45 protein-coding genes, 1 pseudogene and 3 riboswitches (1 of these 49 only partly in view) are annotated in these 56,706 nt (G+C 71.2%); of the genes and pseudogenes, 20 read left to right on the top strand and 26 right to left on the bottom strand.

Annotated elements, in window-relative coordinates; genetic code table 11:
* Positions 1-114, top strand: the 3' end of a protein-coding gene (locus tag AC1Q7O_RS04545; protein ID WP_492658367.1) for an NAD-dependent epimerase/dehydratase family protein. The gene continues 840 nt to the left of window position 1, outside the view; 114 of the gene's 954 nt are visible here — the last part of the coding sequence; its start codon lies beyond the left edge, outside the window; the stop codon is at positions 112-114.
* Between the two features lie 36 nt (positions 115-150).
* Positions 151-1,038 (top strand): MipA/OmpV family protein, encoded by an 888-nt coding sequence (locus tag AC1Q7O_RS04540; RefSeq protein ID WP_492658368.1) that lies wholly within the window; start codon positions 151-153, stop codon positions 1,036-1,038.
* Between the two features lie 18 nt (positions 1,039-1,056).
* Here the strand turns inward: AC1Q7O_RS04540 and AC1Q7O_RS04535 are convergent, their stop codons facing one another.
* Positions 1,057-1,365 (bottom strand): Mpo1-like protein, encoded by a 309-nt coding sequence (locus AC1Q7O_RS04535; protein ID WP_492658369.1) that lies wholly within the window; start codon positions 1,363-1,365, stop codon positions 1,057-1,059.
* Between the two features lie 107 nt (positions 1,366-1,472).
* Between AC1Q7O_RS04535 and AC1Q7O_RS04530 the strand changes: the two genes are divergently transcribed.
* The 5 genes from AC1Q7O_RS04530 to AC1Q7O_RS04510 all read left to right on the top strand — a co-directional run bounded on the left by AC1Q7O_RS04530 (position 1,473) and on the right by AC1Q7O_RS04510 (position 8,473).
* Positions 1,473-1,940, top strand: coding sequence for a CBS domain-containing protein (locus AC1Q7O_RS04530; RefSeq protein ID WP_394510101.1), 468 nt, complete (start codon positions 1,473-1,475; stop codon positions 1,938-1,940).
* Positions 1,941-2,010: 70 nt separating this feature from the next.
* The gene (aroC, locus tag AC1Q7O_RS04525; protein WP_492658370.1) at positions 2,011-3,108 is read left to right on the top strand and encodes a chorismate synthase; all 1,098 of its coding nucleotides are present in this window, start codon (positions 2,011-2,013) and stop codon (positions 3,106-3,108) included.
* A gap of 46 nt (positions 3,109-3,154) precedes the next feature.
* Positions 3,155-3,868 carry a hypothetical protein gene (locus tag AC1Q7O_RS04520; protein ID WP_492662668.1) on the top strand — a complete coding sequence of 238 codons (714 nt, stop codon included), beginning with the start codon at positions 3,155-3,157 and terminating at the stop codon, positions 3,866-3,868.
* A gap of 182 nt (positions 3,869-4,050) precedes the next feature.
* Positions 4,051-5,217 (top strand): efflux RND transporter periplasmic adaptor subunit, encoded by a 1,167-nt coding sequence (locus tag AC1Q7O_RS04515; RefSeq protein ID WP_492658372.1) that lies wholly within the window; start codon positions 4,051-4,053, stop codon positions 5,215-5,217.
* 10 nt (positions 5,218-5,227) lie between these two features.
* The gene (locus AC1Q7O_RS04510; RefSeq protein WP_492658373.1) at positions 5,228-8,473 is read left to right on the top strand and encodes an efflux RND transporter permease subunit; all 3,246 of its coding nucleotides are present in this window, start codon (positions 5,228-5,230) and stop codon (positions 8,471-8,473) included.
* 77 nt (positions 8,474-8,550) lie between these two features.
* Here the strand turns inward: AC1Q7O_RS04510 and AC1Q7O_RS04505 are convergent, their stop codons facing one another.
* From AC1Q7O_RS04505 to AC1Q7O_RS04495, 3 genes are read right to left on the bottom strand one after another with little or no spacing between them, the layout of a single operon-like run.
* Entirely contained in the window at positions 8,551-9,690 is a 1,140-nt protein-coding gene (locus AC1Q7O_RS04505) for a hypothetical protein (RefSeq protein ID WP_492658374.1), read from the bottom strand.
* A 19-nt stretch (positions 9,691-9,709) separates the two neighbouring features.
* Positions 9,710-10,597 (bottom strand): LysR family transcriptional regulator, encoded by an 888-nt coding sequence (locus AC1Q7O_RS04500; protein WP_492658375.1) that lies wholly within the window; start codon positions 10,595-10,597, stop codon positions 9,710-9,712.
* 59 nt (positions 10,598-10,656) lie between these two features.
* The gene (locus AC1Q7O_RS04495) at positions 10,657-10,812 is read right to left on the bottom strand and encodes a hypothetical protein (protein ID WP_492658376.1); all 156 of its coding nucleotides are present in this window, start codon (positions 10,810-10,812) and stop codon (positions 10,657-10,659) included.
* Here AC1Q7O_RS04495 and AC1Q7O_RS04490 point away from each other — a divergent pair.
* The 7 genes and pseudogenes from AC1Q7O_RS04490 to AC1Q7O_RS04460 all read left to right on the top strand — a co-directional run.
* Positions 10,742-11,560, top strand: a pseudogene (locus tag AC1Q7O_RS04490) (MFS transporter); the annotation flags it as partial. The gene AC1Q7O_RS04495 and the pseudogene AC1Q7O_RS04490 sit on opposite strands and share 71 nt — an antisense overlap.
* Before the next feature lie 79 nt (positions 11,561-11,639).
* Positions 11,640-11,978: a hypothetical protein gene (locus AC1Q7O_RS04485; protein ID WP_492658377.1), complete on the top strand. Its 339-nt coding sequence runs from the start codon at positions 11,640-11,642 to the stop codon at positions 11,976-11,978.
* Positions 11,979-11,989: 11 nt separating this feature from the next.
* Positions 11,990-12,113: riboswitch (TPP riboswitch) on the top strand.
* An 87-nt stretch (positions 12,114-12,200) separates the two neighbouring features.
* Positions 12,201-14,087, top strand: a complete 1,887-nt coding sequence (gene thiC, locus AC1Q7O_RS04480; protein ID WP_492658378.1) for a phosphomethylpyrimidine synthase ThiC — start codon at positions 12,201-12,203, stop codon at positions 14,085-14,087.
* Positions 14,087-15,085 (top strand): FAD-dependent oxidoreductase, encoded by a 999-nt coding sequence (locus AC1Q7O_RS04475; RefSeq protein WP_492658379.1) that lies wholly within the window; start codon positions 14,087-14,089, stop codon positions 15,083-15,085. Before thiC ends, AC1Q7O_RS04475 begins: the two co-directional genes overlap by 1 nt.
* Positions 15,086-15,092: 7 nt before the next feature.
* On the top strand, positions 15,093-15,281 hold the full coding sequence (thiS, locus tag AC1Q7O_RS04470; protein WP_492658380.1) for a sulfur carrier protein ThiS: 189 nt from the start codon (positions 15,093-15,095) through the stop codon (positions 15,279-15,281).
* Positions 15,282-15,285: 4 nt separating this feature from the next.
* Positions 15,286-16,074: a thiazole synthase gene (locus AC1Q7O_RS04465; RefSeq protein ID WP_492658381.1), complete on the top strand. Its 789-nt coding sequence runs from the start codon at positions 15,286-15,288 to the stop codon at positions 16,072-16,074.
* A complete protein-coding gene (locus AC1Q7O_RS04460; protein ID WP_492658382.1) occupies positions 16,071-17,600 on the top strand; it encodes a bifunctional hydroxymethylpyrimidine kinase/phosphomethylpyrimidine kinase in 1,530 nt (509 codons plus the stop codon). The genes AC1Q7O_RS04465 and AC1Q7O_RS04460 overlap by 4 nt, the downstream gene beginning before the upstream one ends.
* On the opposite strand, the gene AC1Q7O_RS04455 is transcribed toward AC1Q7O_RS04460, so the two are convergent.
* Both AC1Q7O_RS04455 and AC1Q7O_RS04450 read right to left on the bottom strand, forming a co-directional pair.
* Positions 17,586-18,188, bottom strand: a complete 603-nt coding sequence (locus tag AC1Q7O_RS04455) for a 3'-5' exonuclease (protein ID WP_492658383.1) — start codon at positions 18,186-18,188, stop codon at positions 17,586-17,588. The two genes, AC1Q7O_RS04460 and AC1Q7O_RS04455, sit on opposite strands and share 15 nt — an antisense overlap.
* Before the next feature lie 92 nt (positions 18,189-18,280).
* Positions 18,281-19,204 (bottom strand): LysR family transcriptional regulator, encoded by a 924-nt coding sequence (locus AC1Q7O_RS04450; RefSeq protein WP_492658384.1) that lies wholly within the window; start codon positions 19,202-19,204, stop codon positions 18,281-18,283.
* Positions 19,205-19,286: 82 nt separating this feature from the next.
* Between AC1Q7O_RS04450 and AC1Q7O_RS04445 the strand changes: the two genes are divergently transcribed.
* Together AC1Q7O_RS04445 and AC1Q7O_RS04440 are read left to right on the top strand one after the other, a co-directional pair.
* A complete protein-coding gene (locus tag AC1Q7O_RS04445) occupies positions 19,287-20,021 on the top strand; it encodes a sulfite exporter TauE/SafE family protein (RefSeq protein ID WP_492658385.1) in 735 nt (244 codons plus the stop codon).
* Positions 20,022-20,157: 136 nt separating this feature from the next.
* A complete protein-coding gene (locus tag AC1Q7O_RS04440) occupies positions 20,158-21,462 on the top strand; it encodes an oligogalacturonate lyase family protein (protein ID WP_492658386.1) in 1,305 nt (434 codons plus the stop codon).
* Between the two features lie 157 nt (positions 21,463-21,619).
* Here the strand turns inward: AC1Q7O_RS04440 and AC1Q7O_RS04435 are convergent, their stop codons facing one another.
* Positions 21,620-24,595, bottom strand: coding sequence for a TonB-dependent receptor (locus AC1Q7O_RS04435; protein WP_492658387.1), 2,976 nt, complete (start codon positions 24,593-24,595; stop codon positions 21,620-21,622).
* A gap of 160 nt (positions 24,596-24,755) precedes the next feature.
* On the bottom strand, positions 24,756-25,688 hold the full coding sequence (locus tag AC1Q7O_RS04430) for a LysR family transcriptional regulator (protein WP_492658388.1): 933 nt from the start codon (positions 25,686-25,688) through the stop codon (positions 24,756-24,758).
* Positions 25,689-25,791: 103 nt separating this feature from the next.
* Here AC1Q7O_RS04430 and AC1Q7O_RS04425 point away from each other — a divergent pair, with 103 nt between their 5' ends.
* Complete coding sequence (locus tag AC1Q7O_RS04425; protein ID WP_492658389.1) at positions 25,792-26,808, top strand: zinc-binding alcohol dehydrogenase family protein; 1,017 nt, start codon at positions 25,792-25,794, stop codon at positions 26,806-26,808.
* A gap of 3 nt (positions 26,809-26,811) precedes the next feature.
* Here AC1Q7O_RS04425 and AC1Q7O_RS04420 read toward each other — a convergent pair whose 3' ends face one another.
* A complete protein-coding gene (locus AC1Q7O_RS04420) occupies positions 26,812-28,287 on the bottom strand; it encodes a hypothetical protein (RefSeq protein WP_492662667.1) in 1,476 nt (491 codons plus the stop codon).
* Between the two features lie 68 nt (positions 28,288-28,355).
* Entirely contained in the window at positions 28,356-29,147 is a 792-nt protein-coding gene (locus AC1Q7O_RS04415) for an NRDE family protein (RefSeq protein WP_492662476.1), read from the bottom strand.
* Between the two features lie 90 nt (positions 29,148-29,237).
* Here AC1Q7O_RS04415 and AC1Q7O_RS04410 point away from each other — a divergent pair, with 90 nt between their 5' ends.
* Entirely contained in the window at positions 29,238-30,017 is a 780-nt protein-coding gene (locus AC1Q7O_RS04410) for a substrate-binding periplasmic protein (RefSeq protein WP_492662477.1), read from the top strand.
* 238 nt (positions 30,018-30,255) lie between these two features.
* On the opposite strand, the gene AC1Q7O_RS04405 is transcribed toward AC1Q7O_RS04410, so the two are convergent.
* The 15 genes from AC1Q7O_RS04405 to AC1Q7O_RS04335 all read right to left on the bottom strand — a co-directional run bounded on the left by AC1Q7O_RS04405 (position 30,256) and on the right by AC1Q7O_RS04335 (position 51,889).
* Entirely contained in the window at positions 30,256-31,644 is a 1,389-nt protein-coding gene (locus tag AC1Q7O_RS04405) for an L-serine ammonia-lyase (RefSeq protein ID WP_492662478.1), read from the bottom strand.
* A 117-nt stretch (positions 31,645-31,761) separates the two neighbouring features.
* Complete coding sequence (gcvP, locus tag AC1Q7O_RS04400) at positions 31,762-34,650, bottom strand: aminomethyl-transferring glycine dehydrogenase (RefSeq protein ID WP_492662479.1); 2,889 nt, start codon at positions 34,648-34,650, stop codon at positions 31,762-31,764.
* Positions 34,651-34,670: 20 nt separating this feature from the next.
* Positions 34,671-35,045 carry a glycine cleavage system protein GcvH gene (gcvH, locus tag AC1Q7O_RS04395; RefSeq protein WP_394397564.1) on the bottom strand — a complete coding sequence of 125 codons (375 nt, stop codon included), beginning with the start codon at positions 35,043-35,045 and terminating at the stop codon, positions 34,671-34,673.
* A gap of 2 nt (positions 35,046-35,047) precedes the next feature.
* Positions 35,048-36,160: a glycine cleavage system aminomethyltransferase GcvT gene (gene gcvT / locus AC1Q7O_RS04390; RefSeq protein ID WP_492662480.1), complete on the bottom strand. Its 1,113-nt coding sequence runs from the start codon at positions 36,158-36,160 to the stop codon at positions 35,048-35,050.
* 27 nt (positions 36,161-36,187) lie between these two features.
* Positions 36,188-36,296: riboswitch (glycine riboswitch) on the bottom strand.
* Positions 36,297-36,316: 20 nt separating this feature from the next.
* Positions 36,317-36,413: riboswitch (glycine riboswitch) on the bottom strand.
* Positions 36,414-36,837: 424 nt separating this feature from the next.
* Complete coding sequence (locus tag AC1Q7O_RS04385) at positions 36,838-40,086, bottom strand: amidohydrolase family protein (protein ID WP_492662481.1); 3,249 nt, start codon at positions 40,084-40,086, stop codon at positions 36,838-36,840.
* Positions 40,087-40,151: 65 nt separating this feature from the next.
* On the bottom strand, positions 40,152-42,728 hold the full coding sequence (locus tag AC1Q7O_RS04380) for an ATP-binding protein (RefSeq protein WP_492662482.1): 2,577 nt from the start codon (positions 42,726-42,728) through the stop codon (positions 40,152-40,154).
* A 154-nt stretch (positions 42,729-42,882) separates the two neighbouring features.
* A complete protein-coding gene (locus tag AC1Q7O_RS04375) occupies positions 42,883-43,782 on the bottom strand; it encodes an aspartyl/asparaginyl beta-hydroxylase domain-containing protein (RefSeq protein ID WP_492662493.1) in 900 nt (299 codons plus the stop codon).
* Positions 43,783-43,796: 14 nt separating this feature from the next.
* Entirely contained in the window at positions 43,797-44,666 is an 870-nt protein-coding gene (locus tag AC1Q7O_RS04370; RefSeq protein WP_492662666.1) for an LpxL/LpxP family acyltransferase, read from the bottom strand.
* Between the two features lie 136 nt (positions 44,667-44,802).
* Positions 44,803-45,177 carry a hypothetical protein gene (locus AC1Q7O_RS04365; protein WP_492662484.1) on the bottom strand — a complete coding sequence of 125 codons (375 nt, stop codon included), beginning with the start codon at positions 45,175-45,177 and terminating at the stop codon, positions 44,803-44,805.
* Positions 45,174-45,821, bottom strand: a complete 648-nt coding sequence (locus AC1Q7O_RS04360) for an arginine N-succinyltransferase (RefSeq protein WP_492662485.1) — start codon at positions 45,819-45,821, stop codon at positions 45,174-45,176. The genes AC1Q7O_RS04365 and AC1Q7O_RS04360 overlap by 4 nt, the downstream gene beginning before the upstream one ends.
* Entirely contained in the window at positions 45,818-46,834 is a 1,017-nt protein-coding gene (locus AC1Q7O_RS04355) for an arginine N-succinyltransferase (protein WP_492662486.1), read from the bottom strand. Before AC1Q7O_RS04355 ends, AC1Q7O_RS04360 begins: the two co-directional genes overlap by 4 nt.
* Entirely contained in the window at positions 46,831-47,820 is a 990-nt protein-coding gene (locus tag AC1Q7O_RS04350) for a GlxA family transcriptional regulator (protein WP_492662487.1), read from the bottom strand. Before AC1Q7O_RS04350 ends, AC1Q7O_RS04355 begins: the two co-directional genes overlap by 4 nt.
* A gap of 168 nt (positions 47,821-47,988) precedes the next feature.
* Positions 47,989-49,377 carry a YfcC family protein gene (locus AC1Q7O_RS04345; RefSeq protein ID WP_492662488.1) on the bottom strand — a complete coding sequence of 463 codons (1,389 nt, stop codon included), beginning with the start codon at positions 49,375-49,377 and terminating at the stop codon, positions 47,989-47,991.
* Between the two features lie 158 nt (positions 49,378-49,535).
* Complete coding sequence (locus AC1Q7O_RS04340; protein ID WP_492662489.1) at positions 49,536-50,654, bottom strand: M14 family metallopeptidase; 1,119 nt, start codon at positions 50,652-50,654, stop codon at positions 49,536-49,538.
* Positions 50,655-50,656: 2 nt separating this feature from the next.
* Complete coding sequence (locus AC1Q7O_RS04335; protein ID WP_492662490.1) at positions 50,657-51,889, bottom strand: cyanophycinase; 1,233 nt, start codon at positions 51,887-51,889, stop codon at positions 50,657-50,659.
* Between the two features lie 254 nt (positions 51,890-52,143).
* Here AC1Q7O_RS04335 and AC1Q7O_RS04330 point away from each other — a divergent pair, with 254 nt between their 5' ends.
* Entirely contained in the window at positions 52,144-54,915 is a 2,772-nt protein-coding gene (locus tag AC1Q7O_RS04330) for a TonB-dependent receptor (RefSeq protein WP_492662491.1), read from the top strand.
* A gap of 496 nt (positions 54,916-55,411) precedes the next feature.
* Positions 55,412-55,912: an AlbA family DNA-binding domain-containing protein gene (locus tag AC1Q7O_RS04325; RefSeq protein WP_492662492.1), complete on the top strand. Its 501-nt coding sequence runs from the start codon at positions 55,412-55,414 to the stop codon at positions 55,910-55,912.
* 38 nt (positions 55,913-55,950) lie between these two features.
* Here the strand turns inward: AC1Q7O_RS04325 and istB are convergent.
* The coding region (istB, locus tag AC1Q7O_RS04320; protein ID WP_492662665.1) for an IS21-like element helper ATPase IstB at positions 55,951-56,706 on the bottom strand (756 nt) is incomplete at its 5' end.

The raw sequence follows: 56,706 nt of genomic DNA, 5'->3' as shown, positions 1-56,706 counted from the left end.
CGCATCGACGACGGCGCGGCGCAGGCCGACTGGGGCTGGGCGCTGAAGTACGACCTGGACGCGATGGTCGACGACATGCTGTCGAACCTCGCACGCGAGCTGAAGGCGAGCTGACAACCGGCAGCGGTACGGGGCTGTTAGGCTGGCCCCATGTCATATCGCCTGACCGCCGCCTGGTTCTCCGCCGCGCTGGCCTGCACGGGGCCGGCGTGGGCGCAGGATTCGTCCCGGCCCGAGCCCAAGCCCGAGCCTGCCGACAAGGTCGACAAGTCCGAGAGGGCAGAGAAAGCCGAGAAGGCCGAAGCCGACGAGAACATCCGCTACCTGCTGGGCGCCTCGCTGGCCATCGGCCCCGAGTACGACGGCTCCAGCCGGCAGCGCGCGAAGATCCGGCCGCTGTGGGCCGCCAAGATCGGCCGCGTCCGCCTGGCCACGTCGGGCGGCAGCGCGCTGCTGGGCTTCGGCCGCGACGGCGCCGGCCCCGGGGCCAGCACACAGCTCATCGAGCGCGACAAGTGGCGGCTGGGCGTATCGCTGCGGGTGGACAGCGGCCGGGACAGCGGCGACGCCCGCACCACACAGGGCCTGCCCGACGTGAAGCGCACGCTGCGCGCCCGCATCTACGTCAACTACAGCCTCACACCCGACTGGAACCTCGGCGCCTCGCTGTCCCAGGACGTGCTGGGCCGCCGGGGCGGCCTGACCGGCAGCGTGGACCTCGGCTGGCGCTTCTACCGCAGCGAGGACACCGAGTGGACCACCGGCCTTGGCGTGTCGGCGGCCGATGCGCAGAACCTGCGCAGCTATTTCGGCGTGCCGGCGTCGGCGGTGGCGCAGAGCGGCAAGCCTGCCTACGAGCCCGGTGCGGGCCTGCGCGATGTGCATTTCGGCGTCGGCTTCAAGCACGCGCTGAGCAAGCACTGGTTCCTGTTCGGCGGCGCCGGCACCAGCCGGCTGCTGGGGCCGGCGGCCGACAGCCCGCTGGTGCAGAAGACCGGCAGCGCCGCGGCGGCGCTGGGCCTGGCCTGGCGGAACTAGGGGTTCGGCAGACCCGCCCTACAGCTTCACCCGCCCGCGCCAGATGTCGGCGTACATGACCCAGTCGCCCATGAAGCTGTAGAGCGGGTAGCTGAACGTGGCCGGGCGGTTCTTCTCGAAGAAGAAGTGCCCCACCCACGCGAAGCCGTAGCCGCACAGCAGCGCGGCCACCAGCCACACCGGCTGCCCCGTGCTCGCCAGCTGCCACACGCACGCCAGCACCAGCGTCGAGCCGATGAAGTGCAGCCGGCGGTTGCGGCGGTCGGCGTGCTCGCCCAGATAGAACGGATAGAAGTCGGCGAAGCGGCGGAAGCGGTCAGTGCCCATGCACCGATTCGAGCGTGCGGCGCGCGGGCGCGGCATGGTGTTTTCTATGGGGTGGATGCGCGAATAATGTGTGCTATGTTGACCCCGCGCTATCTCTGGAGGCCCCTATGAAAGTCGTCGATATCCTGCGTGTCAAAGGCGGCACCCTGTTCACCGTGTCCCCGGACGAGCCGCTGAAGGATTCGCTGGCCGTCATGGCCGAGCGCGACATCGGTTCGCTCGTCGTCATGGAGCATGGCGACCTTGTCGGCATGCTGACCTTCCGTGAGGTGATCTCCGCCGTCGTCAAGAACCAGGGCGCGGTGGGTTCCACCATCGTGCGCACGGTCATGGACGACGCGCCGCTGACCTGCACACCCGAGACCGAGATCGACGAGGTGCGCCGCATGATGCTGGGCCGCCACGCGCGCTACATGCCGGTCATGAACGGCAAGACGCTGATGGGCGTGATCTCGCTGTACGACGTGGCCAAGGCGGTGGTGGACAGCCAGGACTTCGAGAACCGCATGCTCAAGGCCTACATCCGCGACTGGCCGGTGGAAGAGGGCAGCGCGGAGGCCGAGCCCAAGCTCTGAAGTTCGCAACGCATGAAGGCGGCCTTGCGGGGCCGCTTTTGCTTTTGCGCGCCACCTAAAATCGCCGGCTATGTCAGGTAGCACCTTCGGCGAACTCTTCCGCGTCACCAACTTCGGCGAAAGCCACGGGCCGGCCATCGGCTGCGTCATCGACGGCTGCCCGCCGGGGTTGAGCCTCAGCGAGGCCGACATCCAGCCCGAGCTGGACCGCCGCCGCCCCGGCACCAGCCGGCATGTGACGCAGCGCAACGAGCCCGATGCGGTGAAGATCCTGTCCGGCGTCTACGAGGGTGTGACGACCGGCACGCCCATCTGCCTGCTGATCGAGAACACCGACCAGCGCAGCAAGGACTACGGCAACATCCTCGACACCTTCCGCCCGGGCCATGCCGACTACACCTACTGGCGCAAGTACGGCGTGCGCGACCCGCGCGGCGGCGGCCGCTCGTCGGCGCGGCTGACGGCGCCGATGGTGGGCGCCGGGGCCGTCGCCCGCAAGTGGCTGCGCGAGAAGTTCGGCACCGAGTTCCGCGGCTGCATGACGCAGCTGGGCGAGGTCGCCATCCCGTTCGAGGGCTGGCAGCACGTGGGCCAGAACCCGTTCTTCGCCGCCAACGCCAGCAAGATCGAGGAACTTGAGGCCTACATGGACGCGCTGCGCAAGGCCGGCGATTCGGTCGGTGCGCGCATCCGCGTGGAGGCCACCGGCGTGCCCGTGGGCCTGGGCGAGCCGCTGTTCGACAAGCTGGACGCCGACATCGCCTACGCGCTGATGGGCATCAACGCCGTCAAGGGCGTGGAGATCGGGGCCGGCTTCGGCGTCGTCGCCCAGAAGGGCACCGAGCATGGCGACGAACTCAGCCGTGACGGCTTCGCCAGCAACAACTCGGGCGGCGTGCTGGGCGGCATCAGCACCGGGCAGGACATCGTGGCCGAGATCGCCATCAAGCCCACCAGCTCCATCCGCAGCCCCAAGGCCAGCATTGACCGCGCCGGCAACCCCGCGACGGTGGAGACCTTCGGCCGCCACGACCCCTGCGTGGGCATCCGCGCCACGCCCATCGCCGAGGCCATGCTGGCGTTGGTGCTGATGGACCATGCGCTGCGCCACCGCGCCCAGTGCGGCGATGTGGCACTGCCGGTGCCGCCCATCCCCGGCCACCGCTGATCGCACGGGCTGCCGGCCAGACCGGCGGCGTCATGACATGCACACGGTGATCGAACGCGTGGATGGGTTGTCGGCCCATCAGTGGGAGCAGGTCTGGGCGTTCACGTCCGCGTATGCGACCACGTCCCGGGACTTCTTCGAGCGCCTGGTCCGCGCCAAGTCGCACCTGGCGCTGGTCTACGCCGATGCCGGCCGCCAGACCCTGGTGGGCACGGCGAGCGTGGACACGCGCGTGGTGACGGTCGAGGGGCGCCGTCTCGTGATGATCTACACCGGCGACGTGCTGCTGCGCGAGGACGTGCGCGGCCACAACGTCATGCAGCGCATCGGCGTGGTGTGTTTCCTGCGGGCAAGGCTGCGCCATCCTTTCCTGCCCATCTACTGGTATCTCGGCGCCTCCACGCACCAGGCCTACTTGGTGCTGGCCCGCAACCTGCGCACCTACTGGCCGCGGCCCGAGCAGCCGACGCCGCCGGCGATGTCGCAGCTCATCGACACGTTCGCCCGCGCCGTGCTGCCGGACTTCTGGGATGCGGCGCGGGGTGTCTTCCACACCGGCGGCACCAAGCTGCTGCGCAGCCTGCAGCAGCCGCTGTCGCCGCGTGAGCTGGCCGACCCGCACATCCGCTTCTTCGCGGCGTGCAACCCCGACCGCGCGCAGGGCGACCTGCTGGCCTGCGTGGCGCCGCTGGATGCGCGCAACTGGCTGGCCATCCTGACGCACGGCGTGGCGCGCCAGCTGCGGCGCGGCCGGCGGTAGCTCCTGGCCCCCGTGCCCTTCGTCACGGGGCACGGTGACGGTCGCGCCGGGCGAGCGTCGTCCCAGGCTCGGCCTTGTGCAGCTCAGCCCCCGCAATCCGCGTTTCGTCACTCTGACGATGCGCCCCCGAGGCTCCGTTTCTAGACTGCAAAGGTCTGTTTCAGAGAGCTATCGGGGGAGTCATGCGCAAGTCGTTCAAGTTGGGTGGCCTCGCGGCGGTCGTGCTGCTGGTGGGTGGCGCCGGCGTGGCGGTCATGGCGAGCAAGGGCGAGGGCCCGAAGAAGCCGGGTGAAGAGAAGGCCAAGCCGGCGCTGGAGTTCGTCGCCAGCGAGGTCGTCAAGCCGGTCGTCACGGCGATGCCGGCCCAGATCGAGTTCAGTGGCCCGCTGGTGGCGCCGGGCACGGTCGTCGTGCGCGCCAAGTCCAACGGCACGCTGCTGAACCTGGCGGTGGGCGAGGGCAGCCGCGTGAAGGCCGGCCAGGCGCTGGGCCAGGTGGACCTCGAAGAGTTGCGCTATCGCATTGCCGAGCGCGGCGCGAGCGTGGAAGCGATGCGCGCCCAGATGGACCAGGCCGAGCGCAGCTACAAGGCCAACGAGGGCCTCGCCGCCAAGAACTTCATCGCGCAGACGGCGTTGGACAACTCGCGCGCCGCCTATGAATCCGCCCGCGCCAACTGGCACGCGGCCAAGGCCCAGCTGGACACCAGCCAGGTGACGATGCGCCAGGCCGGCCTGGTGTCGCCCATCAACGGCGTCGTCGCCAAGCGCCATGCGCTGCCGGGTGAGAAGCTCGCGGCCGAGCAGCAGATCCTGACCATCGTCGACCTGGCCAAGCTGGAGCTGGCGGGGCTGGTGGGCACGCACGAGGTCAGCCGCCTGCAGCCGGGCATGCCGGTGCAGGTGAAGGTGGAGGGCGTGGAGCAGCCGGTGGAAGCCAGGATCGCCCGCATCGCGCCTGCCGCCGAGCCGGGCACGCGCTCCATCGGCGTGACGCTGGTGCTGGACAACCCCAAGGAGCTCTACCGCGCCGGCCAGTACGCCGCCGCCAAGGTGGTGCTGGCCGATGACACGCAGCGCCTGACGGTGCCCATCGCCGCCATCAGCCGCAACTCCGGCCAGGAGCAGGTCTGGATGATCGAGAACGGCGCGCTGGTGCGCCGCGTCGTGACGACCGGCCGCAGCGATGCCCGCGAAGGCCGCGTCGAGATCCTCAACGGCCTCAAGCCCGAGGCGCAGGTGCTGGCCGCGCGCTTCGACAACCTGCGCGAGGGCGACCCGGCGCTGATCGTGGCGGCCAAGTCCGCCAAGGTTGCCAGTGCCAGCGCGTCGGCGCCGGCTCAACAGTGAGGGCCGCGCCATGTGGATGACCCGCGTTTCCATCCAGAACCCGGTCTTCGCGACCATGGTGATGGTGGCCTTGTGCGTGCTGGGCCTGTTCGCCTATGCCCGCCTGGGCGTCGAGCAGATGCCCGACATCTCCTTCCCCGGCGCGTCGGTGGACGTGCGCTACCCCGGCGCCTCGCCCGAGGCGGTCGAGCGTGAGCTCGCCAAGCCCCTGGAAGAAGCGCTGAACACGATTGCCGGCGTGGAGCGCATCCAGTCGCGCAGCTTCGAGGGCCGCGTGCAGGCCAGCGTCGAGTTCTCGCTGAACGCCGACATGGGCCGCGCGATGCAGGACCTGCGCGACCGCGTGGCCGCCGCGCAGGCCCGCTTCCCGCGGGATGCCAAGCCGCCCACGGTGCAGCGCTTCGAGAACGACAACTCGCAGCCCGTCGTCGTCATGGCGCTGCTGAGCCCGACGCGCGGCTCGCGTGAGCTGTCGATGATGGCCGACCTCATCGTCTCCAAGCGGTTGGGCCGCGTGGAAGGCGTGGCCAAGGTGGACGTGGGCGGCATGACGACGCGCGAAGTGCGCATCGACCTGGACCCCATGCGGCTGCGTGCCTACGGCGTGACGCCGGCCGAGATCGCCAAGGCGCTGGCCGATGCCAACGCCGACCAGCCGGTGGGCCTGCTGTCCGACCAGACCTCCGACGCCATCCTGCGCGTGGAAGGCCGTGTGAAGGACCCCAAGGCCTTCGGCAACATGGTGGTGGCCCGCCGTGGCAGCCTGGCGCTGACGCTGAACGACCTCGGCACGCTGGTCGAGCGCGAACGCGAGCAGGACAGCATCGCCCGCATCAACGGCCAGCCGGCCGTCAGCTTCAACATCTTCAAGCAGCAGGACGCCAACATCGTCCGCACCGGCGATGCCGTGAAGGAGGCGATGGAAGAGCTGCGCCGCACGCTGCCCAAGGATGTGGAGCTGCGCATGATCTATGCCGCCAGCGACTTCGTGAAGGGCTCGCTGACCGGCCTGCGCCACACGCTGATCGAAGGCGCGCTGCTGACCGTGGCCATCGTGTTCCTGTTCCTGCACAGCTGGCGTTCCACCATCATCACGGGCCTGACGCTGCCCATCGCCGTCATCTCCAGCTTCATTGCCGTGCATGCGTTCGGCTTCACGCTGAACTTCATGACGATGATGGCGCTGTCGCTGTGCATCGGCCTGCTCATCGACGACGCCATCGTCGTGCGCGAGAACATCGTGCGCCACGTCGGCATGGGCAAGGACCACCGCACCGCGTCGTTCGACGGCACCAACGAGATCGGCCTGGCCGTCATGGCGACCACCTTCGCCATCTGCGCCGTGTTCGTGCCGGTCGCCTTCATGGGCGGCATCATCGGCAAGTTCTTCTACCCCTTCGGCATCACCGTCGCGGTGGCCGTGCTCGTCAGCCTGTTCGTCAGCTTCACGCTGGACCCGATGCTGTCCTCCGTCTGGCACGACCCGCCGAATGCGCGCATCAAGCACTGGCCCGTCATCGGCCACGCCATCCGCGCGACCGACTGGGGCATGGACCGGCTGCACGACCTCTACGCGCGCCTGATCGACTGGGCCTTCTCCGGCCGCCGCTACCGCGTCTTCGTGCCGCCCATCCCCGCCTACGGCCACCCGTTCGGTGCGGACGGCCAGCGCGACAAGTCCGCCAGGCGCGTGCTGCGCTTCGCGACGCTGACGCCGCGTGGCCTCGTCATGTGGGGCGCCGTCGCCAGCTTCGTCGCGGCGCTGGCCCTGGCACCGCTGGTTGGCAGCGAGTTCGTGCCCGAGACGGACAACGGCTTCACGCAGATCAACCTGCGCATGCCGGTGGCCAGCAGCATCGAGCGCGGCAGTGCCAAGGTCGCCCAGATCGAGGAGATCCTTAAGAACTATCCCGAGATCAAGACCGTCTCCACCGTCGTCGGCAGCACTGGCGAAGGCCTGGCCACTGGCCGCAACCAGGCGGCGCTGAACATCACGCTGACCGACCGCAGCGAGCGCAAGCGCACGCAGAAGGAGGTTGAGGACGCCATCCGTGGCGACATCGCCAAGATTCCCGGCATCGAGGTCAGCGTCGGCTTCAACCGGCCGATCTGGATCACGCTGCTGGGCAGCGACCCCGAGGTGCTGACGCAGTCCGCCACCGACCTGGTCGAGAAGATCAAGAAGATCCCCGGCGCCGTCGACGTCGACACCACCGTCAAGCCCGGCCTGCCGGCCTTCGCCGTGCGCCTGAAGGACTCCGCCATCCGAGAGCTGGGCCTGACGGCCCCGCAGATCGCCTCCAGCCTGCGTGCCTACGTCAACGGCGAGATCGCGACCTACTGGACGACGCCGGACGGCAACCAGGTCGAGGTGCTGCTGCGCCTGCCGCGCGAACAGCGCGAGCGCATCGAGCAGATGAGCAAGCTGCCCGTCGCGTTCTCCAGCAGCGGCGCGCCGATCACGCTGGACCAGGTGGCCACCATCGAGCCCGTGTTCAACCCCGAGGTCATCCGCCGCGAGAACCTGCAGCGCCGCGAGGCCGTGTTCGCCGGCGTGCAGGGCCGCCCGGGCGGCGACGTCAACGCCGACGTGCAGAAGCTCATCAAGAACACGCAGCTGCCCCCGGGTGTGAGCTTCAAGGTGGACGGCGCCGGCAAGCAGCAGGCCGAGGCCTTCAACGGCCTGCTGGCGGCCATGGCGCTGGCCGGCATCTTCATCTACATCGTGCTGGCCAGCCAGTTCGGCAGCTTCCTGCAGCCCATCGCCATCATGGCCAGCCTGCCGCTGGCGCTGATCGGCGTGATGCTGGCGCTGCTGCTGTGGCGCTCCACGCTGAACGTGTTCTCGATGATTGGCCTGGTCATGCTGATGGGCCTCGTCACGAAGAACGCCATCCTGCTGGTGGACTTCGCCAACCACGCCCGCAAGGCCGGCGCCACGGTGGCCGAGGCGCTGCGCGAGGCCGGCCTGATCCGCATGCGCCCCATCATCATGACGACGGCTGCGATGGTGTTCGGCATGCTGCCGATGGCCATCGCGCTGAACGACGGCGGCGAGATCCAGGCGCCCATGGGCCGCGCCATCATCGGCGGCGTCATCACGTCGACGCTGCTGACGCTGGTGGTGGTGCCGGTGCTGTACAGCTACCTCGTGCGCGACAAGAAGCCCGCCGCCAAGCCGGCGGCAGAGCAGGGCGGTGGCACCGCGCTGCCGCTGCACGGCATGCCCGGCGCGATGCCGGCGGACAAGGACTGAAGACCGATCTCCCTCGAGCGCGCTCCAGCGCTTCGGGCCGGCCGCGCAAGTGGCCGGCCCTTTTTGCTGGCGCGTGCTCAGGGTTCGAGGTCGAGCTTGCCGTTCAGGTGCTCGGGCGGCGCGACGCTGCGCATCCACTTGACGGACTCCACCCGCCAGCGCGCGTCATCCTGCTTCAGCAGCGCGTAGATGCCGGGCAGGTGGGCCGAGCCATAGGTCAGGAAGATCCTGTCGTGCCGATCGGCCAGCAGCCGCTGCACGAGCTGGCGATTGCGGTAGTCGATGGTCACCGCGTCGAAGGGGTCGCGCGGCCGGGCCTTGGCGCTGCGCGGGCGCAGCAGCAGCGTCAGCATGCCGCGGCAGACGGTGCCGGCAATCGCCTGCTGGCGCTCGTTGCCGCGCCGCTGCCAGGCCACGAAGGCGGCCAGCTGCTGGTTGCCGATGGCGGGCACGCTGCGGCTGGCCTCGCGGTCCTGCATCGCTTCCAGGAACGTCATGTCGGTGGCCAGCAGCCGATCGAACTCCTGGCGCAGCGCCAGCGACGACACGTCCGCCGCCACATGCCGCTCCGGGTGCAGCTTCTTGTCGATCTCCAGCGGCTCGAAGTAGCTGGCCTGGAACACCAGGCCACAGGTCGACGCCAGCTGCTCGTAGGCGCGGGCCAGGTCGGCGCCGGTGCCGAGGTACTCGTTCAGCCAGGCATCGGCGCGACTGTCGGGCAGCACGCCCTCGTAGTAGATGACGGCGCCTTCCACCAACGCCTTGCCCGCGTCGTAGACGACCGAGCGATAGAAAGCGTCGGTGCCCACGTGCATCATGCCCTGGAAGGTCAGCGTGCGACTGCCGTTGGTCAGCACCACCTGCGGCTGGATCGGCGGCTTCAGCGATGTGACCAGCGCCAGGTAATAGATGGGCGCCGCCACCAGCACGCCGGCCAGGCCGTACAGCGTGAGCGCGGCCTTGGCCCACGGCCAGAAGGGCGCACGCGTGCGGCGGCGCGCCCACCAGGCAGCGGGCAGCGCCAGCACGGCTGCTGCGGCGAGCAGTGCCGGCGGCAGCCACGGCGCGATGGCCCACAGCACCGGCAGCGCTGCGAGGGCCAGCAGCGCCAGGCTGAAGGCGAGCACGGCGCCCACCCGCAACCGCAGGCGTTCACGTGCGCAGGCGGCTGCGCCTGCCGGCGGCGGCGTGATCTGAGTCATCTCCGGAGCGTCCATGGCGCGCATCCTGACACGCTCAGGCGCAGCTCTCCCGCACGCAGCCGCGCAGCCAGCGGTGCGCAGCGTCGCCATCCATGCGCGGATGCCATAGCAGCGACACCGCGAACGGCGCCAGCGGCAGCGGCAGGTCCAGCGTGTGCAGCCCGTGGCGCAGATGGGCCGTGTGACGCTCGGGCACGGTGGCCACCAGGTCCGTGCCGCGCGCCAGTGCCAGCGCCTCGGCGAAGCCCGCCACCGTGACGGTGATGTCGCGGCCGAGGCCCTGGGCCGACAGCGCCGCGTCGACCGGCCCGGCCACCGTGCCGCGCCGCGAGACGGCGACATGCCGGCAGGCCGCGTAGCGCCCGGTCGTCAGCGCGCCGCTCGACAGGGCATGGCCTTCCCGCACGACGGCCACGAAGCGGTCGCGGAACAGCGCCTGCGCGCGCAGCTCCGGCCCGGTGCTGGCGCCGACCACGCCGGTCTCCAGGTCCACGCTGCCGTCGCGCAGCGGCGTGCTGTCGCGGTCGGGCTTGGGCACGAAGCGCAGCCGCACGCCGGGCGCCTCGCCGGCCACGCGGGCCAGCAGCGCCGCGCCGAAGTTCTCGACGAAACCTTCGCGCGTGCGCAGCGTGAACTCGCGCGCCAGCCGGCCCAGGTCCAGCGCCGCCGCCGGCCGCAGCGCCGCCTGCGCCTCCTGCACCAGCGGGCCGATGCGTTCGCGCAGTTCCAGCGCCCGCGGCGACGCCACCAGGCCGCGGCCGGCGCGCACCAGCAGCGGGTCGCCGGTGGCCTCGCGCAGCCGGGCCAGCGACCGGCTCATGGCCGACGGGCTCAGCCGCAGCCGCCGTGCGGCACCGGCCACGCTGCCCTCGGCGAGCAGCGCGTCCAGCGTCAGCAGCAGGTTCAGGTCGGGGTCTGGCATGGCGTCTCGTGCAGCAATGAAGTGCAGATGATGCGTCTTCCGCCATGTCTCACCAAGACCTAAGGTTGCTGCATGACGACGACAAGCCTCACCCCCTCCCGCGCTGCGCCGGCCCACGGCGTGCTGGCCAGCCTGGCCTTGTGCATGCTGCTGCCCGCGCTGGCCATCAGCAGCGCCAACATCGCGCTGCCCACGCTGGCCGCTGCCTTCGACACCGGCCCGGCCCGTGTGCAGTGGGTGGTGCTGGCCTATCTGCTGGCGACGACGACGCTGATCGTCGGCGCTGGCCGGCTGGGTGACCAGATCGGCCGGCGGCGCGTGCTGATGGCGGGCATCGCGCTGTTCACAGCCGCGTCGGCGCTGTGCGCCGTCACACCGTCGCTGCCGCTGCTGATCGCCGCGCGGGCGCTGCAGGGCGTGGGCGCAGCGGCCATGATGGCGTTGACGATGGCGATGGTGGGCGCCGCGCTGCCCAAGGCGCAGACGGGGCGCGCGATGGGGCTGCTGGGCACGATGTCGGCCGTGGGCACGGCGCTGGGGCCGTCGCTGGGCGGCGTGCTCATCGCCGGCCCGGGCTGGCCGGCGATCTTCGCCGTCAACCTGCCGCTGGGCCTGCTGGCGCTGGCCATGGCATGGCGCTGGCTGCCCGCCGACGCCGGCGCGGGTGGAGCGAAGGGCTTCGACGTGGCCGGCACGCTGTGGCTGGCGCTGACGCTGGCCGCCTACGCGCTGGCGATGACGCGCCACCTCGGCCTGCTGGCCGTGGCGGCCATCGGGCTGTGCGGCTTTCTGCGCACGGAGGCCCGCGCCGCCTCGCCGCTGGTGCCGCTGCAGCGCCTGCGCGACCCGGCGCTTGCCGCCGGCCTGGCGATGAACGCGCTGGTGTCCGCCGTCATGATGGCCACGCTCGTCGTGGGGCCCTTCCACCTCAGCGGTGCCCTCGGGCTGGGCGCGGCGGCGGTGGGGGCGTTGATGTCGGTCGGCCCCGTGGCCTCGGCGTTCAGCGGCGTGCCGGCCGGGCGACCGCCTGGGCGCGCGGCGCATGGCGCAGCTGGGCCTGGCGGCGATGGCGCTGGGCTGCGGGCTCATCGCGGCGCTGCCAGCGTCGCTGGGCGCCGTGGCCTACGTGGGGCCGCTGCTCATCGTCACGCCGGGCTACGCGCTGTTCCAGGCGGCCAACAACACGGCGGTCATGGCCGACGTGGCGGCAACGCAGCGCGGCGTCGTCAGCGGGCTGCTGACGCTGTCGCGCAACCTGGGCCTCATCACCGGCGCCTCGGCCATGGCGGCCGTGTTCGTGGCCGGCGGCCTGCGGGTGAGCTTCGTCATCGCGACAGGCCTGGTTGTTTTCGCATTCGGACTTGCCAGACGCGCGAAATGACAAGCACAATCGCGCCCGCTCCGGGGTGCCCGGGCCTGGCGAAAGCCGAGCCCAGACGCTGAGACGGTCGACGACGACCGAACCCGTGAACTTGAACCGGCTAATACCGGCGTAAGGAGAGCGCGCGCCTCGCGGCGTGCCGACGGCCACCTCTGCGGTGAACCGTCCGGCGCATTTGCAGGCGGCCTTGGAGCAGCTAACCCATTGCTTCAGGAGACCGCCGTGAACGCCCCCGATAAGAACCTCTCGTTCGATGAACGCCTGTCGCTGACGCGCGAGCCCTTTCCGGCGTCGAGCAAGGTCTACGTGACCGGCGGCCGGCCCGACGTGGCCGTGCCCATGCGCGAGATCGCGCTGACCAACGGCGAGCGCGTCGTCGTGCACGACACCTCGGGCCCCTACACCGACCCCCAGGCGGCCATCGATGTGCGCCGCGGGCTGCCGCCCATCCGTTCGAGCTGGATCGCCGACCGGGCGGACACCGAGGCCTACGCGGGCCGCACCCGCGTCGCGCTGGACGATGGCGGCAAGCACGAGGACAACGAGCGCATCGCCGCGCTGCGTGCCGATGCCGCCGCGCTGCAGCGCCCGCCGCGCCGCGCCCAGGCCGGCGCCAATGTCTCGCAGATGCACTACGCGCGCCGCGGCATCGTCACGCCGGAGATGGAGTTCGTGGCGCTGCGCGAGAACGGCAAGCGCGAATGGATGCGCGACTACCTGGGTGACGCCGAGCGCGAGCAGCGCCTGCGTGGCAATGCGATGGGCGCGCGCATCCCCGACATCATCACGCCCGAGTTCGTGCGCGACGAGGTGGCCCGCGGCCGCGCCGTCATCCCGGCCAACATCAACCACACGGAGCTGGAGCCGACCATCATCGGCCGCAACTTCCTTGTCAAGGTCAACGCCAACATCGGCAACTCGGCCGTCACGTCCAGCATCGAGGAAGAGGTCGAGAAGCTGGTGTGGAGCATCCGCTGGGGCGCCGACACGGTGATGGACCTCTCCACCGGCCGCAACATCCACACGACGCGCGACTGGATAGCTCGCAACTCGCCCGTGCCCATCGGCACCGTGCCGATCTACCAGGCACTCGAGAAAGTGGGCGGCGTCGCCGAGGACCTGACCTGGGCCATCTTCCGCGACACGCTGATCGAGCAGGCGGAGCAGGGCGTCGACTACTTCACCATCCACGCCGGCCTGCGGCTGCCGTTCATCCACCTCACCACGAAGCGCCGCACCGGCATCGTGTCGCGCGGCGGCTCCATCCTCGCGAAGTGGTGCATCACGCATCACCGCGAGAACTTCCTGTACACGCACTTCGAAGAGATCTGCGAAATCATGAAGGCCTACGACGTCACCTTCTCGCTGGGCGACGGCCTGCGCCCCGGCAGCGGCGCCGACGCCAACGACGAGGCGCAGTTCGCCGAGCTGCGCACGCTGGGCGAGCTGACGCAGGTCGCGTGGAAGCACGACGTGCAGACCATGATCGAAGGCCCCGGCCATGTGCCCATGCACCTCATCCAGGCCAACATGGACGAGCAGATCAAGCACTGCCACGAGGCGCCGTTCTACACGCTGGGCCCGTTGACCATCGACATCGCGCCGGGCTACGACCACATCGCCTCGGCCATCGGCGCGGCCATGATCGGCTGGATGGGCACGGCCATGCTCTGCTACGTGACGCCCAAGGAGCACCTGGGCCTGCCCGACCGCGACGACGTGAAGCAGGGCCTCATCGCCTACAAGATCGCCGCCCACGCGGCGGACATCGCCAAGGGCCACCCCGGCGCTCGTGCGCGCGACGACGCGATGAGCAAGGCCCGCTTCGAGTTCCGCTGGATGGATCAGTTCGCCCTCGGCCTGGACCCCGACACCGCACGCGACTATCACGACGAGACGCTGCCCAAGGACTCGTCCAAGGAAGCGCACTTCTGCTCCATGTGCGGGCCGAAGTTCTGTTCGATGAAGATCACGCAGGACGTGCGTGAGTACGCCAGCCGCAACGGCCTGGAGGCGGCCGAGGTCGTCGCCGTCGGCATGGCGCGCAAGTCGGCCGAGTTCAAGGCGGCCGGCGGCGAGCTCTACATCCCCATCCAGCCGCAAGCCTGATGAACATCGCCATTGCAGGCGCCGGCGTCATGGGCCGGCTGCTGGCCTGGCAGCTCGCGCGGGCCGGGCACCGCGTGCGCGTGGTGGACCCGGCCACGGCGCCGGAGCAGCCCGGCGCGGCCGGCTTCACGGCCGCCGGCATGCTGAGCCCGCTGGCCGAGCGCGAGCATGCCGATGCCGAAGTCGCCGAGCTGGGATGGCGCTCGCTGGCGCTGTGGCCGGGCATCGCCGAGGCGCTGGGCCAGCCGGGCCTCGTGCGCACGCACGGCAGCCTGCTGCTGGCCCATGGCAGCGACCTGGGCGCCGCGCAGCGCGTGCTGGCCCGCATGCCCGAGGGCCCGCAGCCGCTGGACCGGGCCGCGCTGCACGCGCTGGAGCCGCACCTCGCGCCCGACCTCAAGGCCTGGCTGCTGCCCGGCGAAGGCCAGCTGCTGCCGCGCGAGCTGATGGCCGCGCTGGGCCGGCCGGCCGGCGGCATCGACTGGCAGTGGGGGCGCCTCGCCACGGCGGTGCAGCCGCACGAGCTGCGGCTGGACGACGGCCGCCGGCTCGTGGCCGATCTCGTCATCGACACGCGCGGCCTCGGCGCCCGGCACGACCTGCCGGGCCTGCGCGGCGTGCGCGGCGAGATCATCTGGCTGCACGCGCCCGGCGTGGTGCTGCAGCGGCCCGTGCGGCTGATGCACCCGCGCCACCGCGTCTACCTCGTGCCGCGGCCGGGCGACGTCATCGTCGTCGGCGCGTCGGAGGTGGAGAGCGAGGACCGCTCGCCGGTCAGCCTGCGCAGCGCCGTCGAGCTGATGGCCGCCGCGCACAGCGTGCTGCCGGGCCTGGCGGAGGCGCGCATCGCCCGCCTGGAAACCCAGCTGCGGCCCGCGCTGCCGGACCACCGGCCGCACCTGCACCACGAACCCGGCCTGCTGCGCATCAACGGCCTGTTCCGCCATGGCTGGCTGCTGGCACCCGCGCTCGCCGAGAAAGCCCTGGCCCATGTCTGAATTCACCGTGAACCACCAATCCCACCGCTGGCGCGAAGGCCTGAGCGTGGCCGCGCTGCTGGCCGAGCAGGGCCGGGCGGCCGATGCCGTCGCCACGGCGCTGAACGGCGCCTTCGTGCCGCGCGGCCGCCGCGACGCCACGCTGATCCAGCCCGGCGACGAGCTGACCCTGATCCAACCCATCACCGGAGGCTGACCTCATGAGCTTCACGCTGTACGGCCGCACGCTGGCGAGCCGTTTCCTGCTCGGCACCGCCGGCTATCCGTCGCCCGAGGTGCTGCGCCAGGCCGTGCAGGCCAGCGGCGCGCAGGTGCTGACCGTGGGCCTCAAGCGCACGCTGGCCGCGGCGGGCGACAACGGCTTCGTTGCCGCCATCCGCGACACGCTGAAGGCGCGCGGCGGCCACCTGCTGCCCAACACCGCCGGCTGCCGCACGGCGACCGAGGCCATCATCCTGGCGCAGATGGCCCGCGAGCTGTACGACACGCCGTGGATCAAGCTGGAGGTCGTCGGCGACGAGCACACGCTGCAGCCCGACCCGTGGGAGCTGGTGGCCGCGGCCGAGCAGCTGGTGAAGGACGGCTTCCAGGTGTTCCCGTACTGCACCGACGACCTCGTCACCTGCCGTCGCCTGCTGGACGTGGGCTGCGAGGTGCTGATGCCCTGGGGTGCGCCCATCGGCTCGGGTCAGGGGCTGCTGAACCCGTTCGCGCTGCGCACGCTGCGCGAGCGCCTACCGGGCGTGCCGCTGATCGTGGATGCCGGCATCGGCGCGCCGTCGCATGCGGCGCAGGCGATGGAGCTGGGCTTGGACGGCGTGCTGCTGAATTCGGCGGTGGCACAGGCGGGCGACCCCGTCGGCATGGCGGCCGCCTTCGGCCAGGCCATCGCGGCCGGCCGGCTGGGCTACGAGGCCGGCGTGATGGCCAAGCAGGACATGGCGGTGGCCAGCACGCCGGTGGGCGGCAGGCCTTTCCTGATCCCATGACGACACCGATCGTCTGGAGCATTGCCGGGCTGGACAGCGGTGGCGGCGCGGGCCTGTCGGCCGACCAGCGCGCGGCGGACGCGATGGCCGTTCACCTGTGCCCCGTGGCCGCGGCGCTGACGGCGCAGAACAGCGTGGCCGTGGAGGCCGTCTTCCCCGTGCCGCCGGAGCAGCTGGACGCCCAGCTCGCCGCGCTGGCGCAAGACCTGCCACCGGCCGCCATCAAGACCGGCCTGCTGGGCGGCGTGGCGCAGCTGCGTGTCGTCACCCGCTGGGTGGACCGGCTGCGCGAGCGCGGCCCGGTGGCGCTGGTGGTGGACCCGGTGCTGCGCGCGTCCACCGGCGCCAGCCTGGCGAGCGACGAGCTGCTGCAGGCCTACCGCCACGAGCTGCTGCCGCGCGCCACCGCCGTCACGCCCAACCGCCGCGAGGCCGACCGGCTGGTGGGCGCTGGCTGCCCACAGCAGCAGGCGCCGCAGCTGGGTGTGGCGACCGTCTGCATCACCGGCGGCGACGAGGCCGGCCCGCTGGCGGTGGACTGGCTGCACAGCCCGCAGGCCAGCGGCTGGCTGGCGCTGCCGTGGCGGGCCGCGGGCAACAACCACGGCACCGGCTGCTGCTTCGCGACGGCGCTGGCGGCCGCGCTGGCCCGCGGCTTCGTGCCGGCCGACGCGGCGGTGCTGGCCAAGATGCTGACGACCTCCGGCCTGCTGCCCGACCCGCCACCCGGCGCGGGCGCCGGCCCGGTGCGGCCGGCGGCGGGCTTCATCACCGACGCCAGCCTGCTGCCGGCGCTGTTCGACAACCCGCCCGCCGCCTGGCCGGCGCACGCGGCGGGGCCGCCGGCGGTCGAGGGCGTCTACGGCATCACCGACCGCGGCGCGCGGGCCGCCGAGCTGTTCGCCGCCGGCCTTGGCACGGTGCAACTGCGCCTGAAGCGCGCCGACGGTGAAAGCGGCGCCGCCTGGCACACCCGCCTGGACGCCGAGGTGTCCCAGGCGCGCGACGCCGCACGGCGCCATGGCGCCACCTTCATCGTCAACGACCACTGGCGCGCCGCGCTGGCGCTGGGCGTGGACTTCGTGCACCTGGGCCAGGAAGACCTGCTGGCGCTGGACGCCGCCGGCCGCGCCGACCTGGCCCAGGCCCGCGCGCGCGGCCTGCGGCTGGGCCTCAGCTCGCACAGCCTGTGGGAGCTGGCCCGCGCGGTCGCCTGGGCGCCGGACTACGTCGCCTGCGGGCCCGTCTGGCCCACGCTCACCAAGGCCATGCCGTGGCGGCCGCAGGGGCTGGACAACCTGGCCTGGTGGGCGGCCATGTCCCCGGTGCCGGTCGTCGGCATTGGTGGTGTGCTGACGCCGGAACAGCTGATCCAGATCGCCGCCGCGGGCGCTGCGGCCGGTTGTGTCGTGCGCGGGCTCAAGGAACTGCCGGTGCAGGACTGGCTGGACGCGTGGCGCAGCGGGGCGGGCATGCCGGCGACGCCCGATCCGGGCTGGCCGCACCCCTCGCTAGGCGTTGCTTAGGGCCTGGTAGACCAGCAGCGACGCGTGCGCGTCGTTGGCCGCGTATTGCAGCTGCTGCGGCGTCAGCGTCGCGTTGGCCCAGTTGGAGGTGGTGGCCTTCTTGGATTTGGCGAACCGCTGGCCCAGCACGACGGCCACGGCGACCTTCAGGCCGACGGCGTCCTTGAAGCCCAGCCGCTTCACCAACTGCGACACGTCGATGGACTTGCCGAGCGTCAGGCCGAGCTTGCGGTGGATCTGCGGTCGGTCAGACGCGAGGCCGAAGCCCACCTTGACGATGTCGTCCGACTCGATCATGGCCTGCAGAAAGCCCGTGACGCCAGCCGTGGCCGTCTGCACGATGTAGGCGTCGGTCAGTGTCGCGAACTGGATGACCTCGGGCCCCGTCTGCGGCTGGCCGGCCACGAAGACGGGCTTGCTCTCGGTGTCGAAGCCCACATGCCCGGCCGCGCGCAGCGCTGCCTCGGCGGACTCGAACTGCGCCGACGTCTTCAGCACATGGATGCGGCTGGCCGGCAGCGCCACGTAGGGCGGCATGGCGGCGATCTGCTCGGGGGTGGGGCGTGGGCGGGGCGGCGGGGGGCGCATGGCGGCAGTATGGCTGCCAGCCCGACGTCTCAGTCGTTCAGGCCGCGCGATGCAACCCTGCGCCAGCGGGGCGGCAATCCGTCACGACGGGTTCACTCGGGCCGTGGCGTTTGCGCCAGCAGCGACTGGGCCAGGGCCTGCACGGCTGGCAGTTCCTCGCCCTGCGGCGTCGTGCAGATGAGCAGCCGGCGGCGTGCCCATGCGTCGGACAACGGCACGACGCGTGCGCCCGCCTGGCGGTCGCGTGCCGCCGCGCCTTCGGGCATGACGGCGGCGCCTACGCCGGCGGCAACGAGCTGCGCGATGGCGTCGAAACTGCCCAGGCGCACGCGGTGGCCGGGCACGCGCCCGCAGCGGCTGGCCTGCGCAGCCAGGAAGCGGCTCAGGCCGCTGTCCCGCGCCAGCCCGACCATCGGATGCGCCAGCAACTCGCTGAACGCGAGGCTGCGGCGGCGGGCGTGCCAGCGTTGGGGCAGCAGCGCGACGAGCCGGTCGTCGATCCAGGGCCGCACCACGAGGCCGGACGTGTCGACATGGTCCGCCACGATGCCGAAGTCGGCACTGCCGCGGCGCAGCGCCTCGACGACCGCGTCGCTGGGAAGCTCCTGCACATCGACGTCGATGTCCGGATGGGTCGTCAGGAAGCGGCCGATGGCGTGGGGCAGCGCCTCCGTCAGCGCGGCCGTGTTGCACAGCAGCCGCACGGTGCCGCGCAGGCCGTGCCCGAAGCTCGCCATCTCGACATGCAGCGACTCCAGTTCCGCGAGCACGCGGTGCGCGTGACGGGCCAGCGCGCGGCCCGCAGCGGTGGGCGTGGCGCCGGCCTTGGAGCGGTCCAGCAGGCGCGTGCCGGCGGCGACCTCCAGCGTCTTGAGACGCGCACTGGCGGCGGCGAGGGACAGGTTCACCGCGGCCGCGGCGGCCGTGATGGTGCCGTGCGCGACGACCGCGGCGAACAGATGCAGGTCGAACGGATCGATGCGGTAGTCGACGGTGCGGCGGGATGGGGAGGGCATCCGGCCATCCTACGGAAGTGCCGAAGGATGCGTGCGGCGCCTTGTGATGGACGCGCGGCGGGTGGGCTCGCACGATGCGGCCATGGACGGATTTCATCTCGTGTCGGTGGCCGTGGTGTTCCTGCTGGCGGGTGGCGTCAAGGGCGTCACCGGCATGGGGCTGCCCACGGTCGCGGTGAGCCTGCTGGGGCTGTGGATGCCGCCGGTGCAGGCCGCGGCGCTGCTGGTCGTGCCGGCGCTCGCCACCAACGTGGCGCAGTGCCGTGGGCCGCACCTGCGCGCGCTGGCCGCGCGGCTGTGGCCGGGGTGGGTGGCCATCGCCCTCGTCACCCTCGCCGCGCCGGGCCTGGGGGGCGCGGCGCCCGACGCCTCGGCGAAAGCCGGGCTGGGGGCGGTGCTGGTGGCCTACGGGGTGTGGGGCCTGTGGCGCCCCGCCTTGCCCGACCTGTCGACGCGGCCGCGCTGGTGGAGTGCCGCCGCGGGCGCGGCCACGGGCGCGGTCACGGCGATGACGGCGGTGTTCGTCATCCCGTGGGTGCCGTACCTGCAGGCCCTGCGGCTGGGCAAGGACGAGATGGTGCAGGCGCTGGGTCTGTCGTTCACGGTTGCGACGCTCGCGCTGGCCGTGCGTGTGCAGGCCGTGGCGCCGCAGGCGGTGTGGTCGCCTCTTGCCGTGGGCGTGGCGCTGGCGGGCGCCTTTGCCGGGCTGGCCGCCGGCGAGGTGCTGCGGGGCCGCCTCGCGGGTGCCGCGTTCCAGCGGGCGTTGTTCGTCGTCTTCATTGCGCTCGGCGTGGCGAATCTGGCCCGGCCGGGCTGAGGTGGATGGCGGCCGAATCAACTCGTTGATCGTTGTGCCTTGCCGCGCGACCGACAGCCGTGGCAGCGCCCCCGCGTCATTACGATGGTTTGATTCCGACGACCCTGCCGGCCGCGGTGCCGGCGCCATCCCCATCATGCAGAGACCGGCCCTGTCTGGCACATCCGCGCGCCGCCGTTCGGCGCTGAAGGCGCTGTCCGCCGTCCCGCTCCTCGCCGCGCTGCCCGGTGCCGCGCTGGCCAACGACGCCCTGCCCGCCCGCTGGCGAGACGCCACCACCGGGCGGCTCATCGTGCGCGTCGACGACCGCCCCGGCAACTACGCGCTCTACTTCAACTACAACCCGTTCACGCCTCAGGGCGACCTGATGATCTACCTCACCCCCGAGGGCATCCGCGTCGCCGACACCCGCACCTGGCAGACGCGGCTGGTGCTGAAGGCCGGCGTGGACCGGCTGCTGTTTGCCGGCCCGAAGACGCGCAGCGCCTACTACACGACGCGCGACGCGGCGGTGGAGGAGGGCGGGCCGTCGACGGTGTGGTCGGTGGACCTGGACACGGGCAAGACCCGCCGCATCGCCGACGTGCCTGGCGGCCGCGTGATGGCCATCAATGCCGACGAGACGCTGCTGGCCGGCGTGTGGGAGACGGCGCCGGCGCCGCCGCACATCGCCGCGCAGGGCAAGCGCGACCCGGTGACCGGATCGCCCCACTACGCGGGCACGGGGCCAGACGGCAAGCCGCTGTCCTTCGCCGCCGCCAAGGGCAAGTGGATGGCCGAGCGGCTGGCCTCGCGCGTGCCGATGGAGATGTACAGCGTGGCCATCGCCACCGGCGAGCGCAAGACCATCCACCGCGCGACCGACTGGCTGAACCACCTGAAGTTCTCGCCCACCGATCCGCAGCTGCTGATGTTCTGCCACGAAGGCCCGTGGCACGAGGTGGACCGCATCTGGACCATCCGCACCGACGGCTCGCAGCTGACCAAGGTGCACACCCGCACGATGGCAGGCGAGATCGCCGGCCATGAGTTCTGGGGGCGCGACGGCCAGACCGTCTGGTACGACCTGCAGACCCCGCGCGGCGGTGTGACCTGGCTGACCGGCCGCAACCTGACCACCGGCGAGCAATGGCGTTACGAGGTCGCGCGCGACCAGGCGTCCTACCACTTCATGCAGTCGCCCGACGGCCAGATGTTTTCGGGCGATGGCGGCAACGCCGGCAAGTGGATCAGCCTGCTCAAGCCCGTGCTGCGCGAGAAGCCGGTGCCCGGCCTCATCACGCCGGGCAGGCTGGAGAGCATCCGCGTGGCGGACTTGTCCCGGCACGACTACACGCTGGAGCCCAACCAGCACTTCACGCCCGACGGCAAGTGGCTGGTGTACCGCGCAAACATTGAAGGCAAGCCCGTGATCTACGCGGCGGAGCTGCCGCCCCGCTAAGCGCGGCGCAATCTTCCGTCTTCAGGCCGAGCGCCGGGCCGCCCCAAGCCGGCCCGCCAGGGCGATGTGCGTGCGGCTCAACGCCGCACGCATCGCCGTCCCCTCGGGGGACCGACTGGGCTCGCCCGCGTTCAGCGCGGCGAGACCAGGCGAGGGGCTAAAACTTATACGACATGCCCAACGCAAACGTCCGCCCGAAGTGCGCATACAGCAGCGTGTCATCCCGCTGCGAGTCGCGGCCGTAGCGCAGCGGCTGGTCGGTCAGGTTGGCTGCCTCGAACGTGACCTTCAGCTTCGGCGTCACGTTGTACGACGCCGAGAAGTCGATGTTGGTGGACGCGTTGACGAAGGTGACGTCGTGGCCGTTCACGTCGCCCAGCACGTTGAACAAGTACTTGGAGCGGTACGCCGCCGACACGCGGGCGCTGAACTGGCTGTCCTCGTAGTACAGCGTCAGGTTGCGCGCGTCAGGCGACATGCCCACCAGGTTGGCGTTCATCGACAGCTGCGGCAGCGTCGGCGTGGCCGTGCGGGTGATGTAGTTGATGGTGGACTTCACGTGCGTGATGTTCGCCAGCAGGCCGAAGTTGCTCCACACGCCCGGCAGGAAGCTGAACGGCGCCTGCAGGTTGATCTCGTAGCCCGTCAGCGGGCCGCCCGGCGTGTTGGCCGCGCGGCTGACGGTGACGACCGAGGACGGCAGCGTCGGGCAGGCCGGCGTGCCGCCGGTGATGGAGCAGGTGCCGCCGCCGGTCAGCAGCGTGTCGGGCAGGCCCAGCGTGTTGTAGGGCACGCGTTCGCTGATGCGCTGGATGTAGGTCTCGATCTTCTTGTGGAACACGCCCAGCGACAGCAGCGAGTTCTTCGCGAAGTACCACTCGGCCTGCAGGTCGTAGGTCTTGGCGCGGATCGGGTCCAGCTGCGGGTTGCCGATGCTGACGGTCTGCGCGTTGGTGTTGACGGAGGCCGACGGCGCCAGGTCCACGTACTCGGGGCGCGACAGCGTCTTGCTGGCCGAGAAGCGCACGAACACGTTCTGCGGCAGCTGCGCGGTCAGGTTGAACGACGGCAGATAGTCGCGGTAGGTCTTGTCGAACGTGACCGGCGTCAGCACGCCGCCCGCGTTGACCAGCGCCGACGCGGTGGCCTTGGTGTCGGCCGCGCGCAGGCCGGCGTTGCCGCGCCAGGTGATGCCGCCCAGCTCGTAGTTGAAGTCGGCCGACACGTAGGCGGCGTTGATCTTCTCGGTGACGGTGCGGTTGGACTGGTTCAGCGTGACGAGCTGCGAGCCCGGCACGGCGGCGCAGTTGCACTCGATGTCCCAGACCTGGCGGAACTTGTCCAGGTCCACGGCGGCCCATTGCGTCGGGTAGCCCGAGCCCTCCAGCCCCTTGCCGAAGTTGGAGATCGTGCGCGACACGCTGGCCATCGTGAAGCCGGCCGGGTTGGCCAGGCCGTTGGCGGCGCCGGAGCTGATTTCGAAGTTGTCCCAGCTGTTGTTGCGCGCCGAGAGGCCGCCCTTCAGCGTCCAGTGGTCGTCGAGCTCCCAGCTGGCGGCGAGCGCGTTGGTCTTCAGCGTGTTGCCGGTGTTCAGGCGGCGGCCGACGAACTGGCCGTGCACGGTGCCGTCGGCGTCGGTGGGGCCGAACGTGAAGCTGGCCGGGTTCGCCACGTCGATGCCGAAGTTCAGCGCCGGCACATTGCGGTTGTTGCGGAAGTCGAACGAGAAGCCGCTGACGTTGGGGGCGTCGAACTGCACCGTCGCGCGCATCGGCGAGTTCAGCCGGCTGGCGGAGATGCCGGTCATGGCCTCCAGCTTGATGTCGTTGGTCAGCTTGTGCGTGGCGGTCAGCACGTGCTGGCGGAAGGTGGTGTTGTTGACGTCCAGCAGGCCTTCGGAGCGCACGTCCACGCCGTTGAACTTGCCGTACTCCCAGCTGCCGTTGCTGTTGAAGGACGTCTCGACGATGGACGTCTGCGGCTTGCCGTTGGCCGCGGCCAGCGTGCGGCCGAAGGAGATGGCCGAGATGTAGTTGTCGTAGCGGTTGTTGTTGAACTTGCCGCCCAGCAGGTCGAGGTTGACCTCAGTGGCGTCGGACGGCTTCCACTGCAGCGCGGCCGTCATGCCCAGGCGTTCGTACTCGGCCACCGAGCGGCGGTAGCGCGGGATGCGCGGGTGGAAGGCGCCGCTGCCGGCGGCCGGCGTGGCCACCGTGCCGCCGTAGTTGTCGGTGCGGCCGAACACGTCGTTGTAGGCCGTGGTGCTGGACGTGCGCGGCAGGTTGTTGCCGCAGTTGGCGGCCGTCACACCGCGCACGGCGTCGTTGGCGGGGCTCTGCGGCGTGGCGCCCAGCGGCGAGCAAAAGCCGCCGTCGGCGTTGGCGCTCAGCATCTCCACCGCCTCGTAGCCTTCCTCGGTGGCGTTGCGCCTGGAGTAGGCGCCGGAGACGAGCACGCCCACCTTGCCGATGTCGGTCTGCGCGCGCGTCGTGAACAGCCCCGTCACGCGCGGCGCTGGGTGGCGGGCCAGCGTGTTGTAGCTCTGCTGCGCGCCGAAGGTCAGCGTCTGCGCGTCCTTGAAGTCGAACGGCCGCGCGCCGCGCAGGTCCACCGTGGCGCCGAGCGATCCTTCCTCCACGTCGGCCTGCGAGGTCTTGCGCACCTCCAGGCTGTTGAACAGCTCGGCGGCGAACACCGAGAAGTCGAACGCGCGGCTGCGGTTGGTGCTGCCGTTGATGTCGGACGCGCCGGTGGCCGAGATCGCCTCGATGCCGTTGATGCGCACGCGCGTGAAGCCGGCGTTCAGGCCGCGCACGGTGATCTGCTTGCCTTCGCCGCCGTCGCCGCGCGCCAGCGACACGCCCGGCACGCGCTGCAGCGACTCGGCCAGGTTGGCATCGGGGAACTTCGAGACGTCTTCGGCCTTGATGACGTCGACGATGCCGTCGGCGTTCTTCTTCAGGTTCAGCGCGTTGTTCAGGCTGGCACGGAAGCCCGTCACGACGACGGCGTCCAGCTTGGCGTTGGGGTCTTCCTGTGCGTGGCCGCTGCCGGCCAGCGCGCCCATGGCCAGCGCCACGGCGCTGAGGCGCCGGGGGCTGCGGGTCTTCTTCTCTCCATTGAACTTGCTCATCACGACTCCTGTCTCCGTTATGTGTCCTCTCGGGCGAGGCAGGGTCATGGTCGTCGTACAACTGAGGCGGCGCACGGCCGGCGGCCAAACGCTCACCGGCTTGCTCAGCCGGGCTGCGGGATTTCCCGCGAGTTGTCGCGGTTTGGCGACTAGGGGGTTTTCAGCCGGCGGCCAGCGTTGCTAGCAGCGCGTCGCAGCGCTCGCGCAGCGACGTGGCCAGGCGCCGCAGCGCGGGCGTCATGCGGTGCCGGCCCACGGCCATCCAGTGCAGCGGCGCGGGTTCGCCCAGCCAGCCCGGCAGCAGCGCCACCAGGCGGCCCGCCGCCAGGTCCTCGGCCATGTCCAGCTGGCTCTTGTAGGCCAGGCCCAGGCCGCGCAGCGCCCAGTCGCGCACCAGCCCGCCGTCGTCGGCGATGCGGCTGCCGGCAACCTCGACGCTCACCGCCTCGCCGTCGGGCGACGTGAAGCGCCAGCGGCCGTGCACGCCGTCACCCAGGCCCCAGCGCAGGCAGTCGTGCCCGCGCAGGTCGGCCGGCGTCTGCGGCGCACCGTGGCGGGCGAGGTAGGCGGGGCTGGCGCACAGCACGCGGCGGTTGGCGGGCGCCACCGGCAGCGCGACGAGGCCGGAGTCCGGCGGCGTGCCGTAGCGCACGGCGTAGTCCACCGGGTCCTGCACGAGGTCGGCGATGCGGTCGCTCAGCCGCAGCTCCAGCTGCACGCCCGGGCCCGGCTCGGTGGCGATGAAGTCCTCGATCCAGCGCCACAGGTGCTGGCGGCCCACGTCGCTGGGCAGGCTGATGCGCAGCCGGCCGCTCAGCGGCTGTGCGTCGCCCGCGGCGTCGCGTAGCGCGGCCTGGCCGTCCTCCCAGGCCGCCAGCAGCAGGCGCGCGTGCGGCAGCCACTGCTCGCCGGCCTCGGTCAGCCGCAGCCGGCGCGTGGAGCGCTCGAACAGCCGCACGCCCAGCTCGCGCTCCAGCCGCGCGACGGTGGCGCTGGCCTGCACGGGGCCCAGGTCCAGCCGCCGCGCGGCGGCCGAGAAGCTGCCCGCCTCGGCGGCGGCGACGAACAGTTGCAGCGGTGCGAGACGGTCCATCTTCATCTTTATGGTGAAACTGATTTGCCGATCCTAGGCTTTTTGAAAGCAATGCCGGTCGACACCATGACGGTCATCACATCTCCTGCCTGAAAGGCCCGCCATGAAAGCCATCGGTTATCTCCAGTCCCTGCCCATCGCCCACCCCGAGTCGCTGGTGGACCTGCAACTGCCCGAACCGCAACCCGGCCCGCAGGACCTGCTGGTGCGCGTGGCCGCGGTGTCGGTGAACCCGGTCGACACCAAGGTGCGCCAGCACCGCGCGCCGCAGCCGGGCCAGCCCGAGGTGCTGGGCTGGGACGCCGTCGGCACCGTGCAGGCGCTGGGCGACGCCGTGCAGGGCTTTGCCGTCGGCGACCGCGTCTACTACGCCGGCGCCATCAACCGGCCCGGTTCGAACGCCGAGCTGCAGGTGGTGGACCACCGCATCGCCGCGCACGCCCCGCAGCGCCTGACCGACGCCGAAGCCGCCGCGCTGCCGCTGACCGCCATCACCGCGTGGGAGCTGCTGTTCGACCGCCTGGGCGTGCCGGAGGGCGGCGGCGCGGGGCAGACGCTGCTGGTCACCGGCGCCGCCGGCGGCGTCGGCTCCATCCTCGTGCAGCTGGCGCGGCAGCTGACGCAGCTGCGCGTCGTCGGCACGGCCAGCCGGCCCGAGACGCGGGCCTGGGTGGCGGACCTCGGCGCGCACGCCGTCATCGACCACAGCCAGCCGCTGCGCCCGCAGCTGGTAGCAGCCGGCGTGCCTGAGGTGCAGTTGGTGGCCAGCCTGACGCACACGGAGCAGCACTGGGACGCGCTCATCGACGCCGCCGCGCCGCAGGGCCGCATCGCGCTCATCGATGACCTCGCCGGCCCCGTCGACGTGATGGCGCTCAAGCGCAAGGCGCTGTCGCTGCACTGGGAAATGATGTTCACGCGGCCCATGTTCGGCACGCCCGACCTGGCCGAGCAGGGCCGGCTGCTGGCCCGCGTGGCGGCGCTGGTGGACGCCGGCCGGCTGCGCACGACGGTCAGCGAGCAGCTGAGCCCCATCAATGCGGCCAACCTGCGGCAGGCGCATGCGCTGGTCGAGTCGGGCCGCATGCGCGGCAAGGTGGTGCTCAGCGGTGGGTTCTGAGGCTCACCACTTGCAGCCCTTGCCGCGCGCCGCGTCGATGGCCAGCGGCACGACGGCCAGCAGGCCGGCGCCGCTGTAGGCCTTGCGGCAGTCCTTGTTGACGGCGTCTTCCACCGACTGCTCCAGCTTGGACTTGCGCTCGGGCGGCGGCGGGATCAGGTCGATGAGGCCGGTGCTGCCGCGGCGGGCCGTCATGTCGCCGCGCGGCAGCGCCAGGTTCAGCGGTGCCCGCGGCGCGCTGGCGGCAGCCGTGGGCGAGGGTGGCGTTGCTGGCGGGGCGGGCACGTCGGGCCCGAGGCGCGGGCCGGCGTCCGGCGAACCGGCGGCCGCCTTGGGCGCGGCGAAGGGGCTGGCGTTCGGGTCGCCGCGCGCGGGGCCGGCCGGCGCGCTGACCTGGCCCGGCAGGTTGCCAGCCAGTTCTGACAGGCTGGTAGTCCCCGCTGCCGGCACGGCCGCGCGCGCGTTGGGCGCGGCGGCCAGCGGTGCCACGCCGCCGGCGGCGTCCGCCGATTCCAGCCGGCGCACCGGGGCCGGCAGGTCCTGCGCGCCTTGCAACGCAGCGGCGGTCGCGGCCGCTGCCGCGCCGGGCGGGCGCAGGTCGCTGGAGCGGGCCAGGGGCGCCACGGCGGCGCCGTCGGCGGTGGCCGCTTCCAGTCGCTGCACGGGCGCGGGCAGCGGCGTGGCTGGTGCCAGTGCGGGCGTGGCGGTGGGGGCGCTGCGCAGCTCGGCCGGGCGCGGCAGCGCCGCCGTGGTGGCCGCGGCGGCCGGGGCTTCCAGCCGTGTGATAGGGCGTGGAAGGTCGGCGCTGGGGACGGCGGCGGCGGTGGCCGGGGCGGCTCGCAGTTCGGCGGGGCGGGGCAGCGTGGCCGTGGCCGGCGCCGCGGGGGCCGCGTCCAACCGGTTCACCGGCGCGGGCAGGTCGGCAGACTGCGCGGGCAGCTGCGCCGGCCGGGCGGGCGTGCGCAGGCTGGCGGCGGGCGACAGCGGCGTCACGGCGGCATCGGGGCGGGTCTCCAGCCGGTTCAGCGTGGCCGACGGCAGCTCGGGCGCGGGCAGTTGCAGCGGCGCGGCGGGCGGCGGCGTGCCCAGGTCCTGCCGCTCGACGGGGCGAAAGCCGTCGGGCAGATTCAGCGTCGCGGTGCTGGGCGGCGCGTCGGCGGTGTCGTCCGTGCGCGCGGCATCGGGCGGCACGGGTTGCGGGCGGGTGCGGCCCAGCGCGCGCGCGCCGGCCTCGGCGGGCGCCGGGCCGGCCTCGGGGCTGCCGGTGGCGGTGTCGGCCGGCGGCGCGTCGGCGTCACCGCCGCTGCGCCCCAGCAGTTTCACCGTCAGGCTGCCCCACACGCCCTGGCCCGGCGCGGCGGTACCGGTGGCGTTGCCGAACATCAGCACCAGCCACACGTGCAGCAGCAGGGCCAGCAGCAGGCAGCGCTGCATCTGGCGGGCATCGGGCGGCGGGCGGCGGCGGGCAACGGCGGTCACGGCCGCCGCATTGTGTGCCAGGCCGGTGACGGTCCGGAGTGAGGGGCAACGCCGATGCGCGCCGGCATTCAGGGCCAGCGGGGCAGGGTGTGGCGCACGGGCGGCAGCGCGGCGCCGTCGGCCGTGTAGCTGCGCTCGACGATGTGCGTGGCGCCGTCCGCCTCGCGCACCAGCACCGTGGCGCAGCGGGTGCCGTAGACGGCCGGCGCGCCGGGCTCGGCGATGCGGATGAAGCGCGGCGACAGCAGCCGCTCGCGGGCCAGGCCCACGCCGGTGTCGGGCAGGTCGGCATCGGCCGCGGGCGTGGGGTCGGCCAGCGCGGCGAGCAGGCGCTCGGTGAGGTCGTCCACGCCGCTGGCGTGCGCCAGCGCGTCGGCCAGGGCCGCGCGCAGCCCGGTGGTCTTGGGCCAGGGGGTGTCCAGCGCCGCGTTGGACAGCGCATGCAGGCCGTCGCCCAGCGCGACGGGCGCGGGCGCGCGGTTGCTGAGCCAGTGCCACTCGCGGCGGGCCAGGTCGCCCGTGACGAGGTTGAAGCCGTTGTAGCCGCCCGCCAGCCGCTGTGCGAACGCGGGTGCGTCGTCGGCGGCGTTCAGCCAGTCCACCACCAGCGCGCCGCGCGATGGGGCGGCGGGGTTCTGTCGGCCCGGCTCGCGCACGTTGGTCAGCAGCGCCAGCCGGCCGGCGCGCGTGAGGCCGAACCAGGTGCCGCCCGCGCTGAGGTCGCGGCCGGCGAGGAGGTGGGGCTGGTCAGGCCACCACGCCATTGGCGCGGCGGCCCGGGCGAAGAACTCGTCGCGGTTGGCGGCGATGACGAGCGGGAAGCGCGGGTGGGCGTTCAGCGCAAAGGCGGCGAGGCACATGGGTGGGGCTAGGGTCTGTCGGGAGGCAACGGCCATCACAGGCGGCGCGGGTGGCCGCCTATCATCGCGGCAGCAACCCTGGAGAACACGGTGCAGCGACGCCAGTTGGGACTGTTGGGGCTCGCCTGGACCTGGGACGGCCTGGCTGCGACAAGCACGCCCGCCAGCGCGCCGCCGCCCGCCGCCGCGGCACGGTTGCGGCTGCTGAGCGAGGAGTTCCCGCCCATCAACTTCACCGAAGCGGGGCAGCCGAGCGGGCTGGCGGTGGAGATCGTGCAGCAGGTGATGCAGCGCCTGGGCCAGGTGATGCCCATCGAATTCCTGCCCTGGGCGCGTGCCTATCGCGATGCGCAGGGCCGCGAGCCGGTGGCCTTGTTCTCGGCCGCGCGCATTCCGGAGCGGGAGAAGCTGTTCCAGTGGGTCGGGCCCATCGTCACCTTCTACAGCAGCCTCTACGCGCGCGCCGGCACGGACCGGCTGCGGCGCTTCGACGATGCCCGCCAGGCCGAGGCCGTGCTGGTCGTGCGGGACTGGTACACGGCCCAGCAGCTCGAGTCCGCGGGGTTTCGCAACCTGCGCTACGTCAGTGGCCCCGTGCAGGGCTTGCGCATGCTGCTTGCCGGTCGCTCGGCGCTGTTCGCGTCGGAGCGCATCAGCATGCCCGGCACGCTGCAGGCGGCCGGCATCGAGCCCAGCGCGCTGGCCGAGGTTTACACCTTCGCCAGTAGCGACGGCTACATCGCCTTCTCGCCGGGCACCCCCAGGCGTGTCGTGGCGGCCTGGCAGCGCGAGATCGACGCGATGAAGCGGGATGGCAGCTTCCAGGCGATCTACAGGCGCTGGCTGCCCCAAGATATCCCACCGCGCTGATCCGGCGTGCTGGTAGTCGGTATTCGGGCCGAGCGCTGGGCCTGCCATGGGCCAGAGGCCCATGGCGTTCCGTAGGCACAAGCAGTCCGCAGGGACTGCTTGTGTCCGACTCCACCTCACCGAGCCGGCCCGCTTGGGCGATGTGCAGGCGGGTCAATGCCGCCTGCATCGCCGTCCCCTCGGGGGACCGATCAGATGCACCCGCGTTCAGCGGCGTGCAACTGAGCGAGGGGCTGCTCTAGCACTCGACGATGTTGACGGCGAGACCGCCGCGGGCGGTTTCCTTGTACTTGGTCATCATGTCGGCGCCGGTGTCGCGCATGGTCTTGATGACCTTGTCGAGGCTGACGAAGTGCGTGCCATCGCCGCGCAGCGCCATGCGCGCCGCGTTGATGGCCTTGACCGACGCGATCGCGTTGCGCTCGATGCAGGGGATCTGCACCAGGCCGCCGACGGGGTCGCAAGTCAGGCCCAGGTGGTGCTCCATGCCGATCTCGGCGGCGTTCTCCACCTGCTCCGGCGTGCCGCCCATGACGGCGCACAGCGCGCCGGCGGCCATCGAGCAGGCCACGCCCACTTCGCCCTGGCAGCCCACCTCGGCGCCGCTGATGGACGCGTTTTCCTTGTAGAGGATGCCGATGGCGGCGGCGGTGAGCAGGAAGTCGATGACGCCGTCCTCCGTCGCGCCGTGCACGAAGCGGGCGTAGTAGTGCAACACCGCGGGCACGATGCCGGCCGCACCATTGGTGGGTGCCGTCACGACGCGGCCGCCGGCGGCGTTCTCCTCGTTGACGGCCAGCGCGTAGAGGTTCACCCAGTCCATGACCTGCAGCGGGTCGCGCAGCGCCTGTTCGGGGTTGGAGATCAGGCTGTTGAAGAGGCTGGGCGCACGGCGCTTGACCTTGAAGCCGCCGGGCAGGATGCCCTCGGTCCTGCAGCCGCGCTGCACGCAGGCCTGCATGACGCCCCAGATCTTCAGCAGGCCGGCGCGTGTCTCGGCATCGGGCCGCCAGTGGCCCTCGTTGCGGCGCATGACCTCGGCGATGGACAGGCCGTACTGCTTCGTCAGCGCCAGCAGCTCGTCGCCGGTCTTGAACGGGTAGGGCAGCACGGTCACGTCCGGCGCGATGACCTTCTGTTTGCTGCCGTCCGCTGCCACTTCGTCGCTGACGATGAAGCCGCCGCCGACCGAGTAGTACACGCGATTGGCGAGTTCGGCGCCTTCGGCGTCGAAGGCCAGGCAGCGCATGCCGTTGGCGTGGAAGGGCAGGCTCTCGCGGCGCTTGAAGACGAGATCCTTGGCCTCGTCGAACGTGACGCGGTGCTGGCCGACGAGGTTCAGGTCGCCGGCGCGGATGCCGTCCAGCAGCGCGGGAATGGCCTCTACGTCCACCGTGTCCGGCTCATGCCCGGCCAAGCCCAGCAGCACGGCCTTGTCGCTGCCGTGGCCCTTGCCGGTAGCACCCAGTGACCCGTACAGGATGACCTGCACGCGGGCCACCTGGTCCAGCAGGCCGTCGTGCTGCAGCCGCAGTCCGAACAGCCGCGCGGCGCGCATGGGCCCGACGGTGTGCGAGCTGCTCGGGCCGATGCCGATCTTGAAGAGGTCGAAAACGGAAACGGCCATGGATGCCTCGATTGGTTAGGGGGCGGCTTGTGGCCGCCCCAGCTCATCCAGCGGAGCCCCTGCGCCGGGTTTGCCGGCACCCGGGGCTCGCCCCCATCTCAGGGGGCCTGGTGATGATCAGGCGTCCTCGTACTCGCTGAGCGGCACGCAGGAGCAGAACAGGTTGCGGTCGCCATAGACGTTGTCCACGCGGCCCACCGGGGACCAGTACTTCTGGCGGCGCAGGCTCGGCAGCGGGAAGGCGGCCACCTCGCGGCTGTAGCCGTGCGCCCACTCGCTGGCGCTGACGACCATGGCCGTGTGCGGCGCGTTGACGAGCGGGTTGTCCTCGCGGCTGACCTTGCCGGCCTCGACGTCGGCGATCTCGTGGCGGATCTGGATCATCGCGTCGATGAAGCGGTCCAGCTCGGCGCGCGATTCGCTCTCGGTCGGCTCGACCATCAGCGTGCCGGCGACGGGGAAGCTCAGCGTCGGCGCGTGGAAGCCGTAGTCGATGAGGCGCTTTGCGACGTCCTCGGCGCTGACGCCGGAGCTGTCCTTCAGCGGGCGCAGGTCCAGGATGCACTCGTGGGCCACGCCGCCACCCTTCACGCCGTCGATGCCACCGGAGAAGTGGATGTCGTAGTGGTCGCTCAGACGCGCGGCCACGTAGTTGGCCGACAGGATGGCCACTTCGGTCGCCTTCTTCAGGCCGTCGGCGCCCATCATGCGGATGTACATCCACGAGATCGGCAGCACGGCCGCGTTGCCCAGCGGGGCGGCGGACACGGCGCCGATGTTGGTCGCCTTGCCAAGGCCCGCGGTGCGGTGCGCCGGCAGGAAGGGCACGAGGTCTTCCACCACGCAGACGGGGCCGACGCCGGGGCCGCCACCGCCGTGCGGGATGCAGAAGGTCTTGTGCAGGTTCAGGTGGCTGACGTCACCGCCGAACTCGCCAGGCGCGGCCACGCCGACCAGCGCGTTCATGTTGGCGCCGTCCACGTAGACACGGCCGCCATGCGCCTTCACCATCGAGCAGATCTCCTTCACGTGCGTGTCGAACACGCCGTACGTGGAGGGGTAGGTGATCATGATGGCGGCCAGCTTGTCGGCGTGCTGCTCGCACTTGGCCTTCAGGTCGGCCAGGTCGATGTTGCCTTCCTTGTCGCACTTGGTGACGACGACCGACATGCCGCACATCTGCGCCGACGCGGGGTTGGTGCCGTGGGCCGACTCGGGGATCAGGCAGACCGTGCGCTGGTGGTCGCCGCGCGACTCGTGCCAGGCCTTGATGGCCAGCAGGCCGGCGTACTCGCCCTGCGAACCGGCGTTGGGCTGCAGGCTGATGCCGGCGTAGCCGGTGCACTCGGTCAGCCACTGCTGCAGCAGCGTGTCCAGCTCGGTGTAGCCGGCCAGCTGGTCCTGCGGCGCGAACGGGTGCAGGTTGGCGAACTCGGGCCAGGTGATCGGGATCATCTCGGCCGTGGCGTTGAGCTTCATCGTGCACGAGCCCAGCGGGATCATGCTGCGGTCCAGCGCCAGGTCCTTGTCCGACAGGCTGCGGATGTAGCGCAGCATCTCGGTTTCGCTGTGGTGCGTGTTGAAGACCGGGTGCGTCAGGAAGGCGCTGGTGCGGCGCAGCTGCGACGGGATCAGGCTCTCGACGCCGGCCGCGAACTCGGCCACCGTCGGCACGGTGGCGCCAGCGGGCGCGAACCAGCCCCAGATCGCTTCGATGTCGGCGCGCGACGTCGTCTCGTCCAGCGCGATGCCGACATGCTGGTCGCTCAGCTTGCGCAGATTGGCCTGGGCCGCGACGGCCTTGGCCATCACGGTGGCGACATCGCACTCGACCAGCAGCGTGTCGAACACGTGCGGCGTGACGACCTTGACGCCCATGCGGGTCAGGCCGGCATGCAGGATGGCCGTGTAGCTGGCCACGCGCTCGGCGATGCGCTTCAGGCCTTGCGGGCCGTGGTAGACGGCGTACATGCTGGCCACGACGGCCGGCAGCACCTGCGCCGTGCAGATGTTGGAGGTGGCCTTCTCGCGGCGGATGTGCTGCTCGCGGGTCTGCAGCGCCAGGCGCATGGCGGTGTGGCCCTGCGCGTCCTTGCTCACGCCGACCAGGCGGCCGGGCATGGAGCGCTTGAACGCGTCCTTGCAGGCCAGGAAGGCCGCGTGCGGGCCGCCGGCGCCCATGGGCATGCCGAAGCGCTGGCTGTTGCCGACGACGATGTCGGCGCCGAACTCGCCGGGCGAGGTCAGCAGCGTCAGCGCCAGCAGGTCGGTACAGACGATGAAGGCGGCCTGCTTGGCGTGGGCCTGCTCGGTGAAGGCCTTCAGGTCATGGATGAGGCCGGTGGTGCTGGGGTATTGGCAGACGACGGCGAAGTAGTCGTGCTCGGCCATCAGCGCGGGCGCCATGCCGACCAGCACGTCGAGGCCCAGCGGCTTGCAGCGCGTCTGGATGACCTCGATGGTCTGCGGGTGCACGTCGCCGGCGACGATCAGCGTGTTGCTCTTGCTCTTGACCGAGCGCTTGGCCAGCGTGACCGCCTCGGCGGCCGATGTGGCCTCGTCCAGCATGGAGCCGTTGGCGATGTCCATGCCGGTGAGGTCGGTCACCAGCGTCTGGAAGTTCAGGATGGCTTCCATGCGGCCCTGCGAGATCTCGGCCTGGTAGGGCGTGTAGGCCGTGTACCAGGCGGGGTTCTCGAGGATGTTGCGCAGGATGACGCCTGGCGTGTGCACGCCGTAGTAGCCCTGGCCGATGAAACTCTTGTAGACCTTGTTCTTGCCGGCGATGGCCTTCAGTTCGGCCAGCGCGCCCGCCTCGGTGATGGGGGCAGGCAGCTTCATGCCTTGCGAGCGGCGGATGGCCGCGGGCACGACCGCGTCGATCAGCGCGGTGCGGCTGGCCACGCCGACGGCGGCACACATCAGGGATTCATCGACGGCATCCGGCCCGATGTGGCGGGCGTGGAATTCGGTGGCGTCTTCGAGGATGGAGAGCGGCGTCGGCATGGCGGGTCTACAGCAGGAAATTACAGGGTCTTCAGCAGGGCGTCGTAGGCGGTCGAGTCCATCAGCGCGTCGAGCTGGGCGGGGTTGCTCAGCTTGACCTTGAAGAACCAGCCAGCCTTCAGCGGGTCGGAGTTGGCCAGCGCCGGGTCGTCGCGCAGGGCTTCGTTGACCTCGGTGATCTCGCCGTCGACGGGCATGTAGACGTCGGCCGCGGCCTTGACGGATTCGACGACGCCGGCGACTTCCTTCTCGGCGTAGGTCTTGCCGACTTCGGGCAGGTCCACGAAGACCACGTCGCCCAGCGCATCCTGCGCGTGCACGGTGATGCCGACCGTCGCGGTGCCGTCACCGTGGACTTCCAGCCATTCGTGGTCGGGGGTGTATTTGATGGACATGCTCAGCCTCTGTAGTAGCGGTTGGGGGTGAAGGGGGTGGAAGAGACCACCATCGGCGTGCGCTTGTCGCGCACGATGGCGAAGACTTCGGTGCCGACGGCGGTGTGCTCCTTCGCCAGGTAGGCGAGGGCGACCGGCTGGTTGACCGTGGGGCCCAGCGTGCCGCTGGTGACGACGCCGATCTCGGTGCCGTCGGCGGCCACGATCCTGGCGCCCTCGCGCACAGGCATGCGTTCCTTGCCGACCAGGCCCACGCGCTTGCGTGCAGCGCCGTTGGCGAGTTGCTCGTCGATGACGGCCGCGCCCGGGTAGCCACCGGCACGGGCGCCACCGACGCGGCGCACCTTCTGGATGGCCCAGGTGATGGACGCTTCGACCGGCGTGGTCGTCTCGTTGATGTCGTGGCCGTACAGGCACAGGCCGGCTTCCAGGCGCAACGAATCGCGCGCGCCGAGACCAATCGGCTTGACCTCCGCATGGGCCAGCAGCTTGCGCGCCAGCGCCACGGCGTCATCCTCGTGGACGGAGATCTCGTAGCCGTCTTCGCCGGTGTAGCCGGAGCGGGTCAGGAAGGTGTCAATGCCGTCCAGCGCGAAGAAGCCGCCGGTCATGAAGGTCAGCTTGGCGACGTCGGGGTTCAGGCGGGACAACACGTCGACGGCTTGCGGGCCTTGCAGCGCCAGCAGCGCGCGCTCGGGCACGGGGATGACCTCGCAGCGACCGGCCAGATGCTTTTGCATGTGGGCGATGTCCTGGTCCTTGCAGCCGGCATTCACGACGACGAACAGGTCGTCGGGCCGCTTGCAGACCATCAGGTCGTCCAGCAGGCCGCCCTGGTCGTTCGTGAACAGCGCGTAGCGCTGCTTGAAGACGCCGAGGTCGATGATGTCGACGGGCACCAGTGTTTCCAGCGCGGCCGCGGCGTCGGCGCCCACGAGGCGCACCTGGCCCATGTGCGACACGTCGAACAGGCCGGCGGCCGCGCGCGTGTGCTTGTGCTCGGCCATCACGCCGGTGGGGTACTGCACCGGCATGTCGTAGCCGGCGAAGGGCACCATCTTGGCGCCGAGTTCGACGTGCAGGGCGTGGAGGGGCGTTTTCAGCAAAGAGGACATCAAGAGCTCCGACGGAATTCGGGTTTGGATGTCCTCGCTGTCCGGGGTACCTGAGAGATTGACCCCGGCGAATCGCCACGGGCTTGCCCCTTCGGTGGACCGGCTCGGGGGCCGGCCTCTCTCCAGTGAGGAACGCCGCCAGTGTCTGCCACCGGTGACGTTTTGTCAGTCCTTTTGCCTGAGCGTTTGGATCGAGGACCCTGCGCCTTCGGCGGCCCCCAACTGCACCGGGGCGCTCTCCTGACAGAGCCGGCATTCTAGGGTCAGTTCGGTGCGGCGCGGCGGACGATCCGCTGCGTGGTCCGCCACCAAAGCCACATCAGCCCTTGCCACACCGCCAGGCACCCCAGTGCCAGGGCCGTGACGGCGAGCGGGCCGGGCGACCAGCGATGCGAGGCCGGGCAGCAACGCCCAGCCCCGCACACGCCACGCCGTCGGCTCGCCGAACAGCGCCAGCAACTCGCCGCAGACGAACGTGGCGAGGGCAAAGCCCGCCCAGACGGCGTTGGCGATCAGCGCGGTAGCGCCCAGCGCCAGCCCAGGGGGCACGGCGTCGGAGGCGTCTGTCACCACTTCCGGCAGGACGAGTGCCATCGCTGCGACGGCCATTGCCAGCGCCGGCAGCAGGCCCACCAGCGCCGCGGCGCCCAGCCGCGCGCCGTAGGTGGCCTGCGGCATCAGTCGCCCAGGTGCCCTGACTCCAGCGCCTCGCTGTCGATGGGCATGGTCTTGCCGTCGGCGCCCTCGAAGAACAGCGGCTTGCGCGCCTTGGCGACCGGGGCAAGCTGGTTCATCGTCTTCGCGTCGAACAGCCGGCCGTTCTGCATGACCTGGGCGATGCGGTCGCTCTGGCGGATGTCGGCCAGCGGGTTGCCGTCGATGACCACCAGGTCGGCCAGCTTGCCGGGTTCGATGGAGCCCAGGTCCTTGTCGAAGCCGAAGTTGCGCGCCGGGTTGATGGTGGCCGTGCGCAGCGCCTCCATCGGCGTCATGCCGCCCAGCACGAACATCCACATCTCCCAGTGCGCGCCCAGGCCCTCGCGCTGGCCGTGCGCGCCGATGGACGTGTTGACGCCGGCGCGCGACAGGGCCGTGGCCGTGCGGGCCACGCGGATGATGTTGAAGTCTTCCTCCGGCGCCGTCTCGCGGCGCACGGAGCGCGGCTCCAGCACCGTGCGTGGCACGTAGCGGCTCAGCAGCGGGTGCTTCCAGACATCGGTGCGGGCGTACCAGTAGTGCTCGCCGTCCAGGCCGCCGTAGCCGACGTTCAGCGTCGGCGTGTAGCCCACGGCGGTCTGGCCCCAGAGCTGCTTCACGTCGTCCCACACCTCGGCCAGCGGCAGCGCGTGCTCGACGGTCGTGTGGCCGTCCACCACCATGCCCATGTTCATCTGGAACAGCGAGCCGCCCTCGGGCACCACCATCATGCCGGTCTGGCGCGCGGCCTCCAGCACCTGCTGGCGCTGGTCGCGGCGCGGCTGCTGGTAGCTTTTCACGCTGATGGCGCCTTCGGCCTTCTGGCGGTTCAGATGCGTCAGCGCGTCGTCCAGGCCGTTGATGTTGGACGTGAACGGCGTCTTGGCGCCGTACAGGATGGTGCCGGTGGAGTAGATGCGCGGGCCCAGCACGACGCCGGCACGCTGCATCTCGGCCTGCGTGAAGATGGCCGAGCTGAGGTTGCTGGGGTCGTGCAGCGTCGTCACGCCGAAGGCCAGCGACGCGAGGTTGATCCAGCTCTGCTGCGGGATGAGCCCGGAATCGTTCATCGCGCCGTGCCAGTGCGCGTCGATGAAGCCGGGCACGATGGTCTTGCCGCTGGCGTCGATGCGCTTGGCGTCGGCCGGGATGGCCACGTCCTTGCCGACCGCGACGATGCGGTTGCCGTCCACGAGCACGGTGCCGCCTTCGATGACGTCATCGCCCTTCATCGTCACGATGCGCGCGCCGGTCAGCGCGATCTTGGCCGTGGGCTTGTCGCTGGCCTGCAGGAACCCGATCTTCTGGCCGGTGGCCTTGTCCTTGCCCTGCGCGCTGGCCGTGAACAGCTCATCGCCCAGCGTGAAATGCAGGCGCTGGCTGTCGCCGCTCCAGTGCAGCGCCGAGCCGGCGTTGACCGACAGCTGCCGCACCGGCAGCGCGTCCATCTTGCCGCCCACCGTGATGGTCTTGCCGGCGCCCTGCACGGCGGGCAGCGGCGTCACATAGGCCTGGAAGCGCTCGACGAACCCCAGCCACTGGCCGTCGGGCGACACGCTGTATTCGCTGGCCACGTCGCTGCGGGCCACCTCGGTCTCGCTGCGGTCGTGCAGGTTCAGGCGGGTCAGCGAGAAGCGCTGCTCCACCTCGCTGGTGCTGCTGGTCTTCGTGAAGAACAGCTCGTCGCTCTTCGCGCCGAACTGCGGCGCGCTGCCTTCCTTGGCGATCCGCTCGGTCTTGCCGGAGCCGTCGGCCGCGGCGAGGTAGAGGCCCGTGTCCAGGCTGTGCCACGGGCTGGTCAGCCCACCGCCCTTGACCTTGCGGTAGACCACCTGCTTGCCGTCCGGCGACAGGCGCGGCTCCAGGTACTTGCCGGGTTCCTTGACGAGCACGGTCTCCTTGCCCGTGGCGACGTCCAGCCGGCGGATGGTGCCCTGGGTGTCGTCGCGCCAGGTCGCGTAGACCAGGCTCTTGCCGTCGCGTGCCCAGCTGGGCGCGAACTCGAAGGCCTCGTCCTGCCGGGTGAGCCGGCGCGGTGCGCCATCGGGCAGGTCCCTCACGTACAGCGCGCCCAGCGCCGAGTAGACGACGCGCTTGCCGTCCGGCGACACCTGCGCGCCGCGCAGCTGGCGCACGGCGAACTTGTCCGGCGCCACGTCCTGCGCAAAGCGCATGGGCTCGCGCAGCTCGCGCGTGTCCTTCACGTGGAAGGGGATCTCGGCCGCCGTGTTCTTGAACGGGTCGACGCGCCAGATCTTGCCTTCGGCCCAGACGACGATCTCCTTGCTGCCCGGCATCCACGCGAAGCTGGGGTAGACGCCCCACATCGCCCAGATCTCCTGCAGGTCGCGCGACAGGCCGCTCCACGCGGGCCGCTCGGCGCCGGTCTGCAGGTCCTTCAGGAACAGCGTGCTCTGGTTGCGCACGCGGCGCACGAACGCGAGGTACTTGCCGTCGGGCGACGGCGTGGGCCGCACGGCGCCGCCGGGGCCGGTGACGAAGGGCTCCACCGAGCCGTCGCTGAGGTCCTGGCGGAAGATCCTGTAGATCTCGCCGTTGCTGTCGCGGTTGTATTCGAAGACTCGGCCGGGCGTGGCGTCTTGCGAGTAGTACAGGTACTTGCCGTCCGGCGAGATGGCCGGCTCGCCCAGGTCCTTCTGCCAGTTGGGCTTCTCGTTGAGCTGCACGCCCTTGTTCTTGGCCGCGTCGCCGTCGACGTGGAACAGCCAGATCTCGCCCGAGCCGGCGCTGCGCGTGCCGGTGTAGTGCTTGCGCGCCAGCAGGTACTTGCCGCTGGGGTGCCAGGCGGGGTTGTTCAGCAGCCGGAAGTCTTCCTTCGTGACGGCGCGCGCACCGCTGCCGTCGACGTTCATGACCCACAGGTTGTCGCCGCCGCCGGCGTCGCTGAGGAAGGCGAGCTGCTTGCCGTCCGGCGAGAAGCGGGCCTGGTGCTCCCAGGCGATGGAGTGCGTCAGCGCCTTCGCCTCACCGCCGGTGATGGGCAGCGTGTAGAGGTCACCCAGCAGGTCGAACACGATCGTCTTGCCGTCGGGGCTGACGTCCACGCTCATCCACGTGCCCGTCGTCACGTCGATGCTGGCGGTCTTGGCGACGCCGGGTGGCGCGTTGACGTTCCAGTTGGCCGCTGCGGCGGGCTTGGGAGCTTCCTGCGCGTTGGCGGCCAGGGCGGCGGCCAGCAGCAGGGCGGGGGCGGCGTTCAGACGGGGCATGGAGCAGGTCTTGGGGAGGGCCAAAACCTTCGATGCTAGCGAAGGGCCAGTTGCCGAATCGTTCGTCACGCCCCGGCCAGGGCCAGGGCTTCGACGAGGTTCAGCGTTTGTCCCGAGGCCCAGGCGGTGGCGGCATTGCCGCGGCTCAGCTGCACCGCGGCCAGCCGGCGTGCGCGGGCCAGTTCGCGCGCTTCGCGCCGGCCCAGCGCGCCCAGGTGCTGCTGCCAGTAGCGCTCGGCGAACGCGGCCAGCTGCAGGGCCGCCTCGGGCTGGCGCAGCCGCGCCAGCGGGCGGGCAAAGCGCTGCAGCGTCAGCGCCCGCGCGTGCAGGTGCTGGCGCTGGTGGGCGATGCGCAGCGCCTGGCGGGCGGCGGCCAGCGCCGCGGCCCAGTCGCGGCGGGACTCGTGCACCATGGCCAGCGAGTACGCCGCGTCCAGCTGGCCCACGCCGTCGCCGTCGGCCTGGGCGAGACGCTGGCAGGCGGTGATCCAGCCCAGCGCCGTGTCGACGTCGCCCAGCTCGATGAGGCATTGCGCCCGGTTGCGCAGCCGCGCGGCGGCCTGGCGCGAGTGGCCCACGGCCTCCCACAGCTCCTGCGAACGGGCGTACAGCGCCTCGGCCTGGGCCGGCTGGCCGCGCGACACGGCGATGGCCGCCAGCTGCTGCCAGGCGCGCGCCTCGGTGGCGACGTCGCCGACGCGGCGGGACAGCGCGACGGCTTCCTCCAGCGGCCGCGTCTGGCCCTGCTCGCGGTTGTCGCCAGCCAGCAGCACCCAGGCGCGCCGCACCAGCGCCGGCGCGCGGGCGGCCGGGTCGGTGCCGGCCAGCTGCAGCGCGCGCTCGGCCTCGGCCAGCGCCAGGCTGCGGTCGCCGTGCGTGAAGGCCAGGTGCGCGCGCAGCTCGCGGCCGGCGGAGCAGGGCGGGCCGAGCTGCAGCAACTGCCCCAGCTGCTCCACCAGCAGGCGGTCCACGCCGTCGCTCTCCCAGCAGGGCCGCATCGCCAGCGCGAGGCGCAGCCCGGTGGCGGCATCGCCGTCGTCGGCGGCGCTGGCGATCAACGCGCGCGCCAGCTCGCGCCGTGGCGACCATGCCGTGATGGGCGCCTGCAGGCCCAGCGCGGCCGCCCAGTCGCACAGTGCGGCGCGCAGCGTGGCGCGTGCGGCGCGCTGCGCGGCGGCATCCACGCGGGCCAGCACGCCGCGGCGCAGCAGCTCCAGCAGCCGGTAGCGCGGCTCGGCGTCGCCGCCGGCCTGCACCAGCGAGTGGCCGGTCAACTCGTCCAGCAGCGCCGGCGTGCCGCCCAGCGCGGCCACGTCGTCCCAGCTGAAGGCCCCGGGCAGCGCGGCCAGGCGCTGCAGCAGCGCGCGCGGCTCGGCGCCCAGCAGCGCCAGGCTCCAGTCCAGCAGGCCGGCCACCGAGGCATGGCGCGGGGCTCGCGTGGGGCTGGCCAGCCAGCTGGGCAGGGCGTCGCCGTCGGCCTCGGTGCCGCGCCACTGCGCCAGCATCTGCGCCGGCGAGAAGCTGCGCACGCGCGCCGCGGCCAGCTCCAGCGCCAGCGGCAGGCCTTCCAGTTCGCGGATCAGCTCGGTCAGCGCGGCCTGGTTGTCGCGGCTGGCATGGAAGTCGGCACGCACGGCGCGGGCGCGGTCGATGAACAGCGCCTGCGCGGTGTCCTGCGCGTCGGACAGCGGTGCCACGTCCACCAGCGTCTCGCCGTCCAGCTCCAGCGCGTGCCGCGATGTGACCAGCAGGCACAGCGAAGGCGCCACGGCCAGCAGCCGCTGCACGGCCGCGGCGGCGACGCCCAGCGCCTGCTCCGCGTTGTCCAGCACCAGCAGCCGCAGCGCGCCCGGCTCCTGCAGCACAGCCTCGATGGCCGGCCAGCCGCCGCCGCGGTTGACGGTCAGCGCGCGCTCCAGCGCCGCCACCAGCCCGGCCTCGTCGCGCACCTCGGCCAGCGCCGCCATGCCGCAGCCCCAGGCCGCGTGGTGGAACTGCCACCAGGCCAGTTCCACGGCCAGCCGCGTCTTGCCGACGCCGCCCGGGCCCACCAGCGTCAGCAGCCGCAGCGCGGGCAGGCGCGCGGCCAGCGCCTCCAGCCGGCCGGGCGGTGCGAAGTAGCGCGTCAGGTAGCGCGGCAGGCTGGTGGCGAACCAGGGCAGGGCGGGCGCCGGCGGCACGGCGGCCGGCGCGGGCGGGCTATGCGGCGGCAGGGCGGTGGCGCGCTCGGCCAGCGCGGCCAGGCGGTGGCGCTCCTGCACCACCCAGTCGTCGAAGTGGCCCGGCAGCAGCTCGCCACCGTACAGCGCCATGCTGCGCGTGGCCTCGAAGTCCTGCACGTCGCTGCACAGCGCGCCCGGCAGCAGCGAGACCTGCAGCCGGTCGGCCTGCAGCAGCGGCGCCTCGGGCGTCTCCAGCAGTGCGCGCACGGTGGACAGCGTCTGCCGCAGCCGGTTGCGGCCGGCGTCCAGCTCGACGCCGGGCCACAGCAGCTCGATGAGCTCCTCGCGAGGGTGCTGGCGGCAGGGCTGCAGCGCCAGCCGGGCCAGCAGCAACGTGGCCGCGCGGCTGGGCAGCCGGGTCAGCTCGACGCGGCCACCGCGCTCGATCTCGAAGCCACCCAGCAGGCGCAGCCGCAGCATGCTCAGCAACTTGCGCGTGGGGCGTTTGCGGGACGAGCGCCGGGCCGCTCCCAAGCCGGCCCGGTCTGGCGATGTGCTTGCCGGTCAATCCGGCAAGCATCGCCGTCCCCTCGGGGGACCGGCCAAGGCCTGCCTTGGACGAGGGGCCCCATCTTCAAGGCCAGAGCCACCAGACGATCAGGCCGCCGAAGATCAGCCACTGCAGCCCGTAGTAGGCGAAGCGGCTCTTCGCCTTGATGCGCTTGCCCAGCAGCCGCACCTGCTGCACGTAGGCGAACAGCTTGTTGATGCCGCCGGTGCGGTCGGTGTCGCTGTTGGGGGCGGAGGCGGCGCGGATCAGCGTGTGGCTGATGAAGTGGTTGAACCAGCGGGCCACCGGGTTGTTCAGCGGCCGCTCGACGTCGCAGAACAGGATGATGCGCATCATGTCCGACTGGTTCTCGGCGTAGTGCAGATAGGTCTCGTCGAAGATGACGCCTTCGCCGTCGCGCCAGAAGTAGCGCTCGCCGTCCACCGAGATGTAGCAGCTCTCCGCGTTGGGCGTGACCAGGCCGAGGTGGTAGCGCACCGAGCCGGCGAACGGGTCGCGGTGCGTGACCAGGCGCCCGCCCGGCGGCAGCGCGGCGAACATCGCGGCCTTCACGGTCGGGATGCGCTGCAGCAGGTCGGTCGTCACGGGGCACAGCGCCTTGGCCGATGCATGCGCGTCGTCGTACCACTTCAGGTGAAAGCGCGTCCAGCCGGTCTTGAAGAAGCTGTTGAAGCCAGCGTCGTTGTACTTGTCGCTCTTCTTGATCTCGCCGGCTTCGGCGAGCTTGAAGGCCTCGGCGCGGATGTCCTGCCAGTGGTCCTGCAGCAGCTTCAGCTCCGGGAACGCCGACACCGGCAGGTAGGGCTTGGCCGGCAGCCTGGAGAACAGGTACATCAGGCAGTTGATGGGCGCCATGAAGGTGGAGTGATCCGTCAACTGTCGGAAGAACCGCAGGCGCACGCGGCCCCGGAAATGCACGTAGACCGTGCTCGCGACAAAGGCCGCGACGATGCCAAGCTTGATGTAGGGGATGTCAGTCATTTGCCGTAGAAGTCCGGCTCGCCGGGCGGCCGGGACTTGAAGCGCTTGTGCAGCCAGAAGTACTGGTGCAATTGTCGGCGGGCTTGCGCCTCGATGACGGCGTTCATGCGTGTCGCGTCGGCGACAACATCATCGGTGGGAAAGTCGTCCAGCGCCGGCTCGATGACCAGCGTGTAGCCGTCGGCCTCGCGGCGCGGGTAGCAGGGCAGCACCGCCGCCTTCGTCACCGCCGCCATGCGCGACAGCCCGCCGATGGTGGCCGCCGGCACGCCGAAGAACGGCACGAACACCGAGTCGCGGGCGCCGAAGTCCTGGTCGGGCAGGTAGTAGAGGCGGTAGCCGTCCTTCAGCGCGCGCAGCGTGGGCCGCGTGCCCTGCTGGCGCGCAAAGATGATGCCGGTGCCGAAACGCAGCCGCTTGGCGCGGAAGAAGGCGTCCAGCCATGGGTCCTTCTGCACCGAGTAGATGCTGACGACGGGCGTCTCCAGCGAGATGCGCAGGCCGGCCAGGTCCAGCCCGGTGAAGTGCGGCATCATCAGGATGACGTTGCGGCCGTCCAGCGCGCGCAGGTGCTCCAGCCCCTCGATGCGCATCAGCCGTTTGAGCCGCTCGGGCGACGCGAACCAGCAGTAGCCGTACTCCAGCAGCATCTGCACCATGGCCACGAAATGCCGGCGCAGCAGTGCGCGGCGGGCGGCGGGCGTCCAGTCGGGCAGCACCAGCTTCAGGTTCACGTCGCCGATGCGGCGGCGCGACGTCGGCAGCGCGTGGATCAGGCTGCCGATGGCCCAGCCCAGCGCCGAGATCGCGCGAAACGGCAGCCAGCTCAGCAGCCACACCAGGCCCACGAGCAGCTTCACGCCCACGGCGCCACCTCAAGAAAATCCAACAACGCCATCGACAGGCCCCATCTTGTTCTGGGGCGGCATCGTAGTGGCTGCGCCGCGCCGCCGGCTGACGAGCCCTCGCAAAGGCCTGCCGCCGCACCCGGGCGCCCGGCCATCAGAGCTCGTCGAGGCCGTCGCGCACGGGCAGCGGCAGGTGCGGCGCGAACACCCAGTCGCCGCCGTCGGCCCGGCCGCGCGCCACGCGCTGGCTCTCGCCGGTGGCCGACTGGCCGCTGCAGGCATGGAAGGCCTCCCAGCGCACGGCGTAGTGCAACGCCACGCCGGTGGCGCCGGCCAGCACGGCGGTCACGCGCACGGCGGTCACCTGGGCCAGCTCGTCGTGCTCGCTGACGTCCAGGTCCAGCGCGGGCAGGAAGCCAGCATCGGCCAGGCGGGCTTTGAAGAACCGTTGCAGGTCCTGGCCGGCGGCAGGGATGGGCACGCGAAGGGTGTCGTGCATGGACGATGTGTCGGTGCCGTGGCGGGTCATGCCCGGGCCAGCTTCAAGCGCAGCACGGGCCCGCCGTCGTCGATGCGGACATGGGATGCCGCGTCGAACCCGGCGGCAGCCAGCGCCTGTGCGAGCGGTGCCGCGGACGCGGCCTGCCGGCCGATGTGCGCCTCGGCGTCGGGGCCGAGGAAGGACAGGTAGATGGTCTGGCGCGGCAGCAGCGCGGCGAGGTGGCTGCGCCAGGCGGCGCCCAGCCGGGCCTCGGCGGCGGCCGGGTCGCGGCGGTAGAAGCGGGCGCCCAGCGCCTGCCAGACGGGCGACGTGCCGGCGTCGTCGCGCCAGCCCGGCAGTTCGACGACGAGCTGGTCGCCGCGGTCCGTATGGGCGGCGGCATGCGCCACGGCGGCGGCGACGAGGCGAGACAGCGCGTCGGGCTGCGCGGCAGCGTGGACTTGCACGTCGCACAGCTCGGCCTGGCCGGTCAGGTCGTTGCCGAGCAGCAGCGTGGTTTGCACGCGGAACAGGCCCAGCTCCTGCGCCGCATGCACGATGCGCCCGACGTGGAAGTGGTAGCGCGGCAGCGCCAGGCCCAGCCGCGGCACGAAGCGCAGCGAGGCCGAGCCGTCAGCCAGCGCCAGGCGTTCGCCGTCGGCCTCGGGGGTGACGAGCAACTTGTCGGTCATGCGGCGTCTCCCGGCTGCAGCGGCGTGGCCAGCAGGCGTTCGCCGGCACGGGCGCCCAGCGCGGCCGCGTCGTCGCTGCCCAGCGTGTCGCCCACGTCGGCCAGCACGGCGGCGAAGCCGGCTCGCGACGGCCGCACCAGCAGGTGAGGGCGCCGCGGCCCGCTGCCGGCACCGGGCTGCACCAGCAGCTCGCGCGCATGGCGCACGCTGCGCAGCGACGCCAGCGGCGCCTCCACCGTGGGGCCGCCGTCGAAGATGTCGACGTAGGTGTCGGCGTCGAAACCCTCGTCCTGCAGGATGGAGAACGGCAGTTCGCCCACCGGGTGCAGCTGGCCGATGGCGCATTGCGCGGCCTCGGGCAGCAGCGCGACGTAGACGGGCGAGGGGGGCATCAGGTCGGCGATGCAGGCACGGCTGCGGCCGCCGATGACGGCCTCGGCCTCGGCGTAGCTCATGCCGAAGAAGCGCCGGCCGACGGCGTCCCAGAACGGGCTCTGCCCGGCGCCGTCGGTCACGCCGGGGCTCTCGGCGGCGATGCGCTCGGAGAAGCGTTCCGCGTTGGCCTGGATGAACAGCAGCCGCGCGCGCGACAGCAGCTGCGCGGCGGGGCCCGGCTCATAGGCGGGGTCGAGGAAGAACGACGTCAGCAGCGTGGCGCCGGTCAGGTCGTGGCACAGGTGCAGCGTGTGCATGCGCTGCGTGACGCCCAGCGCCGCGCTGGCGTGCACGACGAACTCGTTGCGGTAGCTGTAGAAGCGGTCGAAGAAGCCGGCGCTGGCGGCGATGCCGGAGCAGCCGACGATTCGCCCCGCGTCCTCCAGCACGAAGAGATAGGTCTCCTCGCCGCTGGCGTCGTCGGGGCTGGCGAAGGATTGCAGCGAGGCGGCGATGCGCGCGCGCAGCTTGGCCTCGTCGTTGGGCAGCGAACTGATGCCGTCGTGGCTGGCGGCGGCCATGCGCACGAGGTCGGGCAGGTCGGCCGCTGCCACCGGGCGCAGCAGCAAGGGGGTCATGACAGGTCTCCCGTTGGAGTGCCGTGGCGCCAGGCGAGGGCGCGCTGGCTGCGCTCATCGCGTGGCGTGTGGCCGAAATGGGTCTTGTAGGCGTTCGAGAAATGCGGCCCCGACGAGAAGCCGCAGGACAGGCCGACCTGCAGGATGGACTGCGAGCTCTGCTGCAGCAGCCGCCGCGCGCGGGCCAGGCGCAGCTCCAGGTAGTGGCGCGAGGGCAGGCTGTCCAGGTGCTGCTTGAACAGCCGCTCCAGCTGGCGGCGCGACACGCCCACCAGCCGCGCCACCTCGTCGGTGGGCAGCGGCTCGGCGAGGTTGGCCTCCATCAGCGACAGCGCCTCGGCCAGCTTGGGGCTGCCGGCGCCGCGGCGCTCGCTGTAGCCGGCGCGCTGGCGTTCGTCGCGCGGGCGCAGTGCCCGCTGGCCCAGCGCGTGGATGAGCTCCTGGCCGAAGCGCTCGCCGTGGCGCGTGGCCAGCCAGGCGCAGCACAGGTCCACGCTGGCCGTGCCGCCCGCACAGCTGAGGCGTGGCGGCGTGGCGGTGAGCTCCCACAGGCCGTTGGCCCAGGCGACGCCCGGGTGGTCTTCGGCCAGGCCGTCCAGCAGCGCCCAGTCGGCGCAGGCGCGCTGGCCGTCCAGCAGGCCGGCGGCGGCCAACCAGGCCGCGCCGGCATCCACGCCGCCCAGCGCCACGCCGGCCTCGGCGCAGCGGCGCAGCCAGGCGGTGGTGGCGGCGTCGGGCTGGGTCACGTCGGTGGCGATGACGAAGACGGCCAGCCAGTCGGTCGCGCCCGTCGCCTGCACCGGCAGCGGCGGGCCGCCGTTGCCGGGTACCGCGGCGTCGTCGCTGCCCAGGCACTCGGCGCGGTAGACGGCCTCGTCCTGCAGCGCGTTGGCGGCCTGCAGGCCGTCCAGCAGCCCGCCAAGCGCCAGCATCGAGAAGCCGGGCACCAGCAGCAGGCCGACGCGGTGGACGGGGGCGGTGGACATGGCCGCGATGATCTCAGCTATTGATGGGCCGAGCGCCGGGCCGCCCCAAGCCGGCCCTGTTGGCGATGTGCTCGCGGCTCGATGCCGCGTGCATCGCCGTCCCCCGGGGGACCGACTGGGCTCGCCGGCGTGCAGCCGGTGCGAGACCAGGCGAGGGGCCTGCAGTCCTCACTGCCAGCTCATGAGCGCGGGTGGTGCCAAGAGCGCCAGCGCCATGACGAGATAGATCGCCTGCAGCGGCAGCATCCAGCGCACCCAGGTGCCGAAGCGCACGCCGGCCAGCGCCAGCACGCCGACGGTGATGCCCGAGGTCGGGATGATGGGCGTCGTCAGCTCGCCGAACTGGAAGGCCAGCACGGCCGTCTGGCGCGTGATCCCGACGAGGTCGGCCAGCGGCGCCATCAGCGGCATCGTCAGCGCGGCCTGGCCGGTGCCGGAGTGGATGAAGAAGTTGATGACCGACTGGATGGCGAACATCTTCTGCGCGGCGAGCACGGGGCTGTCGGACGCCACCCACGGCGCCAGCGCGTTCAGCAGCGTGGCGATGACCTGGCCGTCGCGCATCAGGATGACGGTGCCCTTGGCCAGCGCGATGACAAGGGCCGTGCCGACCAGATCTTTCGCGCCGTGCAGGAAGGCGGCAATGAACTCGTCCGCCGACAGCCGCGCGACGACGCCGACGGCCACGGCCATGACGAGGAAGAGGGCGGCGATCTCCTCGATGTACCAGCCGAAGCGCACGACGCCGAAGATCATGCCGCCCAGCGTGGCCGCGAACAGCCACAGCACCACTCGGTGGCGGGCGGTCATGCCGGCGAAGCTCTCGAAGCCGCTGAGGTCCAGCGTGGCGCGGCGCTGCTGGTCCAGCGCGTAGGTGGGGCTGAGCGTCGGGTCACGCCGGATGCGCGCGGCCCACCACATCAGGAAGGCGATGGTGACGCCGGTGGCGACGGCCCAGCACAGCGCGCGGTAGCCCAGGCCCGAGAACATCGGCACGCCGGCAATGCCCTGCGCCACGCCGACGTTGAAGGGGTTCAGGAAGGCCGTCGCGAAGCCCACCTGCGAGCCGACGAACGGGATGGCCACGCCGGTCAGCGTGTCCAGCCGCAGCGCCAGCGCCAGCGGGATGAAGATCAGCACGAAGGGGATGGCCTCCTCGGCCATGCCGAAGCTGGCGCCGCCCAGCGCGAACAAGCCGACGAAGACCGGGATGACCGCCGCACGCACCCACGCCGAGCGGCTGTGCGCCTTGGCCACGGCCTTGATCATGGCGTCGATGGCCTCGGTCTTCTGCAGCACCGCGAACGCGCCGCCGACGATGAGCACGAAGCCGATGATGAGCGCTGATTCGACGAAGCCCTTGATGGGCGCCGTCAGCAGCGCCGTGAGGCCTTGCGGCCGGGCGTCGACGACGTGATAGCTGCCGGCGACGATGACCTGCTTGCCATCGACCAGCGCGGTCTCGAAGCGGCCGCCGGGCACGACCCAGGTGGCCAGCGCGATCAGCGTCAGCAGGGCGAACAGCAGCACATAGGTGTTGGGCAGGCGCAGTTTCATGGGGAGGCTATTTCTTTGTTATTCCGCGCGCTGGATTCGCGGGCCGAGCGCCGGGCCGCTCCCAAGCCGGACCGCAAGGGCGATGTGCCTGGCGGTCGATCCGCCAGGCATCGCCGTCCCCGCGGGGGACCGGCCAAGGTAGTCCTTGGACGAGGGGCTCATAGCGACAGCAGCTTGCCGCTGCGAAAGGGCACGGCGCCGGCGATCTTGGCGAGGCGCATGCCGCGTGTCGCGTAGCGACGCGACGTGCGCGCGAAGCAGCGGCCACTGACGCTGGCGTGCAGTTCGGTGCGCGCGTCGGTCAGCGGGTCGATGATCTCGGCCACCAGCTCGCCGGCCTCCACCCAGTCGCCCGGCGCCTTGGCGAAGACGAGGATGCCGGGCACTGGCGCCGTCAGCGGCTCCACGCCTTCGAGCGGCGTGGCCTCGCAGCCCGCGGGCGGCGGCGGCGCAGTGCCGGTGACATGCCCCAGGCGCTGCAGGAAGGCGATCAGCGCGTCGGCGTCATGCTCGGCCAGTTCGTGGCTGACGTCGGTCTCGCCGCGCAGCTCCACGGTCGCGGCCAGGCAGCCGTGCGGGTCGATGGGGTGCTGCGGCCCGAAGTGCGCGGCCAGCTCCCACCAGACGCGGCTGGCGCACTCGTCGAACGGTTCGTCGCCGGACACCTCGCTCGTCAGCAGTGCCTGCGCGCCCAGGTAGGCAGCCAGCGGTGCGAACGCCGCGGCCTGCGCCGTGCCCGTGTAGAGGTGCATGACGGCCTGGTTGTCGCAGTGCAGGTCCAGCACGAGGTCGGCGTCGTGGGCCAGCGTCTGCAGCAGATGCTTCAGCGCCTCGGTCTCGGTGGTGGGCTGCCAGACCGCGAGCAGCTCGCGGCTGGCGCTGCGGATTGCGCGGGCGTTGTGGGCCGCGTCGGGGCCGAGCCGGCCCGGCAGGCGCGCGATCAGCGCCGGCGTCAGGTGGCGGAACTGGCGGTTGAAGTTGGTGCCGCTGCCGAGGTCGAAGCGGCCCAGCGCCGAGCCCTGCAGGTCTTGCGCGAGGCCGATGGGGTTGGCCATGGGCACCAGCACGATCTCGCCGGCAATGGCGCCTTGCTCGTCGAGCGCGGCCAGGCGCGCCATCAGCGCCTGCGCCACCAGCAGCGGCGGCACTTCGTCGGCATGCAGTGCGGCCTGCAGATAGGCCTTGCGGCCGGAGGTGCCGCGGCCGAAATGCAGGCTGCGCAGGCGGCGCGTGGTGCCGGCGCTGGCGGCCGGCAGGTCGTGGAACTGGGTGTGCATGGTCAGTTCGCCAGTGGCGTGGTCAAGGGCTGCGCCACGCGCACGGGAATCACGTCCAGCCGGGCCTTCAGCACGGTGTAGTCCTCGCCGCCGAGGGCGCCGCTGAACCAGCCGGCAAGACCCGGCCCGCGGTAGAGCCGGAACTCGTAGCCGACGTCGGGTGAGAGGTCGCCGGGGCGCGGCTTCACGCGGTAGGCCAGGCCGCGCACTTCCGGCGCGGGGCTGTCCAGCAGCTGGGCCATCGCGCTGACGATGCTGCCGTCGCCGAGGATGTCCAGCACATAGCCGTCGCTGGGCAGGTGGGGCTTGTAGTCGCTGGCCGTGGGGTCGATGCGGGCCTCGCGCAGCTTGTGCGGTGCGGGCGTGGTGATGCCGCTGGCGAGGTCGTGGCGGTCGCCGCGGTCCAGGTAGCTCAGCAGCGCGCCGCGCAGGTTGAAGGCAGGCAGCTTGGCGTCGGACGCGGCTTCGGACAGGTCCACCAGCAGCGCACCGCGCGCGCCGATGACCTCGACGGACGAGCCCTTGATGACGGCGGCCGAGTTCTCCTCGATGCCCAGCCCCAGCGTGTAGCCGAAGGCGCGCATGGCGGGCAGCATGCGGCCGATGCGGCCGCGCTTCAGGAAGTGCTGGTCGATGAACAGGTCGGGCCCGACGAAGCCGAGGCCGCGGTCGTACTCCTTGCCCTCGCGCCACAGGCCCTTGAGGATCTGCAGGTTGTCCTGCGCGTCGCGGAACATCATGCGGCTCATCACCGCGGCGCCCGCGCTGGTGCCGGCAATGACGCCGCCACCGGCCTTCACGCCGCGGATGGCCTTCAGCATCGCCGTGGGCTGGCCGCCGGGCAGCAGCGTGTCGACGATGAGCTCCTGCGCGCCGCCGGAGAAAAACACGCCGCTCGATGCGGCGACCTTGGCGATCAGCGCGGGGTCGTCGAGGTTGGCTTGCAGGTCCGCGCTCGCCAGCCGCGGCGCGACAGGGATGGCCTCGGCGCGCGCGCCGCGCTGGTTCAGCGCCGTGACGATCTGCGCCGCGCTGCGCTCGGGGTTGGCCGCCGCCGTCGCGAAGACGGCGATGCGCGCACCGGCGCCGCCGGCCTCGTCGACGACGCGCTGCCAGACCGCGTCGTTGTCGAACTTGAGTGCGCCGCCGATGACGATGGCGGTGCCTTGGGCCTGTGCGGGTGCAGACAACAGCAGCACCGTGGCGGCCAGAAAGGTGGACAGGAGACTTCGCATGGCGGTCATCCTGTCAGCGCGCCTCCCGTCTCGACAGCGGGTTGCACCTCACAGGGGCGGAGCACGCAATTCCATGTCGCATCTGCGCAAGAAGCCGGTGCGGGCGTGGTGCCGATGCCAAGTGCGATTGCGGTGAAGCGACGCGCATTTGCATGCAAGCGACCTGCGCGCCCAAACCCCATAGGCAACGGCAGGAGGCCCTCCCTAACCTGATCGGCGTTCGCTCCACCCATCCCAAGAACACCGAGGCCTTCATGACCCCAGCCCGCTCCTTCTCCCTGCACACGCTGGCGCACGCTGCGTTGCTCACCGTCACCGCGCTCACTGCGCATGCCCAGGAACAGAAGCTCGAACGCGTGGAGGTCACCGGCTCCAGCATCAAGCGTATCGACGGCGAGGCCGCGCTGCCGGTCGATGTCATCAAGCGCGCCGACATCGACAAGTCCGGCGTGACGACCGCGGCCGAGCTGCTGCAGAAGATCACGTCCAACGTCGGCGGCCTGACCGATGGCGCCAGCGTGACGGACCAGACCGGCGGCCAGCGCGGCTTCAACGGCGCCAACCTGCGCGGCCTGGGCGTGTCCAGCACGCTGGTGCTGCTGAACGGCCGCCGCCTGGCCAACTTCGCGTCGCCCGGCGACAACGCCGGCGTCGACTTGAACAACATTCCCGCCGGCGCGATCCAGCGCGTGGAAGTGCTGAAGGACGGCGCCTCCGCCATCTACGGCACCGACGCGATGGGCGGCGTCATCAACTTCATCACGCGCAAGGATTACCAGGGCGCGGACCTCAGCGTCTACACGTCCCGAACAGGTGAGGGCGGTGGCGGCAAGACGGCGTTCTCCGCCGCCGGTGGCTTCGGCGACCTGAGCCGCGACCGCTTCAACGTGTTCGCCGCACTGGACGTGCAGCAGCTAGACGCGCTGGATGCCAGCCAGCGCAGCTTCATCCAGGAGTACAGCCTGCCGACGCGGCTGCCGCCGCAGACGTCCAGCAACAGCTTCCCGGCCAACGTCGACCTCACTTCGGCGCAGCTGGCCGCGCTGAATGCCTTCGTGCTGGCCAACCCGACCACGGCGATCAAGGGTTCCAACGCCAACGGCACGTGGAACCCGGGCGGCGTCAACTCAGGCTCGCGCCGCGTGAACTTCGGCAAGGCCTCGTGCACCGGCGGCCTCAACCCGAACTCCGTGCAGCCGCTGGGGCTGGGCGGCCGCGAAGGCTGCTCGTACGACTACGTGGCGGGCTCGGAGATCTACCCGAAGTCCGACAAGGCCAGCGTCGTTGGCCGCGCGACCTTCCAGGTGGCGGAGGACCACCAGGTCTTCATCGAGGCGCTGTTCGCCAAGACCGACACCGACTACTCCGCCTCGCCGGCCACGGCGCGCTTTCGTACGTCGTCGGGCATCACGCTGCCGGCCTCGCTGCAGGCCGTCACCGGCGTCACGGGCCCGGTGGACTTCCGCTTCCGCCTGGAAGACGCGGGCAAGCGCGTCAGCCGCGTGCAGAGCGAGGCCCGCCGCCTCGTGGCCGGCGCCGTGGGCCGCTTCGGCGAGTGGGATTACGACTCCGCGCTGAACCACAGCGTCAACAAGGCCACCGACACCAATCTCGACGGCTGGGTGTCGCTGACCAAGCTGGAGGCGGGCATCAAGGCCGGCCAGTACAACCCGTTCCAGCGCGCCACCGACGCGACGGCCGGGCGAGCGTTCATGAATTCCATCCGCATCGACGGCGCCGCGCGCATCGCCGAGGGCAGCAGCACCAGCGTCGACGGCAAGCTGACCCGCGCGCTGGCCGCACTGGGCGGTGGCGACCTGATGCTGGCCGTGGGCGCCGAGCTGCGCCGCGAGAAGCTGCAGTTCCATGCCACCGACGCGCTCAAGGGCAACGACGTCAACAACGACCGCTCCAGTTCCGGCCCGCTGCTGGCCGACACGAATCACCACCGCGACGTGACCGGCGTGTTCGCCGAGCTGAGCGCGCCGTTCACGAAGCAGTGGGAAGGCCAGTTCGCGATTCGCCACGACCGCTACGACGGCATCGACGACGAGGCCACCAAGACGACGTCGCCCAAGCTGAGCACCACCAATCCCAAGGTCGGCCTGAGCTTCCGCCCCGACCGCGCGCTGCTGGCGCGTGCGTCGTACGGCACGGGCTTCCGGGCACCGACGGTGTCGGAGCTGTTCCGGCCGGTGCGCAACGGCATCACGGCCAGCTTCGTGAAGGACCCTGTGTCTGGCGAAGTCGCGCAGATGGCGGTGGACCGCTACGCCAACGCGGCGCTCAAGCCCGAGAAGAGCCGGCAGTTCAACATCGGCCTGGTGTTCGAGCCGAACAAGAATTGGAACGGCAGCGTCGACTACTGGGCCATCCGCAAGACCGACATCATTTCGGAGATCGGCGAGGAGACCATCTTCACGAACCCGGTCTACTACAACGACCCAACCATCGTGAAGCGCTTCTCCGACGGCTTCGTCGACACCGTGACGGTGAAGAAGGAGAACCGCGGCAAGCTGAACACGGCCGGCCTGGACGTCGCCTTGTCGTGGCGCGGCGAGGCCACCGAGTTCGGCCGCATCGGCGCCAGTCTGGCCGGCACGCTGGTCACCGAATACAAGTTCAACACCGACCCGCGCTCGCCGATGGTCAGCGGCCTGGCCAGATTCCGCGACGACAAGGCGGTGCAGCGCTGGCGCCACAAGCTGTCGGTGGATTGGGACTACGGGCCCGTCGGCCTGACGGTGGCCCACAACTACCTGTCCGGCTACACCGACCAGAACACGCCCGGCCTGGCCGCGCCCGAGTGGAACGACCGCGACGTGAAGTCGTATTCGCTGTGGGACCTGACCGCCAGCTGGCGCATCATGCCGGCGCTGCGCCTGCGTGCCGGCGTGCTGAACCTGGCCGACACGGCGCCGCCGTTCACCAACCAGTCGCGCTATTTCCAGGTGACCTGGGACCCGACCTACGGCGACCCGCGCGGTCGCAGCTACTTCGCGAGCCTGAGCTACCAGCTCCGCTGAGCGGGCGGGCCCGGCGACGAGGCGCCAGCGTCGGGCTGGCGCCTTTTCGTCGTTCTCGGCGTTGCTGCAGGCGGTGAGCGTTGTGCGTGGCGGGCTGATGTTGACTGTGCGCAACCCTCCGACCTCTAAGTTATTGATTTCATTGGATGTTGGATCTCTGCGTCACCAAGTTGCCTTCCCCAACACGGAAAGGCAAGTCAGCGATGGTGGCGCCGAACGCTGTCAAGTCTGCGTTCAAGACACCTGTGGCAGGCAAGTTCGCGCCATGGCGCCAGCGGTTCCTTGGCATTGGTCAGAGCTTCACCCAGGGGCAGGATGGCACGGGCGTAGGTCTTCGAGGCCGACGCAGACCAAGCAAGACGCGACCATGTTCGAGCGGTCGACGGTAGCCGGCGCTCTGGCGGGCTAGGCGTGCGGTCAAGCTCACGCCTATCGTGGATGCCACGGCGGTCGACAATGACGGCAGCATCAACTACACGAGCATCGATCAGATCGCATGTCACGAGCAAAGGACATCTTCGAAAAGTTGCGCAGCCAGGGTCTGGCGGCGCTGGACGACCTCATCGCTGACCGGGAGCCCGAGTCGCTGTTCCTGGACTTCAAGCGTTCGCCCGACGACGGCACGTCGAGGACTCTTGCCGACGAAGACAGCAAGAATCTGTGCAAGGCGATTTCCGGTTTTGCGAACTCTTCCGGCGGCGTGATCGTGTGGGGCGTGGACTGCCGGCGCGATGCGTCGGGCAACGAAGTGGCTTTCAAGATGCCGGTGGCGGACGCTCACGGCTTCAACACGAAGCTGCAGGGTGCAGTCTCAAGGTCCACGATCCCACCGCATCCCGGCGTGGAAATCTTGGCCATGCAAGGGGATGACGCGACGTCGAGCAGGGGCTACGTGGCCTTGCATGTTCCCCAGTCGACCTTCGGCCCTGTCCGATCGATGAAATCTAACCAGTACCACCTGAGAACTGGCTCGGTGTTGACGCTCGCGACCGACTGACCCAGGGTGCTCGTCCAATACTGACCCACTCCTGAAGGCTACCCGAGGGAGCCTGTGTCTGTGGATATCTCTGAGGTCTTGGAGTCTCCTTTCTTGCGTTGAGTGGGTCGAGCACGCGCGGCCGCGACGGCCGTGCTGCTGTGCTTGAAGCGCCATGAGTCGTTACCGCTCTCGACGATGTGGCAGTGGTGCGTGAGCCGGTCCAGCAGCGCTGTGGTCATCTTGGCGTCCCCGAAGACGCTGGCCCATTCGCCGAAGCTCAAGTTGGTCGTGATGACCACGCTGGTGTGCTCGTAGAGCTTGCTCAGCAGATGGAACAGCAGCGCCCCGCCGGCCTGGCTGAACGGCAGGTAGCCGAGCTCATCCAGGATGAGCAGGTCCACGTACATCAGCCGGTGCGCGATCTGTCCGGCCTTGCCGGCCGCCTTCTCCGCTTCCAGCGCGTTGACCAGTTCGACAGTCGACTGGAAGCGCACCCGCTTGCCGTGCCGCTGGATGGCCTCGATGCCCAGCGCCGTCGCCAGGTGCGTCTTGCCGGTGCCCGGCCCACCGATGAGCACCACGTTGTGCGCGGCCTCGGTGAACTGGGTCGTGTGCAGCTTGCGCACCAATGCCTCGTCGACTGCGCTGGCCTCGAAGTCGAAGCTCGCCAGGTCGCGGTGCGCCGGGAAGCGCGCTGCCGTCATCTGGTACGCGATGGAGCGCACGTTGCGCTCGGCCCCTTCGGCGTCCAGCAGCTGTTCGATCAGCTGCTCGGGTTCCAGCGCCGCGTGGCGGCAATGCGCTACCAGCTC

This window comes from Roseateles sp. GW823-FHT07B05 (assembly GCF_058794515.1).
The sequence above is the reverse complement of the archived record's forward strand: the minus strand, read 5'-3'. Positions and strand labels throughout refer to the sequence as shown.

Bases quoted from the DNA above. Each gene is read 5' to 3' on its own strand.
- AC1Q7O_RS04540 (WP_492658368.1), top strand. From the start codon at position 151: ATGTCATATCGCCTGACCGCCGCCTGGTTCTCCGCCGCGCTGGCCTGC.
- AC1Q7O_RS04535 (WP_492658369.1), bottom strand. From the start codon at position 1,365: ATGGGCACTGACCGCTTCCGCCGCTTCGCCGACTTCTATCCGTTCTAT.
- AC1Q7O_RS04530 (WP_394510101.1), top strand. From the start codon at position 1,473: ATGAAAGTCGTCGATATCCTGCGTGTCAAAGGCGGCACCCTGTTCACC.
- aroC (WP_492658370.1), top strand. From the start codon at position 2,011: ATGTCAGGTAGCACCTTCGGCGAACTCTTCCGCGTCACCAACTTCGGC.
- AC1Q7O_RS04515 (WP_492658372.1), top strand. From the start codon at position 4,051: ATGCGCAAGTCGTTCAAGTTGGGTGGCCTCGCGGCGGTCGTGCTGCTG.
- AC1Q7O_RS04510 (WP_492658373.1), top strand. From the start codon at position 5,228: ATGTGGATGACCCGCGTTTCCATCCAGAACCCGGTCTTCGCGACCATG.
- AC1Q7O_RS04505 (WP_492658374.1), bottom strand. From the start codon at position 9,690: ATGGACGCTCCGGAGATGACTCAGATCACGCCGCCGCCGGCAGGCGCA.
- AC1Q7O_RS04500 (WP_492658375.1), bottom strand. From the start codon at position 10,597: ATGCCAGACCCCGACCTGAACCTGCTGCTGACGCTGGACGCGCTGCTC.
- AC1Q7O_RS04485 (WP_492658377.1), top strand. From the start codon at position 11,640: ATGGCGCAGCTGGGCCTGGCGGCGATGGCGCTGGGCTGCGGGCTCATC.
- AC1Q7O_RS04475 (WP_492658379.1), top strand. From the start codon at position 14,087: ATGAACATCGCCATTGCAGGCGCCGGCGTCATGGGCCGGCTGCTGGCC.
- AC1Q7O_RS04465 (WP_492658381.1), top strand. From the start codon at position 15,286: ATGAGCTTCACGCTGTACGGCCGCACGCTGGCGAGCCGTTTCCTGCTC.
- AC1Q7O_RS04460 (WP_492658382.1), top strand. From the start codon at position 16,071: ATGACGACACCGATCGTCTGGAGCATTGCCGGGCTGGACAGCGGTGGC.
- AC1Q7O_RS04455 (WP_492658383.1), bottom strand. From the start codon at position 18,188: ATGCGCCCCCCGCCGCCCCGCCCACGCCCCACCCCCGAGCAGATCGCC.
- AC1Q7O_RS04450 (WP_492658384.1), bottom strand. From the start codon at position 19,204: ATGCCCTCCCCATCCCGCCGCACCGTCGACTACCGCATCGATCCGTTC.
- AC1Q7O_RS04445 (WP_492658385.1), top strand. From the start codon at position 19,287: ATGGACGGATTTCATCTCGTGTCGGTGGCCGTGGTGTTCCTGCTGGCG.
- AC1Q7O_RS04440 (WP_492658386.1), top strand. From the start codon at position 20,158: ATGCAGAGACCGGCCCTGTCTGGCACATCCGCGCGCCGCCGTTCGGCG.
- AC1Q7O_RS04435 (WP_492658387.1), bottom strand. From the start codon at position 24,595: ATGAGCAAGTTCAATGGAGAGAAGAAGACCCGCAGCCCCCGGCGCCTC.
- AC1Q7O_RS04430 (WP_492658388.1), bottom strand. From the start codon at position 25,688: ATGGACCGTCTCGCACCGCTGCAACTGTTCGTCGCCGCCGCCGAGGCG.
- AC1Q7O_RS04425 (WP_492658389.1), top strand. From the start codon at position 25,792: ATGAAAGCCATCGGTTATCTCCAGTCCCTGCCCATCGCCCACCCCGAG.
- AC1Q7O_RS04415 (WP_492662476.1), bottom strand. From the start codon at position 29,147: ATGTGCCTCGCCGCCTTTGCGCTGAACGCCCACCCGCGCTTCCCGCTC.
- AC1Q7O_RS04405 (WP_492662478.1), bottom strand. From the start codon at position 31,644: ATGGCCGTTTCCGTTTTCGACCTCTTCAAGATCGGCATCGGCCCGAGC.
- gcvP (WP_492662479.1), bottom strand. From the start codon at position 34,650: ATGCCGACGCCGCTCTCCATCCTCGAAGACGCCACCGAATTCCACGCC.
- gcvH (WP_394397564.1), bottom strand. From the start codon at position 35,045: ATGTCCATCAAATACACCCCCGACCACGAATGGCTGGAAGTCCACGGT.
- gcvT (WP_492662480.1), bottom strand. From the start codon at position 36,160: ATGTCCTCTTTGCTGAAAACGCCCCTCCACGCCCTGCACGTCGAACTC.
- AC1Q7O_RS04385 (WP_492662481.1), bottom strand. From the start codon at position 40,086: ATGCCCCGTCTGAACGCCGCCCCCGCCCTGCTGCTGGCCGCCGCCCTG.
- AC1Q7O_RS04380 (WP_492662482.1), bottom strand. From the start codon at position 42,728: ATGCTGCGGCTGCGCCTGCTGGGTGGCTTCGAGATCGAGCGCGGTGGC.
- AC1Q7O_RS04365 (WP_492662484.1), bottom strand. From the start codon at position 45,177: ATGACCCGCCACGGCACCGACACATCGTCCATGCACGACACCCTTCGC.
- AC1Q7O_RS04360 (WP_492662485.1), bottom strand. From the start codon at position 45,821: ATGACCGACAAGTTGCTCGTCACCCCCGAGGCCGACGGCGAACGCCTG.
- AC1Q7O_RS04355 (WP_492662486.1), bottom strand. From the start codon at position 46,834: ATGACCCCCTTGCTGCTGCGCCCGGTGGCAGCGGCCGACCTGCCCGAC.
- AC1Q7O_RS04350 (WP_492662487.1), bottom strand. From the start codon at position 47,820: ATGTCCACCGCCCCCGTCCACCGCGTCGGCCTGCTGCTGGTGCCCGGC.
- AC1Q7O_RS04345 (WP_492662488.1), bottom strand. From the start codon at position 49,377: ATGAAACTGCGCCTGCCCAACACCTATGTGCTGCTGTTCGCCCTGCTG.
- AC1Q7O_RS04340 (WP_492662489.1), bottom strand. From the start codon at position 50,654: ATGCACACCCAGTTCCACGACCTGCCGGCCGCCAGCGCCGGCACCACG.
- AC1Q7O_RS04335 (WP_492662490.1), bottom strand. From the start codon at position 51,889: ATGCGAAGTCTCCTGTCCACCTTTCTGGCCGCCACGGTGCTGCTGTTG.
- AC1Q7O_RS04330 (WP_492662491.1), top strand. From the start codon at position 52,144: ATGACCCCAGCCCGCTCCTTCTCCCTGCACACGCTGGCGCACGCTGCG.
- AC1Q7O_RS04325 (WP_492662492.1), top strand. From the start codon at position 55,412: ATGTCACGAGCAAAGGACATCTTCGAAAAGTTGCGCAGCCAGGGTCTG.